The 40,397-nt window shown below is 66.1% G+C and carries 41 protein-coding genes and 2 tRNA genes (1 of these 43 cut by a window edge); 14 read left to right on the forward strand and 29 right to left on the reverse strand.

Annotated features, from left to right (window positions below; translation table 11 throughout):
* From ettA to msrA, 4 genes are all read right to left on the reverse strand, one after another.
* Positions 1-1,325, reverse strand: partial view of an energy-dependent translational throttle protein EttA gene (gene ettA, locus AB0O89_RS06365; protein ID WP_363495242.1) — the 5' portion only. Its footprint begins 355 nt before the window's first position; the window shows 1,325 of its 1,680 coding nt (coding positions 1-1,325); its start codon is at positions 1,323-1,325; the stop codon falls past the left edge of the window.
* Positions 1,326-1,366: 41 nt separating this feature from the next.
* The gene (locus tag AB0O89_RS06370; RefSeq protein ID WP_363495245.1) at positions 1,367-1,888 is read right to left on the reverse strand and encodes a hypothetical protein; all 522 of its coding nucleotides are present in this window, start codon (positions 1,886-1,888) and stop codon (positions 1,367-1,369) included.
* A gap of 43 nt (positions 1,889-1,931) precedes the next feature.
* Positions 1,932-2,405, reverse strand: coding sequence for a single-stranded DNA-binding protein (gene ssb / locus AB0O89_RS06375; protein ID WP_363495248.1), 474 nt, complete (start codon positions 2,403-2,405; stop codon positions 1,932-1,934).
* A 160-nt stretch (positions 2,406-2,565) separates the two neighbouring features.
* A complete protein-coding gene (gene msrA / locus AB0O89_RS06380; protein ID WP_363495251.1) occupies positions 2,566-3,090 on the reverse strand; it encodes a peptide-methionine (S)-S-oxide reductase MsrA in 525 nt (174 codons plus the stop codon).
* A gap of 122 nt (positions 3,091-3,212) precedes the next feature.
* Between msrA and AB0O89_RS06385 the strand changes: the two genes are divergently transcribed.
* On the forward strand, positions 3,213-3,431 hold the full coding sequence (locus tag AB0O89_RS06385) for a hypothetical protein (RefSeq protein ID WP_363495254.1): 219 nt from the start codon (positions 3,213-3,215) through the stop codon (positions 3,429-3,431).
* Between the two features lie 22 nt (positions 3,432-3,453).
* Here the strand turns inward: AB0O89_RS06385 and AB0O89_RS06390 are convergent, their stop codons facing one another.
* Positions 3,454-4,878, reverse strand: a complete 1,425-nt coding sequence (locus tag AB0O89_RS06390) for a PLP-dependent aminotransferase family protein (RefSeq protein WP_363495257.1) — start codon at positions 4,876-4,878, stop codon at positions 3,454-3,456.
* Between the two features lie 59 nt (positions 4,879-4,937).
* On the opposite strand from AB0O89_RS06390, the gene AB0O89_RS06395 reads away from it, so the two are divergent.
* Positions 4,938-5,570 carry a hypothetical protein gene (locus AB0O89_RS06395; RefSeq protein ID WP_363495260.1) on the forward strand — a complete coding sequence of 211 codons (633 nt, stop codon included), beginning with the start codon at positions 4,938-4,940 and terminating at the stop codon, positions 5,568-5,570.
* A 7-nt stretch (positions 5,571-5,577) separates the two neighbouring features.
* On the opposite strand, the gene AB0O89_RS06400 is transcribed toward AB0O89_RS06395, so the two are convergent.
* Both AB0O89_RS06400 and orn read right to left on the reverse strand, forming a co-directional pair.
* A tRNA-His gene (locus AB0O89_RS06400) sits at positions 5,578-5,653 on the reverse strand.
* Positions 5,654-5,689: 36 nt separating this feature from the next.
* Positions 5,690-6,313: an oligoribonuclease gene (gene orn, locus AB0O89_RS06405; RefSeq protein WP_363495263.1), complete on the reverse strand. Its 624-nt coding sequence runs from the start codon at positions 6,311-6,313 to the stop codon at positions 5,690-5,692.
* Positions 6,314-6,376: 63 nt separating this feature from the next.
* Here orn and AB0O89_RS06410 point away from each other — a divergent pair.
* From AB0O89_RS06410 to AB0O89_RS06425, 4 genes are all read left to right on the forward strand, one after another.
* Positions 6,377-6,452, forward strand: a tRNA-Arg gene (locus AB0O89_RS06410).
* Between the two features lie 29 nt (positions 6,453-6,481).
* A complete protein-coding gene (locus tag AB0O89_RS06415) occupies positions 6,482-6,832 on the forward strand; it encodes a metallopeptidase family protein (RefSeq protein ID WP_300593556.1) in 351 nt (116 codons plus the stop codon).
* On the forward strand, positions 6,823-7,125 hold the full coding sequence (gene clpS, locus AB0O89_RS06420; RefSeq protein WP_363495266.1) for an ATP-dependent Clp protease adapter ClpS: 303 nt from the start codon (positions 6,823-6,825) through the stop codon (positions 7,123-7,125). The genes AB0O89_RS06415 and clpS overlap by 10 nt, the downstream gene beginning before the upstream one ends.
* Complete coding sequence (locus tag AB0O89_RS06425) at positions 7,122-7,625, forward strand: DUF2017 family protein (protein WP_363495269.1); 504 nt, start codon at positions 7,122-7,124, stop codon at positions 7,623-7,625. Before clpS ends, AB0O89_RS06425 begins: the two co-directional genes overlap by 4 nt.
* Positions 7,626-7,646: 21 nt before the next feature.
* On the opposite strand, the gene AB0O89_RS06430 is transcribed toward AB0O89_RS06425, so the two are convergent.
* Genes AB0O89_RS06430 through AB0O89_RS06440 form a run of 3 tightly spaced genes read right to left on the reverse strand, consistent with a single transcriptional unit; the run spans position 7,647 to position 9,853 of the window.
* Positions 7,647-8,237 (reverse strand): hypothetical protein, encoded by a 591-nt coding sequence (locus tag AB0O89_RS06430; protein ID WP_363495272.1) that lies wholly within the window; start codon positions 8,235-8,237, stop codon positions 7,647-7,649.
* Complete coding sequence (locus AB0O89_RS06435; RefSeq protein ID WP_195691589.1) at positions 8,212-8,532, reverse strand: hypothetical protein; 321 nt, start codon at positions 8,530-8,532, stop codon at positions 8,212-8,214. Before AB0O89_RS06435 ends, AB0O89_RS06430 begins: the two co-directional genes overlap by 26 nt.
* 58 nt (positions 8,533-8,590) lie before the next feature.
* Positions 8,591-9,853, reverse strand: coding sequence for a DNA polymerase IV (locus tag AB0O89_RS06440; protein WP_363495275.1), 1,263 nt, complete (start codon positions 9,851-9,853; stop codon positions 8,591-8,593).
* 125 nt (positions 9,854-9,978) lie between these two features.
* Here AB0O89_RS06440 and AB0O89_RS06445 point away from each other — a divergent pair, with 125 nt between their 5' ends.
* A complete protein-coding gene (locus AB0O89_RS06445) occupies positions 9,979-10,563 on the forward strand; it encodes a DUF2202 domain-containing protein (protein WP_363495278.1) in 585 nt (194 codons plus the stop codon).
* A gap of 19 nt (positions 10,564-10,582) precedes the next feature.
* Here AB0O89_RS06445 and gatB read toward each other — a convergent pair whose 3' ends face one another.
* From gatB to AB0O89_RS06465, 4 genes are read right to left on the reverse strand one after another with little or no spacing between them, the layout of a single operon-like run.
* A complete protein-coding gene (gatB, locus tag AB0O89_RS06450; RefSeq protein ID WP_363495281.1) occupies positions 10,583-12,115 on the reverse strand; it encodes an Asp-tRNA(Asn)/Glu-tRNA(Gln) amidotransferase subunit GatB in 1,533 nt (510 codons plus the stop codon).
* Positions 12,115-13,638 carry an Asp-tRNA(Asn)/Glu-tRNA(Gln) amidotransferase subunit GatA gene (gene gatA, locus AB0O89_RS06455; RefSeq protein ID WP_300592614.1) on the reverse strand — a complete coding sequence of 508 codons (1,524 nt, stop codon included), beginning with the start codon at positions 13,636-13,638 and terminating at the stop codon, positions 12,115-12,117. The genes gatB and gatA overlap by 1 nt, the downstream gene beginning before the upstream one ends.
* Positions 13,635-13,934: an Asp-tRNA(Asn)/Glu-tRNA(Gln) amidotransferase subunit GatC gene (gatC, locus tag AB0O89_RS06460; RefSeq protein WP_363495285.1), complete on the reverse strand. Its 300-nt coding sequence runs from the start codon at positions 13,932-13,934 to the stop codon at positions 13,635-13,637. Before gatC ends, gatA begins: the two co-directional genes overlap by 4 nt.
* Positions 13,935-13,987: 53 nt before the next feature.
* Positions 13,988-14,491 carry a DoxX family protein gene (locus tag AB0O89_RS06465; RefSeq protein ID WP_363495288.1) on the reverse strand — a complete coding sequence of 168 codons (504 nt, stop codon included), beginning with the start codon at positions 14,489-14,491 and terminating at the stop codon, positions 13,988-13,990.
* Positions 14,492-14,578: 87 nt separating this feature from the next.
* Between AB0O89_RS06465 and AB0O89_RS06470 the strand changes: the two genes are divergently transcribed.
* Positions 14,579-15,136, forward strand: a complete 558-nt coding sequence (locus AB0O89_RS06470) for a TetR/AcrR family transcriptional regulator (protein WP_363495291.1) — start codon at positions 14,579-14,581, stop codon at positions 15,134-15,136.
* Between the two features lie 53 nt (positions 15,137-15,189).
* Complete coding sequence (locus AB0O89_RS06475; protein WP_363495350.1) at positions 15,190-16,890, forward strand: long-chain-fatty-acid--CoA ligase; 1,701 nt, start codon at positions 15,190-15,192, stop codon at positions 16,888-16,890.
* An 11-nt stretch (positions 16,891-16,901) separates the two neighbouring features.
* On the opposite strand, the gene AB0O89_RS06480 is transcribed toward AB0O89_RS06475, so the two are convergent.
* From AB0O89_RS06480 to AB0O89_RS06495, 4 genes are read right to left on the reverse strand one after another with little or no spacing between them, the layout of a single operon-like run.
* On the reverse strand, positions 16,902-17,390 hold the full coding sequence (locus AB0O89_RS06480; protein WP_363495294.1) for a DUF4262 domain-containing protein: 489 nt from the start codon (positions 17,388-17,390) through the stop codon (positions 16,902-16,904).
* 58 nt (positions 17,391-17,448) lie between these two features.
* Complete coding sequence (gene ligA / locus AB0O89_RS06485; RefSeq protein WP_363495297.1) at positions 17,449-19,782, reverse strand: NAD-dependent DNA ligase LigA; 2,334 nt, start codon at positions 19,780-19,782, stop codon at positions 17,449-17,451.
* Between the two features lie 40 nt (positions 19,783-19,822).
* Positions 19,823-20,920 (reverse strand): tRNA 2-thiouridine(34) synthase MnmA, encoded by a 1,098-nt coding sequence (mnmA, locus tag AB0O89_RS06490; RefSeq protein WP_363495300.1) that lies wholly within the window; start codon positions 20,918-20,920, stop codon positions 19,823-19,825.
* 9 nt (positions 20,921-20,929) lie between these two features.
* Positions 20,930-22,117, reverse strand: coding sequence for a cysteine desulfurase family protein (locus tag AB0O89_RS06495; protein ID WP_300594039.1), 1,188 nt, complete (start codon positions 22,115-22,117; stop codon positions 20,930-20,932).
* A 107-nt stretch (positions 22,118-22,224) separates the two neighbouring features.
* On the opposite strand from AB0O89_RS06495, the gene glgX reads away from it, so the two are divergent.
* The 3 genes from glgX (at position 22,225) to glgB (ending at position 28,656) form a co-directional block, all read left to right on the forward strand.
* Entirely contained in the window at positions 22,225-24,327 is a 2,103-nt protein-coding gene (gene glgX / locus AB0O89_RS06500; protein ID WP_363495303.1) for a glycogen debranching protein GlgX, read from the forward strand.
* A 202-nt stretch (positions 24,328-24,529) separates the two neighbouring features.
* Positions 24,530-26,491, forward strand: a complete 1,962-nt coding sequence (locus AB0O89_RS06505) for a maltotransferase domain-containing protein (protein WP_363495353.1) — start codon at positions 24,530-24,532, stop codon at positions 26,489-26,491.
* Positions 26,488-28,656, forward strand: coding sequence for a 1,4-alpha-glucan branching protein GlgB (glgB, locus tag AB0O89_RS06510; protein ID WP_363495306.1), 2,169 nt, complete (start codon positions 26,488-26,490; stop codon positions 28,654-28,656). The genes AB0O89_RS06505 and glgB overlap by 4 nt, the downstream gene beginning before the upstream one ends.
* A 23-nt stretch (positions 28,657-28,679) precedes the next feature.
* Here the strand turns inward: glgB and AB0O89_RS06515 are convergent, their stop codons facing one another.
* Together AB0O89_RS06515 and AB0O89_RS06520 are read right to left on the reverse strand one after the other, a co-directional pair.
* Positions 28,680-29,630: a tetratricopeptide repeat protein gene (locus tag AB0O89_RS06515; RefSeq protein ID WP_363495309.1), complete on the reverse strand. Its 951-nt coding sequence runs from the start codon at positions 29,628-29,630 to the stop codon at positions 28,680-28,682.
* Positions 29,627-31,498: a glycosyl transferase gene (locus AB0O89_RS06520; RefSeq protein ID WP_363495312.1), complete on the reverse strand. Its 1,872-nt coding sequence runs from the start codon at positions 31,496-31,498 to the stop codon at positions 29,627-29,629. The genes AB0O89_RS06515 and AB0O89_RS06520 overlap by 4 nt, the downstream gene beginning before the upstream one ends.
* A 166-nt stretch (positions 31,499-31,664) precedes the next feature.
* Here AB0O89_RS06520 and AB0O89_RS06525 point away from each other — a divergent pair, with 166 nt between their 5' ends.
* Entirely contained in the window at positions 31,665-32,729 is a 1,065-nt protein-coding gene (locus AB0O89_RS06525) for an AI-2E family transporter (RefSeq protein WP_363495315.1), read from the forward strand.
* 3 nt (positions 32,730-32,732) lie between these two features.
* Here the strand turns inward: AB0O89_RS06525 and AB0O89_RS06530 are convergent, their stop codons facing one another.
* The 9 genes from AB0O89_RS06530 to rpsB form a co-directional block, all read right to left on the reverse strand.
* Positions 32,733-33,461 carry an alpha/beta fold hydrolase gene (locus tag AB0O89_RS06530; RefSeq protein ID WP_363495318.1) on the reverse strand — a complete coding sequence of 243 codons (729 nt, stop codon included), beginning with the start codon at positions 33,459-33,461 and terminating at the stop codon, positions 32,733-32,735.
* Between the two features lies 1 nt (position 33,462).
* Positions 33,463-33,747, reverse strand: coding sequence for a hypothetical protein (locus AB0O89_RS06535; RefSeq protein WP_228178168.1), 285 nt, complete (start codon positions 33,745-33,747; stop codon positions 33,463-33,465).
* 9 nt (positions 33,748-33,756) lie between these two features.
* Positions 33,757-34,446, reverse strand: coding sequence for a transglycosylase SLT domain-containing protein (locus AB0O89_RS06540; RefSeq protein ID WP_363495321.1), 690 nt, complete (start codon positions 34,444-34,446; stop codon positions 33,757-33,759).
* A gap of 56 nt (positions 34,447-34,502) precedes the next feature.
* Positions 34,503-35,093: a DivIVA domain-containing protein gene (locus AB0O89_RS06545; RefSeq protein WP_363495356.1), complete on the reverse strand. Its 591-nt coding sequence runs from the start codon at positions 35,091-35,093 to the stop codon at positions 34,503-34,505.
* A gap of 37 nt (positions 35,094-35,130) precedes the next feature.
* Positions 35,131-36,138, reverse strand: coding sequence for a phosphatidate cytidylyltransferase (locus AB0O89_RS06550; RefSeq protein WP_363495324.1), 1,008 nt, complete (start codon positions 36,136-36,138; stop codon positions 35,131-35,133).
* Between the two features lie 8 nt (positions 36,139-36,146).
* Positions 36,147-36,701 (reverse strand): ribosome recycling factor, encoded by a 555-nt coding sequence (gene frr, locus AB0O89_RS06555; protein WP_292712557.1) that lies wholly within the window; start codon positions 36,699-36,701, stop codon positions 36,147-36,149.
* A gap of 47 nt (positions 36,702-36,748) precedes the next feature.
* The gene (gene pyrH, locus AB0O89_RS06560) at positions 36,749-37,471 is read right to left on the reverse strand and encodes a UMP kinase (RefSeq protein WP_292712555.1); all 723 of its coding nucleotides are present in this window, start codon (positions 37,469-37,471) and stop codon (positions 36,749-36,751) included.
* Positions 37,472-37,557: 86 nt separating this feature from the next.
* Positions 37,558-38,385, reverse strand: a complete 828-nt coding sequence (gene tsf / locus AB0O89_RS06565) for a translation elongation factor Ts (RefSeq protein ID WP_363495329.1) — start codon at positions 38,383-38,385, stop codon at positions 37,558-37,560.
* A gap of 81 nt (positions 38,386-38,466) precedes the next feature.
* Positions 38,467-39,357: a 30S ribosomal protein S2 gene (rpsB, locus tag AB0O89_RS06570; RefSeq protein ID WP_363495333.1), complete on the reverse strand. Its 891-nt coding sequence runs from the start codon at positions 39,355-39,357 to the stop codon at positions 38,467-38,469.
* 351 nt (positions 39,358-39,708) lie between these two features.
* On the opposite strand from rpsB, the gene AB0O89_RS06575 reads away from it, so the two are divergent.
* Complete coding sequence (locus AB0O89_RS06575; protein WP_363495336.1) at positions 39,709-40,260, forward strand: M23 family metallopeptidase; 552 nt, start codon at positions 39,709-39,711, stop codon at positions 40,258-40,260.
* Positions 40,261-40,397 lie beyond the last annotated feature (137 nt).

Raw genomic sequence — 40,397 nt, forward strand, 5'->3', positions numbered from 1 at the left:
CCGGCCTTCTTCTGCTGGTCAGGCCCCTTGAAGCCGAACTTCGACACGTAAGCGCGCGAGGGGATCTCCGTCTTGCCCACCGTGATGATGTCGAGCCCGTCGGACACGACCTCCCAGAGCGTCTTGGTGGGGTCGATGTTCGAGCGCGACTGGTCGACATAGCTGATCTTGACGGTCTCGCCGATCTTCAAGTCGCCGCCGTCGAGAGGCTCGAGGCCGACGATGGTCTTGAACAGCGTCGTCTTACCCACACCGTTGGGCCCGATGACACCGACGATTCCGTTCGGGGGAAGGCTGAAGCTCAGTCCGTCGATGAGCGAGCGACCGTCGAAACCCTTCTTGAGCTTCTTGGCCTCGATGACAACGCTTCCGAGGCGCGGCCCCGCCGGAATCTGAATCTCTTCGAAGTCGAGCTTGCGGGTGCGCTCGGCCTCGGCAGCCATCTCTTCGTAGCGAGCCAGACGCGCCTTCGACTTGGCCTGACGCCCCTTCGCGTTCGAGCGGACCCAGTCGAGCTCTTCCTTCAGGCGCTTGGCGAGCTTGGCGTCCTTCTTGCCCTGGACATCCAGTCGCTCGGCCTTCTTCTCGAGGTACGTCGAGTAATTGCCCTCGTAGCCGATGAGACGGCCGCGGTCGACCTCGGCGATCCACTCGGCAACGTTGTCGAGGAAGTACCGGTCGTGGGTGATGGCGATCACAGCGCCCGAGTACTTCTGCAGGTGCTGTTCGAGCCAGAGCACGCTCTCGGCGTCGAGGTGGTTCGTCGGCTCGTCCAGCAGCAGAAGATCGGGCTTCTGCAGCAGGAGCTTCGTGAGTGCGACACGGCGCTTCTCACCACCCGAGAGCTGCGCGATCTGAGCATCTGCGGGGGGCGTGCGCAGCGCGTTCATGGCCTGGTCCAGCTGCGAGTCGAGGTCCCACGCGTCTGCCGCGTCGATCTCTTCCTGCAGGGCGCCCATCTCTGCCAGCAGGCTGTCGAAGTCGGCATCAGGGTCGCTCATGAGACCCGAAATCTCGTTGAAGCGATCCAGCTTGGCCTTGACGGCGATGCCGTCCTGGATGTTCTCGAGGACCGTCTTGGACTCATCGAGCTCGGGCTCCTGCATGAGGATGCCGACGCTGAACCCCGGAGTGAGCGTCGCCTCTCCGTTGGACGGGGTGTCAAGGCCCGCCATGATCTTCAGGATCGTCGACTTTCCGGCACCGTTGGGGCCGACCATTCCGATCTTCGCTCCCGGAAGGAACGCCATCGTCACGTCGTCGAGGATCAGCTTCTCGCCCACAGATTTACGGGCGCGGACCATCTGATAGATGTACTCAGCCATAGCTGGACCAGTCTACGGGCCGCCTGCCCGTAGCCCGCGCCTCACCAATCGATGGGTCGGGTGTCTCCGACGAGACAGCGACCAGTCTGCAAGCCGGGCATGACAGCCGTCACCGGGTCTCCTGTCGAGGGGCCGACTTGTCCGACAAGGCACTCCTCGCCCCACCGAACCGAGAACTGGATACTCTCCGCAGGGTTACCGACGGTCGATTCGTCGTAGGTGACCTCCATCGCCGACTTGTCGAACCCCGCCTGAGTGAGGCCGTCGATGTAGGCGCGTCCCTGGAAGCGCTGATCGGTTGCCCACACGGCGGCGACGACGTCGGCGAAGAATGGCAGCGCCTCATCCGCGGTCGTCGCCTCGCTCAGCTGTTGCGGTGCAGCAGAGCTCGTCTCGGTTGGTGTCGGGGTGATGCTCACCGTGGGGGTCGGCGACGGGGTGAGAACCGGTGTGCATCCCGTGAGTGCTCCGGCCACGATGGCTGCTCCGAGCAGCCCGACGATGCCGCCGGCTCGGCGAGATCTTGCCGGCACGAGCCGCGGTGTCAGTCGATCGGCGCACACGCAGAGGAGTCTAGAGCCCCTCCGCCGACTGCACGCTGGGAGGCTAGAACGGTGTCTCGCCACCGACCGGGACAGCCGGGGCGGCACTGTCGAGGCCCGGTGCCGCCCAGGCATCCTCAGCTTCGCCCGGGCTCGACGGCGAAGCAGACGCGTTAGCCCCCGTGGCCTGCTTCGTGTAGGACGTGGTTCCCCACCGCAGGTCGTGGCCGACCGCTTCGGCATCGATGTCGATGCTGACTCCCTTCTTGCCTCCGGATTCCCAGGGGCGAAGACGTAGCCGGCCCGTAACCACCAGCGGCTCGCCCTTCGTGACCGAAGCCGCGATGTGTTCGGCAAGTCCCCGGAAAGCGGAGACGTTGTACCAGTTCGTGCCGTCGTCGACCCAGGTGCCCGTCGAGCGGTCGAGGCGCCGCTGCGCGCTCCCGAGCCGAAAGTTCACGACGGCGAGCCCTCCTGCCGTGACCTTGAACTCCGGGTTTCCCGCGACGTTTCCCGTAACGGTGATGGTGTCCTGCATTTCTCCCTTTCCCGCCCAGACCCGTTCCGGGCTGCGCTGGTACCCGAGTGCCCGTCGGGTACCAGCGCTGAGATCAGGCTCGCCGACCAGCGCGCCCGGTGGAGCACGACCCTGCTCAGGAGTGGACAGGTGCCGCGCGAGGACGGCTGGGGAGGATGCCTCAGGCCGTGACGTACTCCGAGAAGCGCGCCCGCACCTTGTTCACCTTGGGAACCGCGACAGCCAGGCAGTACCCCTGCGTGGGGTTCTTCGCGAAGAAGTCCTGGTGATACTCCTCCGCGGCGTAGAACTCACCGAGGGGCTCGATCGTGGTGACGATGCCGCCATCCCACCACTCGGCCGCGCGATCGCGCGCAGCCGCGAAGAGCTCCCGCTGGTGGTCGTCGGCGGGAAACATCGCGCTGCGGTACTGGGTGCCGACGTCATTACCCTGTCGGTTCAGCTGCCGCGGGTCGTGCATCGTGAAAAAGGCATCCAGGATCACGTCGTCCGAGATGACGTCGGGATCGAAGGTGACCGCGACGGCCTCGGCGTGCCCCGTGCGGCCCGTGCAGACAAGCTCATAAGAGGGGTTCTCGACGGTGCCGCCGACATAGCCCGAAACGACCGACGACACTCCGCGAAGAGCACGGTAAGCCGCGTCGAGACACCAGAAGCAGCCGCCTGCGAGAACGAACGTGTGCATGATTTCTCCTTGTTGTGGCGCCGGGTTCTCGGCGCCACTGAACACAACAGTCTCCCGCGAACTGCTGTTCCCCGCGACGTGTCGGTGGTCGGATCTATGTTCGATCGCGGAGGGAGACACAGATGCAGGCATCACGCATACAGCTCATACCGATCGGAATCGATGCTTGGCGCGTTGTCGATCCCGGCCGCGGCCCCATCGGTCACGTGCGCGTCGGTCGAGACGCCCAGGGCGAGCATTTCTCCGTCAAGCGCTTCCATCCGAGCGACCGGCGATTCCATGCGCTCGGACAGTTCGGGAACCGGGATGACGCCATCGACGCGCTCCTGTTGTCGACCTGACATCTGACCCGAGGCCGGCGGCTCAGACCGGTGAGCTCCAGAGATCCCGAACACCGTGCGGAGCATCTCGAAGCACCCCCGGCCAGACGTCCGCGAGAATCTCGACAGCTCGGCGCAGGTCGCTGGGCGGCGCGGTGAACGGGATGCGGAGGTGCCGTTCATTTCCGCCATCTGGCGCGAACCTCGGACCGGCCGACAGGAGCAGTCCGGCCGCTCGAGCCTGGAGTACCAGCGCAGAACTCAACGGCGCGTTCAGTTCGACCCAGAGGGCGACTCCCCCATCAACCGAGGGCACGCGCCACTCCGGCAGCAGCTCCGAGAGCGCTGACACGAGGGCATCCCGTCCCTCGCGCAGGAACTCACCGCGATGGCGCGCGATCTCGGGCAGCCGGGGGATCAGCCCCGTTGCCACTGCCTGCTCGAACTCGGGAGTACCGAGGTCGTACGCCGGGCGTTCCTGCACAAGCCGGTCGATGAGGTCATGATCGGTCCGGATCCATCCGACCCGCAAGCCGCCCCATACGGTCTTGCCGAGTGACCCGACGCGCACGACCAGGGACTCGCCGGTCCCACGGAAGCCGCGGTCATGAACCCCACGATCGATGTCGAGGTCGGCTGTGGTCTCATCGATCACGAGCCGGGTTCCCGAGCGACTCGCCGCGACCATGATGGTCTCGCGCTCGTGCGCCGACATGCTGCGACCCGTCGGGTTCTGAAAGTCGGGCATGAGGTAAGCGAGGGAGGGCCGGGTACGAGCGAAGGACTCTTCGACGCGCTCGAGATCCCATCCACTTTCAGCCGTCACCGGGATGCCGACGAGCCGCCCGCCCGCACGCCGCAACGCGTCTGCCGCATGCGGATACGTGGGAGTCTCGATCGCTACGCGATCGCCGCGGCCGATGAGCACGCTCGCCAGCAGATGGATTGCGCTTTGGGCGCCGGGGGTGATCATGACCTGGCGCGCCTCGGTCGGCAGGCCACGAGCGCGGAACTGCTCAGCGATGGCTTCCCGCAGCTCAGCGCGTCCGAGAACGTCGTACCCTGACCGCGAGGCGAGCGTCGCCGCATCGGCGGCAACTTCCGCCATGTGCCCGGCAAGGCCAGGCCACGCTGGTGGGCTCGCCTGCTGCAAGTCGATGGTGCCCGCCGTTCCGAGCACGCGCCCGACCTCCCGGCGGCCGAGCGGGAGAGTAACGCTTCCCGAACCGCGCAGGCTGCTGATGTGACCGGAGTCACGAAGGCTCTGATAAGCCATCGACACGGTGCTGCGGCTGACCCGAAGAGCGGATGCCAGTTCGCGCTCCGCCGGAAGCGCAGTCCGCGGCGCGATGCGGTTGTCCAAGCACAGCAGACGGATGCCGTCAGCGAGGGCCTCATACGCCGGTTCACGGGTGCGCCATCCGCCCAGAGCAAGCGTCAGCGAACGCGCAGACATTCGCGACTCCATGGCCACTCCTTCCTAATTGGACTGGTCACATCAGTCCACTTCTGGTCTTGGATGGTGCCATGCCTCGCCGCATCCTGCAACTTCTCATCGGGCTCCCCCTCTACGGTGTCGGAGCTGCGCTGACCGTGGATGCTGGTCTGGGCGTCGACCCCTGGACCGTGCTGGCCGAGGGCCTGTCGATCAGGACGGGCATCGGCGTCGGATGGATGACGAACATCCTCGGCCTCGCGATTCTGCTGGTGTGGATTCCGCTTCGCCAGCGCCCCGGAATCGGCACCCTCGCCAATATCCTGACCGTTGGCACCGCGATGCAGGTCACCCTTTGGGTGCTGCCTCCGATCAGTGGATTCCTCGCTCAGCTTGCCGTGCTCGTGGGAGGCATCCTGCTGGTTGCCATCGCCTCCGGGCTTTACATCGGAGCCCGCTTCGGGCCGGGACCTCGCGACGGACTCATGACGGGGCTGCGCAGCCGGTTCGGGATGCCGATCTGGGCGGCTCGCGCCAGCGTCGAGCTGACGGTGCTCGTCATCGGATGGACTCTGGGCGGCACCGTCGGTCTTGGCACCGTGCTGTTCGCGGCGACCATCGGTCCGCTGGTCCACATCACGCTGCCGCTGTTCGACACCGCTCGCACTCGGGCGACGTCACCGCGCATCGCAGTGCCAGCCGCTCCCGTTGCCTCACCGAGGTAGGACTACTTGGGGTGAGTAACGGGACTTGAACCCGCGACCCCCTGGACCACAACCAGGTGCTCTACCAACTGAGCTATACCCACCATGTGCGCACCGGAGTGCGCAACCAAAAGATTCTCTCACACGCCGGGGGCGAACGCCGACACGGCGGCAGCCGCGGCCTGCTTGGCCTCATCGCTGGTCGGACCCGGCTCCGGAACGAACACGACGCTGCGGTAGTAGGCAAGCTCGCGCAGCGACTCGCTGATGTCGGCGAGGGCGCGGTGACCGCCATCCTTCGCCGGCGCGTGGATGTAGGCACGCGGGTACCAGCGTCTGGCGAGCTCCTTGACACTCGAGACGTCGACGTTGCGGTAGTGAAGCCACCGATCGACGCGAGGCATGTACTTGGCAAGGAACATCCGGTCGGTGCCGATCGTGTTGCCCGCCAGCGGCGCCTTGCCTTCGAGCGGCACAAAGCGCTGGATGTACTCAAGAACCTCGAACTCGGCCTCGGCGACACTGACGCCGTTCGGAATCTCCTCGAGCAGGCCAGACTTCTCGTGCATAGCGGTGACGAAATCGTTCATGTTCGCCAGTGCGGAGGCGTCGGGTTTGATCACGATCTGGAAGCCGGGATCCAGCGGACGCAGCTCGAAGTCGGTGACGATGACAGCGATCTCGACGAGTTCATCGACGGCGAGATCCAGTCCGGTCATCTCACAGTCGATCCATACCAGCCGGTCGTTCTCGCTCGAAGCCATGCCGCCCATCCTAGAGCTGGCACTCACGGCACCCGCGGCGGCTCCCGGTAATCTGGTGGATGCGCCTCCGTAGCTCAATGGATAGAGCATCGGCCTTCTAATCCGACGGTTACTGGTTCGAGTCCAGTCGGGGGCACCAGATGAGTGGCGGGAAGGCGCGGGGGCACGATGATCGAGATGGATGCCGACGCGTTCGAGCACCTGGTCGTCGAGGAACTGGACCGGCTGCCCGATGACATGGTCGACGGACTCGACAACGTCATCTTCGTGGTCGAAGACCGCGGCGAGGATGGTTCTCTCGACCTCCTGGGCCTCTACGACGGGTGGGCGCTGACCGAACGCGACCGATATGGCGTGGGTGAGCTCCCCGATCGGATCATCGTCTATCGTGAAGCCCACCTGGCGGCGTGCGATGATCTGGACGAACTTCGCGCTGAGGTCCACACGACTCTCGTGCACGAGATCGCGCACTTCTACGGGATTGACGATGACCGACTCCACGAGTTGGGATGGGCTTGATGAACAGCGCGACACTGCCTCGAGCTGATGAGGATGTCGACACACGCCACGCCGCTGACACGCCGTGGCAAACGGTCGTGTGGAACGACCCCGTCAACCTCATGAGCTACGTCACCCACGTCTTTCGAAGCTACTTCGGTTTCAGCGCGCAGCGGGCCGAGGCTCTGATGCTCGCCGTGCATCATGAGGGTCACGCCGTGGTCGCTGAAGGCGCGCGCGAGCAGATGGAGCTTCACGTTCATGCCATGCATGACTACGGGCTTTCGGCGACCGTGCGGAGGGCTCCGGCATGACTCGCGAACTCGTGATGGCGATCACGCGCATCGAGGCTCTGCACCTCTCGCAGATGACGGAGCAGTTCCGGGACCTCCTCGATGCCACGACCGATGCGGCAAGCGATGATGCCGTGGCACGCCTCGTCCCCGAGGGGTACCTCGACGATGACGCTGCGGCTCGCGAGTTCCGTCGCTTGACCGAGCGCGAGCTCCTCGACCGCCGCCATGCGGATGCGGAGACCGTCCTCGGCATCCTGCGCCCGACGCTCCCGACCTTGCCGGTCGCATCCGATGACCCGGAACTCACGGAAGAGGTTGTCGTGCACGCGAGCGCCGATGACGTGAGCGCGTTGCTGCGCACGCTGTCGGCGATTCGGCTCGTGCTGGCGACGCGGCTCGGGATTCAGACCGACGACGACCACGACGCCGCTGATCCGCGTTTCGGGATCTACGACTGGCTCGGCTACCGCCTCGACAGCCTCATCACCGCGATCGACGCGGACTCCGGCGAATTCTGACCGGGCGCGACGCGGGTCGACTCAGGGAACGACGAAGACTCGCGTAGCGTGCGCCGCGGGCTCATCACGAGTGATGTGATCGTCTTCCTGCCGCGCCCAACGCTCCCAGTGCGGTCGGTAGGTGTCCCCATCGCGCTCCAAGGCCCGCTCTCGCCGCGAATCCGCCGGCGATTCGACCCACACCCGCACACCGGCGAGCACCGCGCTCGCCGGGGTGAGGATGCCGGATCCTTCGACCACGAGCGGCAGACCGGGGTCAACACCATGGGACTCCGCGTACTCACCCGCACCCCAGTCCCACCGTCGCCAACGCCCCTGCTGCCCGGCAGCGTGCGGGATGAGGACGTTGTGCGTGACATCCTCGACGGCGGCATCCAGGCCATCCCAGCCCGGGTAGGTCGAATCCAGAGCAAGCAGCTGAGGCGCGGCATCCAACGGCCAGCGCTCGAGAAGGAGGCGGGTCAGACTCGTCTTGCCGGCCCCGCTGCGCCCATCGATCAGGATGACGGGCGACGGCGCGGCACGTGCCAGGATGTCGTCGCGCAGGACGTCGGTGGCATCGGTCAGAACCTGACCGACCGGGTCGTCACTTCTTGAGCGCGCGAATGACACGAATGAGAACGTGGCCGGCGACCCACACGAATGGGATTCCGACGGCGAGCAGAGAGATCAGGTTGGGCTCGAAGCGCAGGTCATCGCCGCGGCGAATGTATGCGCCGATCGGGATCGCCGTGCCGCCGGCGCCGCCGCCGCCGTTGCCGCCCTCATCCGAGCCTCCGCCGAACCCCGAGGATGCGAGGGCGACCGGGATGATCTTGATGCCGTCGACGTCCTGCTGTTCTCCGTAGATCCCGGAGACGCCGAAGGATGCTGCCTGTTTGCCAAGTTCGAGCGCGATGTTGGGCATAGCCCCACGCTACCGGCCCGAGACCCTCGAAGACAGGGCGACCTCGATCCGATCCTGGTCAGCGCGGATCATCGCGAGGTAGGCGGGGGTTGGAGGGAAGCGTGCCGCCGCCGCGCTCGCTGATCAGCGTTGCGCGGGTGATGGCCCCTCGACCGAACCGCGCCGCGGCAGTGTCGAGCGCGGACTCGACGCGCCGCCACTCTCCGTCATCGTCCCAGAGGGTGGGCGCTGACTCGCTGAGGGTACGTAGCTTCTCGGCGCGGACGCCCACGAGTCGGATGGGGAGGCGCCTGTCGATCGCGTCGAACAGTTCCAGAGCGACCTCCCCGATACGTTGCCCGACCGAGCTCGGCTCAGGGAGGCTGCGCGAGCGGGAAACGGTGCTGAAGTCAGCGAATCGCACCTTGATCGCCACGGCGCCGGCCTCCCAGGATGCCGCACGAAGTCGCGCCGCCACCCGGTCTGCCAGGCGACGCAGTTCCGATCGCAGGACTGCAGCGTCGCTGATATCGGTGTGGAAGGTTTCCTCGTGCCCCACGCTCTTCTCAACACGGGTCGCCGTGACCTCCCGCGCGTCGCGTCCACGCGCGAGGTTCCACACGCGCTCCCCCATCGCTGCACCCAGGGCGCGCTCGAGAACGGCCTGCGGTGTGTCCAACACGTCGGACACCGTACGGATGCCTCGCGATTCGAGTGCCTCGGCAGCCTTCGGTCCCACTCCCCATAGCGCGCGCACCGAACGTGGCGCGAGGAACGCTGCGGTGTCGGCTTCGGCAACGATCAGAAGGCCATCCGGTTTACTCAGCGTCGAAGCCATCTTCGCGACGTGCTTGGTGGCTGCGGCGCCGACGCTACAGGTCAGGCCAGTCTCGTCACGCACGCGGGCGCGAAGCATCCGCGCGATCGTTCCGGGAGAACCCCACAGGCGCCGCACTCCTCGCACGTCCAGGAAGGCCTCATCGATCGAGAGCGGCTCGACCATCGGCGTGATGTCGTGGAAGACGCGCATGACCTCGCGTGACAGCGTCACGTAACGGTCGAAGTGGGGCGGCACGACGATCGCCTGGGGGCACAGACGCAGCGCCTGGCCGACCGGCATCGCGGCGCGGACGCCGAACGCACGAGCCTCGTACGAAGCACTGGACACCACCGACCGACTCTCGGGCGCACCGATGATGATGGGCTTTCCCGCGAGGGTCGGGTCATCGAGCACCTCGACCGCAGCGTAGAACGCATCCATGTCGACGTGAAGGATGTCGGCGCCGGTGTCATCCGCGTCATCGCGCGACACGAGGCGATTCCTGCCGTCCCCTCGTCCCATGACTCCATTCTCGCCCGCACCTCCGACAGTGCTCTCTCGGCGTTCGCATCATGACCAGACAGCCGGCATCAAGCGAGAGCTAATACCCTAGGGGGTATCCAGCACGCAATCCGAAGGAGCACACCGTGATTACTTCTCTCCGTTCGCTCACCGTCGCGACGGCCGCGCTCACGATGGTGGGGCTGACGGCATGCACGGCGACGCCGCGCAGCGCCCCTGTTGACGCTTCCGCGGCGCCGACGACCGAGAACCTACCGACGTCGACCGAGCCCCCGCTCGCCGACGCCTCCTCAGGTGACGTCGACGCCCAGCTGCTCTATCTCATCGAAGAGGAGAAGCTCGCGCACGACGTCTACACCGTTCTCGGCGACCTCTGGGGCGGCAACGTCTTCACGAACATCGCAGCGTCCGAGATCTCGCATCAGGATGCCGTAGCAACACTCCTCGTGGAGTACGACATTGCCGATCCGCGCTCGGACGAGATCGGCGTGTTCACCGACCCCGACCTCCAGGCGCTCTACGACCAGCTCGTGGCCGAAGGCAGCCAGTCCCGCGCGGCTGCGATCGACGTCGGCATACTCATCGAGCAGACCGATATCGCCGACCTGCAGAGCACTCTCGATGGCGCTCCCGATGATGTTGCGGTCGTCGTCGAGCGCCTGCTGAGGGGCTCGGAGAACCACCTGGCTGCGTTCGAGCGGCAAGCCTGATCGAGCAGATCTTCGCCGGTCAGGACTGCGAAGCGCGCTCCAGGATCAGCTCCCGCACGCGCGCAGCGTCGGCCTGGCCCTTCATCGCCTTCATCACCGCGCCGATGATGGCGCCGGCAGCCTGGACCTTGCCGTCGCGGATCTTCTCGAGCACGTCAGGCTGCGACGCGAGCGCCTCGTCGATCGCCGCGATGAGCGCGCCGTCATCCGACACGACCGCGAGCCCGCGCGCGTTAACGACCTCCTGCGGCGTGCCCTCGCCGGCGATGACACCCTCCAGCACCTGCCGGGCGAGCTTGTCGGTGAGTGTTCCCGCATCGACGAGCCCCTGCAGGGCCGCGACGTCCGCAGGCGAGACGAGGTCGCTCGCTTCGCGGTCCTGAGCGTTGGCGATCCGGGCGATCTCGCCGGTCCACCACTTGCGCGCTGACGCCGGCGACGCACCCGCGGCGATCGTGGCCTCGACCTCGGCGAGGATGCCGCCATTGGCGACATCCTGGAACTCGAGGTCCGTGAAGCCCCACTCGGCCTTCAGTCGCCGGCGACGCGCGGCGGGCGCCTCGGGGAGCGCGGCACGAAGCTCCTCGATCAGCTCAGCTGACGGCTCGACGGGGAGCAGGTCGGGCTCGGGGAAGTAGCGGTAGTCATCGGCATCCGACTTCGGGCGACCGGGCGACGTCGTGCCGGTGTCTTCGTGCCAGTGCCGGGTCTCTTGCGTGATCGTGCCTCCGGCAGCCAAGATCGCGGCCTGCCGCTGAATCTCGTGGCGCACTGCCCGTTCGACCGAGCGCATCGAGTTGACGTTCTTGGTCTCGGTGCGCGTGCCGAGCGGCGCCGGCGGCTCACCGGCCGCAACACGCGGCCGAAGCGAAACGTTGGCATCGCAACGCAGGTTCCCGCGCTCGAGTCGCGCCTCGGAGATGCCGAGCGAGAGCACGATGTCACGGATGGTCCGGACATACGCCTTGGCGATTTCGGGCGCGCGGTGCTCAGCGCCATAGATGGGCTTGGTCACGATCTCAACCAGCGGAACGCCCGCACGGTTGTAGTCGACAAGCGAGTACTCGGCGCCCTGGATGCGACCGGTGGAGCCTCCCATGTGGGTGAGCTTTCCGGCATCCTCCTCCATGTGCGCGCGCTCGATGGGAACTTCTACGATCGTGCCGTCTTCGAGCTCGACCTCAACCTTCCCCTCGAAAGCGATCGGCTCGTCGTACTGCGAGATCTGATAGTTCTTGCCGAGATCGGGATAGAAGTAGTTCTTGCGCGCGAACCGGCTCGATGGCGCGATCGAGCAGCCGAGGGCAAGGCCCAGGCTGATTGAGGAGCGCACGGCTGTCTCGTTCACGACCGGCAATGCGCCAGGCAGGCCCATGTCGACCGGCGCGACGAGCGTGTTCGGCTCAGCGCTGTGGTTGGACGCGTGAGCAGGGTTGCCGGCCGCCGAGAACATCTTGGTCTCAGTGTTCAGCTCGACGTGCACCTCGAACCCGAGCACCGGCTCGAACATCTCGAGAGCCTTGTCGAAGTCCATGAGCTTTGCGGTAGCCATCAGGCACGACCTCCCGTCGCAGCGCCCAGCACCGGGGCACGATCAAGCAGCGGACCGCCCCACTCGTCGACAAGCAGCGCTTCGAGCGCCGCACCGACACGGTAGAGCCGGGCATCCTGCCTCGCCGGGGCGAGGAACTGGATGCCGACCGGCAGTCCATCGTCGGCCGACAGGCCCGAGGGAAGCGAGATCCCGGGCACGCCGGCCAGGTTCGCAGGGATCGTCGCGACGTCGTTGAGATACATCTGCAACGGGTCGTCGATCTTCTCCCCCAAACGGAAGGCTGTGGTCGGGGCGGTGGGAGTGGCAATCACGTCGACCTGCGCGAATGCCTGGTCGAAGTCCTGCTGGATGAGCGTGCGAACCTTCTGCGCGGACCCGTAGTACGCGTCGTAGTACCCAGCGCTCAGCGCGTAGGTGCCCAGGATGATGCGGCGCTTGACCTCGTCTCCGAAACCGGCATCTCGGGTCGCCGCCATCACATCTTCGACCGTTCCCCCCGGAACGTCGACGCGAAGTCCGAAACGAACAGAGTCGAACTTCGCGAGGTTGCTGGATGCCTCGGCCGGCAGGATCAGGTAGTAGGCCGCGACGCCGTACTCAAAGTGGGGCGCGCTGATCTCGACGATCTCGGCGCCGTGCGCCTCCATGCGCGCCAGAGCAGCGCGGAACGACGCAGACACGCCGCTCTGGAAACCGCTGTCGGGCAGCTCCCGGATGACGCCGACGCGCAGACCATTCAGCACGTCGCCGCGGGCTCCTTCGCGTGCGGCATCCGCAAACGACGGCCAGTCCTCGGCGAGCGAGGTCGAATCGTGAGGGTCGTGTCCACCGATGACGTCGTGCAGCAGGCCCGCGTCGAGCACCGTACGCGTGACCGGTCCGACCTGATCGAGACTGGAAGCCAGAGCGATCGCCCCGTACCGACTCACGGCGCCATACGTGGGCTTAAGGCCCACCGTGCCGGTGACGTGAGCGGGCTGACGGATCGAGCCGCCCGTGTCAGAGCCGAGAGCCAGCGGCGCCTCGAACGCTGCCACCGCCGCCGCAGAACCGCCGCCAGACCCACCCGGGATCCGCTCAAGATCCCAGGGGTTATGCGTCGGACCGTATGCCGAGTGCTCGGTCGATGAACCCATCGCGAACTCGTCCATGTTGGTCTTGCCCAGTGGCACGAGACCGGCAGCACGTGAGCGAGCAACGACTGTCGCATCGTAGGGCGACATGAATCCTTCGAGGATGCGAGAGCCGCTCGTCGAGGGCATATCGGTCGTAACCAGCACGTCCTTGATGGCGAGGGGGACGCCGGCGAGTTCGGGAAGCTCCTCGCCTGCCGCGCGCCGGGCGTCGATGCCGGCAGCGACCTCGAGCGCCTGGTCGCTGACGTGGAGGAAGGCGTGGATGTCGGCATCCACCGCTGCGATCCGATCGAGGTGGGCGCGCGTGGCCTCGACACTCGAGATCTCGCCAGAAGCGAGCGAGGATGCCAGTTCGGCTGCGGTCAGTCGGGTGAGGTCTGTCACTGCTCTTCTCCCAGGATCGCGGTCACACGGAAGCGGCCGTCTGCGGCATCCGGGGCGTTCTGCAGCACCTGCTCGGGGGTGAGCATGTCGCCGGGAACATCAGCGCGGAACACGTTGCGCAGGGCGATCGGATGACTCGTCGCGGGCACCTCGGGAGTGGCGACCTGAGACACCTTGGCGATGTTGTCGACGATCGCGTCGAGCTGACCGGTGAGGCGCTGAACCTCGTCGTCGCTCAGGCGGATCCGGGCGAGCACACCGAGATGGCGCACGAGATCGGGGGTGATTTCAGACACCGGACCATTCTAGGCGGGGCGATGGCGCGCCCCCGCCGAGCCCTCTCCCGGCATCACGCCGCAGAGCGCTCAGCCCGGTGCACGGTGAGTCGATGAGCCGGGAGCGCCGCCACGATCCCGCTCGCGATGAAGACGATCTGCATCATCGCTCGTGGAAGGAGTGGCGTCGACGGCGCGGCAGGGTTGTCTACTCCGGCGGCCGCGACGATGTTGGCTGGGAACATTGCCACCAGAAGCAGCACAGCACCCCACGCGGCCCATCGCCGGGTTCGCGGCACGACGAGCCCGACGGCGAGCGCAATCTCCGCTATGCCCGTGGCTGTGACGACGAGGTCGGGGAATGGGACGAACTCCGGCACGATGGCGACCAGTCCCGAGCGCTGCGGTTCGACGAACTGCGTCACGCTCGCGAACAAGAGCACCGCCGCAAGTCCTGCGCCTGCCGCCGCAGGCCACGAGGCCCACGGGTGAACTCGAGTCACGCCGCGCGAGATGAGCACCCACGTGGCCAGTCGCACCAGTCCGGTCACGAGGACAAGCGGGATGAGAAGTGCCATGGTCATGTCCTTTCGGAAAGTAAACTTGTTGCTGACAAGATTGCCCGACGCTCGCTTATCTTGTCAATGACAAGTTAAGGTCTGTTTATGGCGAACTATCACCACGGCGACCTTCGGCGGCAGCTTCTGGCGGAGGCCGCTCGAGTCGCCGCAGGGTCCGGCCCCGATGCTCTGACGCTGCGTGAACTCGCGCGCCGCGCCGGCGTGAGCCACGCCGCGCCCGTCCACCACTTCCCCACCAGGCGCGATCTCATGACGGCGCTGGCTACCGAAGGATTCACCCTGCTCAGTGCGGCGTTGACAGAGGTGGGCGGCGACATCTACGACCACGGCGTGACCTACGTGACCTGGGCCCTGGCCCACCCCGGACACTACGCCGTGATGTGGACACCGCGACTAACCGATGAACAGGACGCCTCGCTCACTACCGCGCGAATGGCGACATGGAGCATCCTCGAGCGGGCCGTTGCTGATGCCCGCGCCGACGGGTCGGAGAGCGAGGGAGCGCGCGACGCAGCGTACGCTGCGTTCGCTGTCGTGCACGGTCTCGCCGGAATCTGGCTGAGTGGCGCAACGCCGCTTCCTCCCGATCCCGACTCACGCGCTCGCGCGATCGTGCGGCATCTCACCTTCGACACGAACTGACCGCGGGCCGGACCTTCAGAGGCGGCGCCCTCCCCCCTAGGCTGAATGCCGTGATGCCGTACGACCCGCCCCGCCCTTGGATCGCCAGCTACGCGGAGGGGGTCCCCGAGGACCTCGAGCCGGTCAGCGGGTCACTGATCGACATCGTCGCAGCATCCGTCCGGGACTATCCCGACGCACCGGCGCTGCAGTTCTTCGGACGCACGACGAGCTACCGGTCGCTCGACGAGCAGATTCAGCGCGCCGCTGCCGCCTTGCACGCACACGGCGTTCGAGCAGGCGACCCGGTCGCGATCGTGCTGCCCAACTGCCCGCAGCACATCGTCGCGTTCTACGCCATCTTGCGGTTGGGCGCCGTTGTCGTCGAGCACAACCCGCTCTATACGCCGAGGGAGCTGCGCAAGCAGTTCGAAGACCACGGCGCCAAGCACGCGATTGTCTGGAGCAAGGTCGTGCGCACGGTCCAGGAGTTCCCGCGCGACCTGCGGGTGAAGACGCTGATCTCTGTAGACATCACCAAGGCCATGCCCCGGACGATGCAGCTGGCACTCAAGCTCCCGATCGCCAAGGCACGCGAGGCGCGCACTGCGCTGACCGAGCGAGTCAGCGGCGCGGTCAGCTGGGATGACGTCGTCGGTCACGAGCCACTTCCCGCCACGCATCCGTCACCCTCGACCGACGATCTCGCCCTCATCCAGTACACGAGCGGCACCACGGGCAGCCCCAAGGGCGCGTCGCTGACACACCGCAATCTGCTGTCGAACGCGGCACAGGCGCGAGCGTGGGTCCCCACGATCCATCGCGGTGAAGGATGCGTGGTCTACGCGGTCCTGCCGATGTTCCACGCCTACGGGCTGACCCTGTGCCTCACATTCGCGATGTCGATGGGTGCACGCCTGGTGCTGTTCCCCCGATTCGATCCCGACATGGTGCTCGAGGTCACGAAGAAGCATCCTGCGACTTTCTTGCCGCTCGTTCCCCCGATCGCGGATCGGCTCTTGAAGGAGTCCCAGCGCACGGGGATCTCGCTTGCAGGCACCGGCGTCGCGATCTCGGGAGCGATGGCACTCCCCCACGAGCTCGTCGTGCCGTTCGAGGCCGAAACCGGCGGATACCTCGTCGAGGGGTACGGACTGAGCGAATGCTCCCCCGTACTGATGGCCAATCCGGTTGCCGACAATCGCGTCCCCGGAACCGTGGGGCTGCCCCTCCCGGGCACCGAGTGCCGGGTCGTCGACCCCGACAATCCGACCGTGGATGTCGCGCCCGGGGAGCGCGGCGAGCTCATCGTGCGCGGTCCCCAGGTGTTCTCGGGCTACTACGGCCGACCCGAAGAGACCGAAGAAGTTTTCGTGGACGGCTGGTTCCGCACCGGCGACATCGTCACGATCGACGAAGCGGGATTTGTGCGGATCGTCGATCGCATCAAGGAACTCATCATCACCGGGGGCTTCAACGTCGCCCCGACCGAAGTCGAGGCAGTGCTACGACAGCATCCGGCGGTCGCCGATGTCGCTGTCGTCGGGCTGCCCTCGGATCGCTCCGGCGAGGAGGTCGTCGCAGCGATCGTGCTCGATCCGGGCGTCGACGAGATCGACGAGACGGCGATCCGCGACTTCGCGCGCAGCATCCTCACCCCCTACAAAGTCCCGCGGCGAATCTTCGTCGTCGACGAGCTGCCGAAGTCGTTGATCGGCAAGGTGCTGCGCCGACAGGTCCGCACCAAGCTCCTGGAGCTCTCGGGCGAGGAGTAAGCCCTGCGGTATCAGGCTCGCCACTGCCCAGGCCGCGGTTGAATCCAGACGGGAATCGAGTAGCCCGCCTCGTCCGGAAAGTGGCCGTTGACATCGTCATAGGTGAGTTGGAGAAGCGGAACCGAGAACGCGTCCGGTCGCTCGTAGAACCGATTGGCGGCGAAGGCGATCTCGCCCGGGTTGGGAACCACCTCAACGCGGACCCGATGCTGCCATGCCTCGAAACTCAGAATCTCGCCCGGAACGAGATCGGATCCCTCTCGGATACGCCCGGACAGATCGTTGAGAACCGCTGCCGCAGTCTCGGCCCGCACACCAAGAATCACGAGCTCAGGATGACCGATCCCATACAGGCCAACCGTGTAGGCGAACGGCGCGCACTCAAGGTCCCCATCCCCGCCGACGTATTGGATGTACGTACCGTGCTTGCGAATGGTCTCGACGGTGTAGCGATCTTCTTGGTCGAGCCATGCCTGCGTCGCGGCGTCCATTGCGCTCATATCTTGTCCTCCCTCAGTGACCTTGATACCGAGACTAGAACAAAGGTACGACACTGACTTATGCGCCCGACCACTCCCCCAGCGCCGCAGGACCCTGCTCGACAAGGATGCGAAATTGCGCTGCATCGATGATGCGGATGCCGAGCTCCTCGGCTTTCGCGAGCTTCGAACCCGCGCCTGGTCCCGCCGCGACGAAATCCGTCTTCTTCGACACGCTCGAGGCAGCCTTCCCACCGGCAGCCATGATCGCCTCCTGTGCACCCTCGCGGGTGTATCCCTCAAGAGTTCCGGTAGCCACAACCGTGACGCCCTCGAGCACGCCGCCCGAGGCGACAGCAGCACCCGGACCCGGATGCCCGGGAGTGGCAAGCTGCGCTCCGGCAGCCGCCCACCGCTCAACGATCTCCACGTGCCAGTCGACCTCGAACCAGTCGATGATCGCGTCGGCGATGATCGGGCCGACGCCCTCGACTGCGGCGAGTTCTTCACGGGACGCTGCACGAATCGCATCGATTGACCCGAACCACTGCGCCAGCGCGCGGGCGGCGACCGGGCCGACGTGACGAATGCTCAACGCGACGAGGAAGCGCCACAGCTCCTTCGTCTTGGCGCGTCCGAGATTCTCGAGCAGCTCATGCGCCGCCGCGGACAGGATGAAGTCGGCATCGCCATCGAACGGCCCGTCGGGATCGAAAACAGGATCGGGGCGCGACGGGGTCGGCGCACGGCCTTCCAGGGGAGCCTTACGCTGACGACGGAACGGGCTGCGCGCATCCGGCTCGCCGTCAGCATCGAGACGAACGAGTCCCGTCTCAGCATCCCGGACCTCGACGTCGATCGGAAACAGGTCCTCGGCACGCAGATCGAAGAGGCCGGCTTCGGTGACCAGCGGCGGCACCTCGGGCCGCAACGGATGCGTCAGCGCCGCGGCTGACACCTCGCCGAGACCCTCGATATCGAGAGCGCCCCGCGACCCGATGTGCTCCACACGCCCCCGCACCTGAGCGGGACACGATCTCGTGTTCGGGCACCGCAGGTCGATGTCGCCGTCCTTCGCTGGGGCGAGCGGAGAGCCGCATTCGGGGCAGTGCGTCGGCATGACGAATGCGCGTTCGCTGCCGTCACGCAGCTCCACGACCGGGCCCAGAACTTCTGGGATGACGTCGCCGGCCTTGCGGATGACGATCGTGTCGCCGATCAACACGCCCTTGGCCTTCACGACATCCTGATTGTGCAGCGTCGCCTGGCGCACGACGCTGCCGGCGACCCGCGCGGGTTCCATGACCGCGAAGGGCGTTGCTCGACCGGTGCGACCGACCGACACCACGATGTCGAGCAGTTTCGTGTTCACCTGCTCGGGCGGGTATTTGTACGCGATCGCCCACCGCGGGGCGCGGCTGGTCGCGCCCAGCTCGTCGTGCAGAGCCAGCTCATCGACCTTGACGACGACACCGTCGATCTCATGCTCGACATCGTGCCGGTGCTCGCCGTAGTGACGGATGTAGTCGGCAGCGGCATCGACGGATTCAGCGACCGTGAAGTAACGACTCACGGGTAGCCCCCACGACTCCAGCAGGCCATAGACCTCGCTCTGGGTCGCCACGGGAGGATTCGGCCACGCACCGATGCCGTGGACGGTCAGGCGCAGTCGCGAGAGCCGCTCGTGCATCGCCTCGAGTTGGCGCTCGTTCTTACCGTCGCGCTTCTGGCGCAGAGACCCGGACGCGGCGTTCCGCGGATTCGCGAACAGCCGGTCGCCCACCGACTCCTGATAGGCGTTGAGCGACGCGAAGTCCGCGACCGTGAAGAACACTTCTCCTCGCACCTCGACGAGCTCCGGATGCCCTGAGCCGGCAAGCGCGGTCGGGATCCCCGCAACGTCCCGAACGTTCTCGGTGACGTCCTCCCCCACGCGACCGTCACCCCGCGTGGCAGCCGACACGAGTCGTCCGCGCTCGTAGCGCAGTGACAGGGCGAGACCGTCGATCTTGAGTTCACACAGATAGTGAACCGAACCACCGACGTCGCGCTGCACACGAGCTGCCCACGCACGGAACTCCTCTTCGCTGAAGACGTTGTCAAGGCTCAGCATCCGTTCGGCGTGCTCGACGGGCGCGAAGAGCGTGCCGGATGCCGCGCCCACCGACAGCGTCGGAGAGTCCTGCCCCTGAACCTCCGGGTGCAGACGCTCCACCGCCTCGAGACGCTGCATCCACCCGTCGTAGGTGGCGTCGTCGACGAGAACCTCGTCCCGGCCGTAATACGCGTCGCGCGCGTCGACGATCAGATCGCTTAGACGCGCAGCCTCGGCACGAGCATCATCGAGACTGAGCCGCGCGAGCTCCGCGTCGGTGCTCGTCGCAGATGCAGAGGAAGCGTCGTTCGTGGCCACGAGTGAAGTCTAGGCAGGGCCCACGACACCGCGCGGAGGCTCAGACCTCGACGGGGACGGCCGAGCGGGTGCGATCGATCGTGAACTGGCCGATCACCCGGGTGCCGTCGTAGAGCACCGCCGTCTGCCCGGTGGCGACACCGTCCAAGGGCTCATCCGGGGTCACAACGACCTCGCCGTCAACGAGCTCCGCGCGCGCCGGCACGGGATCGGCGTGAGCCCGGATCTGCACGTCGCACGGGAAGGATGCCGCACCCGGCGCACGTCCTGCCCAACTCACCCTCGATCCCGCGATCTCGGCGGTTGCGAGAGCCTCCTTGGGTCCCACGACCACCGTGTTCGTCACCGGCCGGATCTCGAGAACGAACCGCGGCTTGCCATCCGGAGCAGGAGTTCCGAGCGCGAGTCCGCGCCGCTGCCCGACCGTATAGGCGTGGGCACCGTCGTGGGTTCCCACCTGCGCACCGGAGCGATCGACGATGGGCCCCTCCGCGACACCGACGCGCTCGGCGAGCCACCCCTTCGTGTCGCCATCCGGGATGAAGCAGATGTCGTGACTATCGGGCTTGTGCGCGACCGTCAGGCCTCGCTCCTCGGCCTCGGCGCGAACGACCGCCTTCGAGGGCGTCGAGCCGAGCGGGAAGAGGCAGTGCGCGAGCTGATCGGCGTCGAGAACACCGAGAACGTACGACTGGTCCTTGGCGGCATCGGAGGCGCGGTGCAACTCGCGGCCTTCCGGCGTCTCGACGAGCGTCGCATAGTGGCCGGTGCAGACGGCGTCAAAGCCGAGCTCGATCGCCCGTTCCAGGAGGGCTGCGAACTTGATCTTCTCGTTGCAGCGCATGCAGGGATTGGGCGTGCGCCCCGCGCGGTACTCGGCGATGAAATCGTCGATCACCTCGTCGCGGAACCGCTCCGAGAAGTCCCACACGTAGAACGGGATGCCGAGGCGATCAGCCGCGCGGCGGGCATCCATCGCGTCCTCGATCGTGCAACATCCTCGGCTTCCCGTGCGCAGCGTCCCGCCCGCACGTGAAAGCGCGAGATGCACCCCGACGACCTCGTGTCCGGCATCCACGGCGCGCGCAGCAGCCACCGCGGAGTCCACTCCGCCACTCATCGCCGCCAGAACACGCATGGTCCCAGTCTACGAGCGGCCGTCTGGACGGGGACCGGATGCCGCCCGCGCGCGCTCGACCGCGTCGGGGAGCACGCGAAGGACTGCATCGATGTCGGCATCCGTTGTGGAGCGCCCCAGCGTGAACCGCAGAACCTCACGCGCTTCGCGCTCGCTTCTGCCCATCGCCGTCACGACGTGGGACGGCTCGGGAACACCCGCCTGACACGCCGACCCCGTCGATACCGAGACACCCGCCATGTCGAGGAGGAAAAGAAGCGACTCCCCCGATGCGCCGGGAAAGAGAATGTGCGCGTTTCCCGGGAGGCGATCGACCGAATCGCCGAGCAGCTCGGCACCGGGCACCGTTGTGAGAACTCCCGCGATCAGCCTGTCGCGCATCACCGACAAGCGCTCTGACTCCTCGGCAAGTTCCGCGACTGCGAGCTCAGCAGCCACCGCGAATGCCGCAGCTCCAGCGACATCCTGCGTCCCCGAGCGCAACCCTCGCTGCTGGCCCCCGCCGTGCAGCAGCGGATCCAATCGGGCAGAACGCGCGACCACGAGTGCGCCGACTCCGATGGGGCCACCGACCTTGTGCGCCGACACGCTCATGGCGAGCAGTCCGGCGCCAGGGCGAGCATCGCCCCGCAGCTGCGCGAAAGACACCGGCACATGCCCGAACGCCGCAATGGCGTCCAGATGCAACGGCACACGCTCTGAGGCGGCGGCCTCGGCGAGGCCGGCAGCCGGGTTGACCGTACCCACCTCGTTGTTGGCGACAAGAGCCGTTGCCAACGCAGCGCCCGGGAGAGCCGCCGCGAACTCGGAAGTGTCGATGCGTCCAGCGAGTGTCAGCGACACGCTCCGGATGCCTGCACCATCGCGCCGAGCGATCCATTCCACCGGGTCGATCGATGCATGGTGCTCACCGTCAGGAAGCACGATGTCAGATGTTCCCGAGCGGCGCGTCTGCCAGAGCCCCTTCAGGGCGAGGTTCACGGCTTCGGTTCCGCCGGAGGTGATCACGATCTCGATCGGATCGCACCCCACCGCGGCAGCGAGCCGCTCACGCGCATCCTCCAGGACTCGCCGAGCGCTCTGGCCATTCGCGTGGATCGACGACGCATTGCCGACGACCGCACTCGCCTCCAGCCAGGCCTCGCGCGCCTCAGGGCGCAGCGGAGTCGACGCGGCGTGATCCAAATAGATGCTCACGACTCCACTGTGCCACTGACCCCGGTACCGGGGCGCGACAGCCGCCGAGGGAGCGACAGCCCCCGAGGGTGGGCCGGTGGTCCCCGCTCCGTCGTTATGCTCTACGCATGCCGATCCCCGAGTCAGCTGTACTTTCGCGCGCCGACACCACCGACGCCGGTCTGTTGTCGTCGCGGTTCGATGACCTCGGCGTCCGGCTGCATGACGGGGGCGGCACGGTTCGGATCTGGTCGGCGCACGCATCCTCGATCGACCTGCTGATCTTCGACGGCGACGACCTGGACTGGGTCGTAGAAACCGTTGCGCTCTCGCGGACCGAGGGGGATATCTGGTCGGGGTTCTCACGCGGTCTTCGGCAGGGAACGCACTATGCGATCCAGGTCGACGGACCCGCCGGCCCCGGCAACACCTTCAATCGGTCATCGCTGTTGATCGATCCCTACGCGCGCGGTCTCGTGCACAGCGGCTCAAGCGGTTGGCGGTCCGTCGTCGTCGCTGGCGACTTCGACTGGTGCGGCGCGCGCAAACCCCTTATCCCTCTGGACCGCACGGTCATCTACGAGGGTCACGTCAAGGGGATGACCAAGCGTCATCCCGAGGTGCCCCCCGCCCTGCACGGCACTTACGCGGGACTCGCACACCCAGCGATGATCGAGCATTTCACGACACTCGGTGTCACCAGCATTGAGCTGCTCCCGGTCCATCAGTTCGCGACCGAGCCTCGCCTGCTCGAGCTGGGACTCACGAACTACTGGGGATACAACACTGTGGGCTTCTTCGCCCCGCACGCCGCGTACGCAACAGAAGAGAACCGGCGCCGGGGTCCTGAGGCGGTGCTGCGGGAGTTCAAGGGGATGGTGAAGCTCCTGCACGAAGCAGGCCTCGAGGTGATCCTCGACGTCGTCTACAACCACACCTCCGAAGCCGAAATCGGCGGACCGCGGTCGAGCTTCCGCGGTATCGACAACCGCGGGTACTACCGCCAGCACGCCGACGGCTCGTACATCGACGTCACCGGCTGCGGGAACAGCGTGGATACTGCCACGGATGCCGCTTCCCGCCTCGTCCTCGACTCTCTGCGGTATTGGGCGAACGACGTGCAGGTCGACGGGTTCCGCTTCGACCTCGCCACGACCCTCGGGCGTGACAGCCAACACGCGTTCACGCCCGAGCATCCGTTGCTGCGCGCGATCGTCGACGACCCCGCGCTTGCCGACGTCAAGAAGATCGCCGAACCGTGGGACGTCGGGATGGGCGGATGGCAGACGGGCAGCTTCGGTCCGGGCTGGTTGGAGTGGAACGACCGCTATCGCGATCGCGTGCGCAATTTCTGGCTCAGCGATGTCGATTATGGCCGTCGCGCCACGACTGCACCCGTGGGGGTCGGCGGGTTCGCGACGCGCCTCGCAGGCTCATCGAATACGTTCAGCGCCGAGCGTGGCCCACTTGCCAGTGTGAACTTCGTCACGGCGCACGACGGTTTCACCCTCCACGATCTGGTTTCCTACGACGTCAAGCACAACGCTGCGAACGGCGAGCACAATCGCGATGGCGCGGACACGAACCGGTCGTTCAACCACGGCGCCGAAGGGGAGACGGACGATCCATTCATCCTCGCCACACGCCGCCGGGCGATGCGCAATCTGATGGGCACCCTACTGCTCTCTGCGGGAGTCCCGATGATCACCGCGGGTGACGAGTTCGGACGAACGCAGCACGGCAACAACAACGCCTACTGTCACGACGGCCCGCTGACCTGGTTGCCGTGGGAGCACGCGCCGTGGCAGGCAGACCTTTTCGCCCACGTCCAGCGACTCCTGGCCCTGCGCGCACAGAACCCCGCGCTGCGTCCGAGTCGGTTCGCGCGCGACGACCAGGAGACGCCGTCGGCATCCGTCATGGACTGGTATGACGAGCACGGCGAGATGATGTCGGGCGCGCGGTGGGCTGATCCGACGCATCGCACGTTGCAGTACCTGGCTACCTCCACTCCCGAGGTGGAGGAACCCAACCGAACTCTCTTGGTGGTGCACGGCACCGAACGTTCGGCGACTGTGCTGCTGCCGCGCGTCGACGGCGTCGCTCGCTACCGCACAGTCTGGTCGAGCGAAGACGAACATCCGTCGACCGAGATCAGCTCGCACGAGCCCGGGTCATCCGTCGAACTCGGCCCGACCTCGATGCGCCTGTTCGTCGCCGACCCGGCCTGAGCCTTGTCGGGCGCGCATTGTTGCCGACGGCGCGGCGCCTGTCCACACCTGTTCCCGCCGGTGGTGCGCGGGGTAGGTTCGAAACGTGGCAACCAGCAGACGCTCCCCCGTTTCTCGACCGTGGCGAAGCGCCACCGCAATCCCGGTGCGCCCCGCCTCACCGCTCGCACCGCCAGCTGACGCCGCGATGGGACGCATCCCGATGGTGCGACCCCGCCCCGACACCCCTGACGAACGCTATAACCCCAGCGCCTTTCACGGGGAAGCCGTCGCCTTCGGCGTCACGGCATTCCGCGAGGGTCATGATCGCATCGGTGTTCACCTACGCCTGACCTCACCGTCGGGCGACGAGTCCCTTCACCGTCTGGAGCCCGCAGGTGACGGTTTCGACCGCTGGTGGACCGATGTCGTGCTCCTCGAGGAAGGGATCTGGAGGTTCCACTTCGAGGCCTTCGCCGACGACTTCGCCACCTGGCACCACGCGGCCCACGTCAAGGTGCTCGCCGGCGTCGATGTCCCCCTCATGCTGGAGATGGGTGCTCTGCTGTGCGAGCGGGGTGCCGACGAACGCGGCCGACCGGCAGCCGAGCGCCGCTTGCTCACTGAGATGGCAGACCAGTTCCGTTCGGATGCCGTGAGCGACCCGCTCAGCCTCATCGACGATCCGCGTCTGGAGGCGGCGTTCACGGCTCGCCCGCTGCAGTCCCTCGTAACCATCGGCCGCGACCATGAGCTGCTCGTCGAGCGCGAGCGCGCCGGAGTCGGGGCGTGGTACGAGTTCTTCCCCCGCTCCGAGGGCGCGAAGCTCCGCAAGGACGGCACCGTCAAGAGCGGCACCTTTCGCACCGCAAGCAAGCGCCTTCCTGCGGTCGCGCGCATGGGTTTCGACGTTGTGTACCTGCCCCCGATCCATCCCATCGGACAACAGAACCGCAAGGGCCCGAACAACACGTTGACCCCGGGGCCAGGCGATCCCGGCTCACCGTGGGCGATCGGCGCAGCAGAGGGCGGGCATGACGCGGTGCACCCCGACCTCGGCACTCTCGCCGACTTCCGCGCGTTCGTCCGAGCGGCTGCCGCCGAGGGACTCGAGGTCGCCCTCGACCTCGCGCTGCAGGCATCCCCCGATCACCCGTGGGTGACAAGCCACCCGGAGTGGTTCACGACCCTTCCCGACGGGTCGATCGCGTACGCCGAGAACCCCCCGAAGAAATACCAGGACATCTACCCGATCAACTTCGACAACGATCCCGAGGGGATTCGCGCAGAGGTGCTGCGCATCGTTCGCCACTGGATCGCGCAGGGCGTCCGCATCTTCCGCGTCGACAACCCCCACACCAAGCCCCTCCAGTTCTGGGAATGGCTGATCCACGAGGTGAACGCCGAGCACCCGGAGGTCGTCTTCCTCGCCGAGGCCTTCACACGCCCGGCTCCTCTCCAGGGGCTCGCGATGGCGGGCTTCCAGCAGAGCTACACCTATTTCACCTGGCGCAACACGAAGGAGGAGCTCGAGGAGTTCCTCTCCTCTCTCGCCCACGAGACCGCCGACTTCTTGCGGCCGAACCTGTTCGTGAACACCCCCGACATCCTCACCGAGTACCTGCAGTATGGCGGGCACGCAGCGTACGTCATCCGCGCCGCTATCGCCGCGACCGCGGCGCCCGTCTACGGGGTGTATGCCGGCTACGAACTCTTCGAGAACGTCGCCCGACCCGGGTCCGAAGAGAACATCGACAACGAGAAGTACGAGTACAAGTTCCGAGACTGGGACGCGATCGATGCGTCGGGCTCGTCCCTCGCCCCGTTCCTCACGCGGCTCAACGAGATCCGCCGCGAACACCCGGCGCTGCGTCAGCTGCGCAATCTCACCGTCCACTGGAGCGATGACGACGCGATACTCGTCTATTCGAAGCACCTGGACGCTGCGCTCTCCCCATCCGGCGAACCCGACACGATCCTGGTGGTTGTGAACGTCGACCCCCACTCTGTGCGCGAGACCACGGTCCACTTGGACACTCGCGTGTGGGGCGTCGAGCCGGGCGAGCAGTTCGGTGTCACCGACCTGATCACGGGGGCGCAGTGGACCTGGGCAGACCACAACTACGTGCGGCTCGACGCCTTCCGCGAGCCCGTGCACATCCTTCGGATTGAGGCACAGCGATGACCACGATCGACCCCGCCACGCTCGACGCCGTCGCGCACGGCAGCTATCACGACCCGCACAGCGTTCTCGGCATCCATCCCGCGGGCAAGAACACCTGGGTGATTCGGACCCGCCGGCCCCTCGCGGCGACCGTCACTGCCGTGTTCGATGGGGGCAAACGCGCCAGGCTCGAACACGTCGCTGCGGGCATCTGGGAGGGCACGGTCACCGGACCGCTCGGTTCGTACCGAATCGACGCGTCCTACGACGACGGGCCCGACTACCGGGCTGACGACCCCTACCGCCACTCCCCGACGATCGGTGAACTCGATCTGCACCTGATTCGCGAGGGACGTCACGAACGGCTCTGGGATGTCCTGGGTTCTCACGTGCGCACCCACGAAGACAGCCACGGCACGTCGTTCGCCGTCTGGGCGCCGAACGCCCGCGCTGTGCGCGTCGTCGGTGATTTCAACGGCTGGGATGGTGCAGCCCACGCGATGCGCTCGATGGGCGACTCGGGGGTCTGGGAGCTGTTCATCCCGGCTGTGGGCGAGGGAACCGTCTACAAGTACGAGATCCAAGGGCCGGACGGGCAGTGGCGACTGAAGGCGGATCCGCTGGCGCGGCGAGCCGAGGTTCCGCCGGCCACCGGATCGGTGGTCACGGCATCCTCGTACCGCTGGGATGATTCGGGCTGGATCGCGCGGCGCTCCAAGAGCCGCCCCGTGACCGAGCCCATGTCGATCTACGAGGTGCACCTCGGTTCGTGGCGTCCCGGCCTGTCGTATCGCGATGCAGCGGACCCGCTCATCGAGCACGTCAACGCACTCGGTTTCACCCACGTGGAGTTCCTTCCCCTCGCCGAGCACCCGTTCGGCGGGTCGTGGGGGTATCAGGTCACCGGCTATTTCGCGCCCACGAGCAGGTTCGGCAGCCCCGACGACCTCAAGTACCTCATCGACCGCCTGCACCAGGCGGGCATCGGCGTCATTATGGACTGGGTCCCCGGGCACTTCCCGAAGGACGAGTTCGCACTCGCGAAGTTCGACGGCCGGGCGCTGTACGAGCACCCCGACCCGCGTCGCGGTGAACACAAGGACTGGGGAACGCTCATCTTCGATTACGGACGCAACGAGGTCCGTAACTTTCTGGTCGCCAACGCGCTCTACTGGTACGACGAGTTCCACGTCGATGGGCTTCGCGTGGATGCCGTCGCCTCGATGCTCTACCTCGACTACTCTCGCAACGCCGGCGAGTGGGAGCCGAACATCCACGGCGGGCGAGAGAACCTCGAGGCCATCCGGTTCCTGCAAGAGGTCAATGCCACGTGCTACAAGACCTTCCCCGGCATCAGCATGATGGCAGAGGAGTCGACGAGCTTCCCGGGCGTCACCGCCCCTACCGACCACGCCGGACTCGGATTCGGGTTCAAGTGGAACATGGGGTGGATGAACGACAGCCTCAAATACATCAAGCGGGACCCGCTGTACCGCTCGTACCACCAGGGTGAGCTGAGTTTCTCGTTCGTCTACGCGTTCAGCGAGAACTACGTGCTTCCCATCAGCCACGACGAGGTCGTGCACGGCAAGGGAAGCCTGTTCTCTCGGATGCCGGGTGATCATGCCGCCAAACTGGCGAATCTGCGTGCGTTTCTTGCCTATATGTGGGCGCACCCCGGCAAGCAGCTGCTGTTCATGGGGCAGGAGTTCGGGCAGATGGCGGAGTGGTCCGAATCGCGCGGGCTCGACTGGTGGACCCTCGACCAGCCGAGCCACCGCCAGCTCCAGGACTTCGTCGGTGCCGTGAACGGCACTTACCGCGCGAACCCGCCCCTGTGGAGTCGCGACAACGACGGGTCTGCGTTCTCGCGCATCGGCGCTCCGACGTGGAACCCGAACGTACTGGCCTTCACCCGACGGGACTGGGACGGCAACATCGTCGCCGCAGTGTGCAACTTCTCGGGGTCGACGCTCTCGAACTACGCGCTCGATCTGCCCCACGGTGGAGTCTGGCGCGAGATCCTCAACACCGATGCCCACGAATACGGGGGTGCTGGCGTTGGCAATCTCGGGATGGTTGTTGCCACGGAGGACGGTAGAGCGTCAATGGTGCTGCCGGCCACGAGCGTCATCTGGCTGCGCTATGACCCCCAGGCGCGGGTTCCCTCAACGATCCGCGACTGACACAGCGCGGACCTGTAGCCGGGTCAGAACAGGAGTGACGCGAGGCGACTGCGCGCCCGGATGACGCGCGGGTCGTCGTCACCCACGATGCCGAACAACTCGAGCAGACGCTCTCGAACGGGGACACGCTCATCGTCTGGCAGCGCCGCGAACACATCGAGCAACCTGTCGAAGGCATCCTCAACGTGGCCACCTGCTAGATCGAGGTCGGCGACCAGCAGCTGAGCGTCGACATCGGTCGGTGCAGAGGCTGCGGCCGTACGCGCAGCCTGGAGGTCGGCATCCTGGACCCGCGAGAGCAGCTGCACCTGAGCAAGTCCCGCTCGCGCATCCGTGTCGCGTGGATTCTCGGCGAGAGCACGCTCGTACGCAGAGATTGCCGCCGCATAGTCGCCAGACTCGATCGCGGCGAACGCCTCGGCGTGCAGCGGCGGCAGCGCCGGTTCGACAGCAGCACCATCCTCGTCGGCAGCATCTTGCTCGCCTGCCCCGACGGATCCGGTGACGCCGTTCTGCGCGGCCAGTTGCAAGAGCTGGGCGAACACGTCGCGCACCTGCTGTTCGGGAACGGCGCCCGTGAACAGGGGAACTGCCTGACCGCCGACCAGGGCGACGACCATCGGAATCGACTGCGCACGGAATGCCTGAGCCAGCTGCGGGTTGGCGTCGACGTCGACCTTCGCCAGCACCAAGCGACCCGCGTACTCGGTGACAACGCGCTCGAGCACCGGGCTGAGCTGTTTACAGGGCCCGCACCACTCAGCCCAGAGGTCAACGACCACGGGCACCGTCTTGGACAGCTCGAGAACCTCGGGGAACATGGCGTCGGTGACGTTGATCACCAGGCGTGTGGCGTTTCCGCCTGCAGGAGCGTCAGCGGCAGGATCGCTCGGGGACGGAGCTGCCGGACGGTTGCGCAGGGCTGAGAGGTCGACGGCGCCCCGGAGAGGAACGTTGGAGCCGGGAAGTGTCACAGCACAGAGCCTTTCAGAATCGAACTCGAGTAGCCCAGAAGACGGATCGGTTCGCTCGACCCTTTCTCCGGCACGTAGAAGAAGAGCTGATCGCTGAAGGTCGTCGAGAACCCGGATGCCGACTGGTCAGCGCCAGCGAGGGTCTTCACCGTCGCGTTGTTGTTCAACTTGATGACCGCGTCTGGGTTGGTCGGCTTGACGGTGTCGGTCTCGGCGATGCTGACCGCGACGATCGCTCCACTTTCCAGCGTGGCGATCGCAAACGGAGCGAACTCACCGGCGGCAGCGCTGAAAGTCAGGCTGCCCGTGTCCTTCGCCGTCTCGTTGAACTCGTTGAGCCGGTCTTGCCGGTCGGCGATGACTCCAGTACGGAACAGGTCGCTCTGCTCGTCGAACATGCCGGCGAACTCCGACTCGTCGCCCTTATCGAGCACGTCAGCATAGGCGGAGGCAAGTTCGTCGGGAGGCAGCAGCAGGAACGGCGAGTCGGGAGCGAGCTGACTGGCGCCAATGTACGACGGCGCAAGTTCGGGCATCAGCGTGTTGCCACCGAGGTTGCCAAGATAGCTCACCTTGTAGGGAGTCCACGGATCGGCCTGTGTGAGCACCATGATGCTCGAGGTGTTGGCTTCGTCATCCGTGACGACAGCGAGGAACGAGCGCGGCCAGCCGTTGAAGGCCTGCGGCAAGACGACCTCGACGGGCTTGCCGGGAACGGCGGTCGGCATCCCATAGTCGGCGATCGCCGCCCGCAGGGTGTAGTTCGTCTTGCGCTCAGCCAAGAGCGCTCCGTCGAGCCGGGTCGCGGCGAGGTCGGCATCCTTCGCCTCATCAGCCTGAGCGATAGTCTGAGCCGCCTGCTCGACGATCCGCTCTGCCTGCTGCTTGGTAACCGCTGGGGCCTGCTGACCCTCCGGCACGATGACCGACGCGGTCGGACTCGGTGTCTCAGACGGCACTAGCTGCGGCCACGCATCCGACGTGCAGCCAGAGAGCAGACCAACGGTTACCGCGACAACGGGGATCGCCAGGAAGGAGGTGCGTCCGCGCCCCAGCGCGCGCCGCGGCTTACCGGCACTGATCACGCCCTTGTCAGCCTCAGCGACAGACAGATCGATCGGCTCGGTGACCGGAAGCGGCAGACCTTTGCGGCGCGGGCCACGTGAACGGCGCACATGACGGATGCCGAGCACGTACAGCACAACACCGACGGCCATTAGGATGCCGCCACCGACGATAAGGGGACCGGCCCACGGCGTGGAGTTCTCGATCGGCCAGGTGACGCTCACTGTCGTCGGGGCAGGTTCCGTTCCGTCCGAGGCAATGATGACGCTCATGTCGGAGGGAAGCTGCAGGGGCGCGATGACAAGGTCGTCTTGCTGGTACTCATCCAGCCAGAGGTCAGAGCCCGCTGGGTTCCGCCCGGGAATCGCTTCCTCGGCTGTTCCCTGCTCGGCCGCGGCATCCCCCGTCGCAGCCCCATCGCCGGCCGGCGCGTCGGTTGCCGGCGTGGCGGTGGGGGCGACAGTCGGCTCGGGCTCAGGCGTCGGCTCGACCTCCTCGGTGACGAGCGCCCCATCCTCGGTCTGCACGACCTGGTTGTAGGTGGCGTCTGCAAGCCACGCCTGCACGTCAGCCGTTCGACCGTAGGCGGCGAACACCGAACCATCGCCGAGCACGCGTAGCGTCTGGGAACCGGGATTCGCGGTCAACACCGCACCATCAATGACCAGATACGGCTCATCTTGAGTGATCGAAATATCGGCTGTCGTGGAGCGTGGGCCCTGGAAGATCGTCCGCTGGGCGATCCCCGCCCCGATCATCACGGTCGCCAGAACCAGCGCGACCACAGCCCATACGAAACGCACGAAAAACCTTCCTCGGCGCGCGGACGTCGTCGCACACCGGAAACTCGACATTTCAGACTAGCGAACATGTCCTGAAAGTCCCCAGGGAGGCGGTGCATCACCGTCTTGTGCGCAGCTATGCGTATTCTGATCGCCAGGCGGGTCGCGCCAGAGAGAACGAGGTGCCGTGAAGCTGCAGAACCCCTTCCGCGTCGCATTCGTCGCGACCCTCGGCGTGGGCCTCGGACTCCTGCTCATCGCCAGTGTGCAGACGCTGTCGACGATCCTGCTCTACGTCGGCACCGCGCTGTTTCTCGCGCTCGGCCTCGAACCGATGGTCTCGTGGCTGATTCGCCGCCGCGTGCCCCGGTGGGCTGCAGTTCTCATCACCATCGTCGTGGTGCTCGGCATCTTCGCCGGCGTCATCCTGATGGTGCTCCCGATCATCGTGGAACAGATCACGCAGCTCGTCATCGAGGTCACCCGTATTCTGCAGAACCCGTCGTGGCCGGATGAGCTGCAAACCTGGCTTAAGTCCGTGTTCCCGATGCTCGACTGGGACATCGTGTTCGCCTACATTCTGCAGTGGCTCGAGGGACTGGACTTCGCGTCCATCGGTGGATCGATCGGCGGCAACATCCTCGCGATAGGCGCGACGATCGCGAGCGGACTGTTCGGCGCGTTCATCGTGCTGATCCTGACGATTTACTTCACCGCCTCGATCCCCTCGCTCAAGAAGGCGGTGTACCAGCTCGTCGCAGCATCCAAGCGGCAGCGGTTCGTCGATCTCGCAGAGCAGATCACCGATTCGGTCGGCTACTACGTGATCGGACAGGTCAGCCTTGGTGTCATCAACGGCATCTTGAGCTGGATCTTCCTCAGCATCATCGAGGCACCTTTCCCGGCAGTGCTCGCCGTTGTGGCCCTGCTGTTCTCGCTCATCCCGCTCGTTGGCACGCTCACCGGTTCGACGATCATCGTGCTGACCTGTCTGATCCCGGGCCTTGGATCGCCCACGATCGCGCTCATCGCCGCGATCTACTACCTCATCTACATGCAGCTCGAGGCCTACGTCATCTCGCCTCGCATCATGAGTCGCGCCGTCGCGATCCCCGGCGCGGTCGTGGTGGTCGCGGCCCTCGCCGGCGGATCGCTTCTCGGGCTCCTCGGCGCCCTGATCGCCATCCCGGCGGCGGCAAGCGTCTTGATCATCTACCGCCAGGTCGTGATCCCGCGGCAGAACGAACGCTGAGCCTCAGGCAGGGTCGCCGAGCTCTCCATCCCACTCCGTCGGCAGCGGGAGGGCATCCGGGTTGATCGCGGCGACGATCTCGGTCAGAACCGTCCTCGTCTGGTTCTCGCCCACCCAGAGATGACGACCTCCCTCGACCGGAATGAGCGTGGCGTGCGGGATGACCGAAAAGCGTTGCGCCGCCTCCTCTGGCTGGAGGAAGTCATCGAATTCCGGAACGAGCACGATGATCGGCCGGGGGTCTTCGGCCCACCCCGCGAGTTCGTCGTCGGTGGTTCGATGCAGCGGCGGCGACAGCAGCACGATTCCTTCGACGTCATGATCGGCGGCATATTTCAGCGCGAGCTCCGTCCCGAAAGACCAGCCCACAATCCACGGACGGGGCAACCCTCGCTCCGCGACAAACGACATCGCCGCCGCGACATCCCACCGCTCCGAGTCACCACCGTCGAAGGAGCCATCGCTGGTTCCGCGCGGCGAGGTCGTCCCCCGGGTGTTGAACCGGAGCACGGCAAGATCGGCGAGGGCGGGCAGTCGTGCCGCAGCCTTGCGGAAGATGTGCGAGTCCATGAACCCGCCCGCCGTCGGCAGCGGATGCAGGGTAACGAGCGTTGCGTGTGGTGCGCGCTCTGCGGGCAGGGCGAGTTCACCGACCAGCCGCAAGCCGTCCTGCGTGTGAAGCTCAATCTCCTCCCGGCGAGCGGGAAGCAGCATCGGTCCGCGAATCTCCATGTCAGCTGATCCTCCAGCAATGTGAGTGCCAATGGCGCCGCGCCGCGAGGTCCGCAGCGTCACCGAGTACGCCGTCTGCGCGCCACGCGACGATGTGGGCGGTCCCCGGCTCGATAGGGCGGACGCACCCGGGGCACGCATACGACTTCGTGGCTTGGGCCGCCGAGACCGGCTGCACCGTCCATTCCACGCCGCGGCGTACTTCCGTTCGCTTCCAGCCCGCGATCAGGCGTTCGAGCCCGTCATCGCCGGCAGGCTCGGGTCGGCGACGATGAGATCGTGGCATCTTCGCCGGTCACCACCAGTGGTTATTGACCCAGAAGTTGTAAGCGCCGGCCCAGCTGCCGTAGCGCCCGACGGCGTAGCCATTAGCCCACCGCAAGTTGTCGACCGGGTCGTAGCCACTGCCGGGGACCTTGCTGCACGGCAACGCCTGGACGAGACCACAGGCCCCCGAGCGACGGTTCGTAGCGTTCGGATTCCAACCGCTCTCTCGGGAGACGACATAGTCGACGTAGCCCCAGTCGCTCTCGGCGATCCCGGCCGCCGACATCCACTCCGCGGGTGAGCCACCACCCGAGTAGAACAACGGCGCCGCTGCTCCGCCGCTGGATGCGGCGACCGGAGTCGGACTGGGCTTGGGCTTGACGTACACCTCATAGCTGCCGCGATCCGGATCGAAAGCGACCGGCTCGGCGTCCGTATCCACGACGATCGACTGCGCGTCGACGATCGAACTCGCATACAGCGAGACCGCCTCCGGCGCTTCATCCTCGCCGGTCGCGAAAGCCATGCCGCTGGGGCCGGCGTTCGCCGCAACGAAGCCCAGTGCCGCGAAAGCAGCGAACACGGCGAGCACGCCGCGCCGCTTCGACCAATGTCCGACCGGGGCTGCCGCAGCCCGGGGCGGCACGCTGAAACGCCGCTGGGCAAGTTCAGCGCTCGCGCGTGCGGTTACCTCGTCGCCACGGTTCTCATCGGTCACAATGACCCGATTCTATCGAGGCCCAGCGGCGCATGCTCCCGGAGCCACGCGCGGGTTCACTCGACTGCGAGCATGATCTCGACGACAGCATCCAAGACGGCGTCGACCTGGACCTCGCGGTATCCACCGCGCTGCATACGAAACGCGACCCCACGGACCTGGTCGATCGTCGCGCCGCTCCCGGTCTCGAGATACCGCGCAAGCTTGTTCATGACGAAGTCGACCTCGTCGATCCGATACCCATAGCGCAGCGCCCCAGTTCGCTGGAAGCGACGACGAGACGGCCGTTGGAGCCGGTCGAGAACGGTCTGCGCGTCCCGCCGCGTCCGCGCGATCCAGACATCAGTCCCGACTCGGGCGATGGCAGCATCGCGTTCCCGGCGGGCGAAGGCATCCTCGATTCGCGTGAGCGCCGCATCGACACTCGTGATCTCGTAACCGCGACGTGCGAGTGGGAAAGCAGCAGCGCGGATCTGGCTCGAGGTCATCGACGGGTGGCCCGGAGCCTCGAAGGCATCCCGCGCATGGGAGAGGAAGCTGTCGACCGCGGCGCGCTCGTAGCCCTTCACCCGTCCGCGTGTGACGGGGAACAGCGCGCGGGCCGGTTCGGGAACGGCGGGCGTTGCCGATTCGGGAGAAGAAGTCATCGTCATTCGGATACCAGCCTCACGCCGTAACACCACATCATGCTGCCACCAACGGCGCGAACAGGTAGTACAGCGCCAGCGCCGCTGTTGCCGACGGGAGAATCGAATCGAGCCTGTCGAGGACTCCCCCGTGTCCAGGCAGCCACGAACTCATGTCTTTGATGCCGAGATCCCGCTTGACCATCGACTCGCCAAGGTCGCCGGTCGTGGCGGTGCCGAGAATCACCGCGCCCAAGATAGCGCCGGCCCACCACGGCACACCCAGCAAGAAGACCCCGAGCAGGATGCCGGCGACGACGGCGCCGACGACAGCTCCCGCGAAGCCCTCCCAGGTCTTGTTCGGGCTGATACGGGGTGCCATCGGATGCTTGCCGAAGCTGAGTCCGGCAGCGTAAGCCGCGGTGTCAGCGACGACGGCGACGGCGATGAATGCGATGATCCACCACTCGCCGCCATCCTGCCGCAGCAGTACCATCGCCATGCTTGCGAGGAACGGGACGTAGAAGACCACGAACGTGCTCGCGAGCACATCACTGGTGACCGCCGTGTAGGGACGGCCGTCCGCAGCTGCCATCTGAGCGATCAGCCGCCAGACGACGACGAACGCCAGGGCAGCGAACAGCGCTACCCAATGCAGCCACAGCTCGAGGAACGCGCCAGAGACGAGCACGACGACTGCTGCCGCGATCTGGGGAGCCAGATCGATGCGACGGTCAGAACTTGCCAGCGCACGCGAGAACTCGACAACGCCGAGAACGACGACTCCCAGAGCCAAAAAGACGAAGGCCCACTTGATGAAGATCAGCGACAGAAGCGCGACGGCCCCGATCCCCACACCGATGAGGATCGCAAGAATCAGGTCCCTGCCGGTGCGCTTCTTGATGCGCTCGTTGGCCTCTTCGAACTCTGCACGTGCGTGTGCCACATGCTGCTCGAACTCAGTTCGCGCGGTGCGCATCGGCGTCTGGAAGCCAGGGCCGGCATCATCGGCCGCATCTCCGGCAGAATCGCCAGGGACGCGCGCATCGGAACGGTCATCGGTCATGTCGACCGTTACACCTCGAGAAGCTCAGCTTCTTTGCGCTTGAGCGCCTCGTCGATCTGGTCGACGTGGGCGCGCGTGAGCGCATCGAGCTCTTTCTCGGCGCGACCAAGCTCGTCTTCCCCGATGTCGCTCTTGAGCGCGTCGAGGTCGTCCTTGGCCTTACGACGGATGCCGCGCACGTGCACCTTGGCGTCCTCAGCCTTCGCGCGCACGAGCTTCACGAACTCCTTGCGCCGCTCTTCGGTCAGCTCCGGCATCGTGACGCGCACGATCGTGCCATCGTTCGTGGGGTTCGCGCCGAGGTTGGGGGCATCCCGAATCGCCTGCTCGATCGCCTTGAGCGCCGACTTGTCGTAGGGATTGATGACCAGCGTGCGCGCCTCCGGATTGTTCAGCGATGCAAGCTGGGCGAGGGGGGTCGGCGAACCGTAGTAGTCGACCATGATCCGCTGGAACAGCTGCGGGTTGGCGCGTCCCGTGCGAACGGTCGCGAAGTCATCCTTCGCGGCCTCCACTGCACGATCCATCCGGGTTCCGGCATCGGTCAAGACATCCGCGATCACGGCGACTCCTTACTGCGTGTGACCTGCACAGTCTAGTCGGCAGGCTTTCAGCCGACCGTGACGACCGTGCCGATGGATTCGCCGAGAAGAGCACGTGTGACGTTCCCCTCGGGCTCCATGCCGAAAACGCGCATGTCCATGCCGTTGTCCATGCACAGGCTGAAGGCTGTCGAGTCCACAACCTTCAAACCGCGCTGCAGCGCGTCCAGGTACGTGATCCGATCGATGCGGGTCGCGGTCGGATCCTTCCGCGGATCTGCGGTGTAGACGCCGTCCACGCCGTTCTTTGCGACGAGAACCTCGCTCGCACCGATCTCGAGCGCACGCTGGGCCGCAACGGTGTCGGTCGAGAAGTAGGGAAGGCCTGCACCTGCCCCGAAGATCACAACGCGCCCCTTCTCCATGTGGCGTTCAGCACGGCGCGGAATGTATGGCTCCGCGACCTGGGTCATCGAGATCGCTGACTGAACGCGGGTTGCCGCGCCCGCCTGCTCGAGGAAGTCCTGCAGCGCCAGCGCGTTCATGACGGTGCCGAGCATCCCCATGTAGTCCGCCCGACCACGGTCCATTCCCCGCTGGCTGAGCTCGGCGCCGCGGAAGAAGTTACCGCCACCGACGACGACGGCAATCTCCACCTCATCGACCGCCGCAGCGATCTCGCGTGCGATCTGGCTGACGACATCGGGATTGACCCCGAGCTGCCCTCCCCCGAATGCTTCCCCGGAAAGCTTGAGCAGGACGCGCCGGCGCCCCGTCGATTCATCCGCCACGTGCATCTCCTCTTGTCGACTACAACCTACCGAAGCACATCAGAAAGGGCCCGCACTGGATGGTGCGGACCCTTTCGACATGATGCTTACGCGCCGACCTTGAACCGGGCGAAGTCTGTGAGCGTAAGGCCCGCGTCCTTCGCCACCTGGGCGACCGAGAGCTTGTTGTCTCGGGCGTAGTCCTGGTCGAGCAGAGCGACCTGCTTGAAGTAGGCGTTCACACGGCCCTCGACGATCTTCGGGAGTGCAGCCTCGGGCTTGCCCTCGTTGCGCGAGATCTCGGTGACGATCTCGCGCTCCTTCTCGACGTCGGCTTCCGGAACGTCATCGCGCGAGAGGTACGACGGGTTGGCGAAGGAGATGTGCTGCGCCAGCGCGCGAGCGGTCTCTGCGTCGTCACCCGTGTAGGCCAGCACGACGCCCACCTGCGGCGGGAGGTCCTTGTTGGTCTTGTGCAGGTAGATCTCGAACTTCTCGCCCTCGATCGTCCGCACCTGGCGAAGTTCGACCTTCTCGCCGATGATCGCTGCCTCGTCCGAGATCAGCTGCTCGACGGTTCCCGCGCCCGCGGAAGCAGCCAGGGCAGCCTCGACAGAGTTCGCACCGGCCGCGGCGGCAGCATCGACGACCTTGTCTGCCAGAGCGACGAAGCGGTCGTTCTTCGCAACGAAGTCAGTCTCGCACGCGAGCTCGATCAGCGTGACCTTACCGCCCAGCTCGCGGGCCGCGATCAGGCCCTCGCTCGTGGAGCGGTCGGCACGCTTCGCGTTGCCCTTCGCGCCCTTCAGGCGCAGGATCTCGACAGCCTTTTCGACGTCGCCGTCAGCCTCTTCGAGTGCCTTCTTGGTGTCGACCATTCCCGTGCCCAGCTGCTCGCGCAGCGCCTTGATGTCGGCGATCGTGAAGTTTGCCATGGGTGGTGGCTCCTTGTTCGTGGTGAGTTCTCGTGGATGCTCCGGTGGCGCAGTGGCGCCACCGGAGCGATGTCGATCGGCTTACTTGGCCTCGGCGTCAGCGGCGGCGTCCGCGTCACCGGCAACGGTCTCGTGCGCGGCCGCGCCAGCCGCGTCGGCCTCGGATTCGGTCGCGATGGTCTCGACCTCGGCGACGTCGGTCACGACCGGTGCGCCCTGCTCGAGAAGCTCGCGCTCCCACTCGGCGAGCGGCTCAGCAGCCTCAGCCTCGCCTGCCGGCTGGTGGCGCTGGATGAGACCGTCAGCGGCGGCGTCCGCGATGATGCGGGTGAGCAGGCCAACAGAGCGGATCGCGTCGTCGTTGCCAGGAATCGGGTACTGGAACTCGTCGGGATCGGCGTTGGTGTCGAGGATGCCGATCACGGGGATGCCGAGCTTCTTGGCCTCGTCGATCGCGAGGTGCTCACGCTTGGCGTCGACGACCCAGATCGCCGAGGGAGTCTTCTGCAGGTTACGAATACCGCCGAGCGACTTGTGAAGCTTGTCGAGCTCGCGCTTCTTGATGAGCAGTTCCTTCTTGGTGAATCCGCTCGCCGCCGGGTCGTCGTAGTTGAGCTCCTCGAGCTCCTTCATGCGCTGAAGCCGCTTGGAGACGGTGACGAAGTTGGTGAGGAGGCCACCGAGCCACCGCTGGTTCACGTAGGGCTGACCCACGCGGGTCGCCTGCTCGGCGATGACCTCTTGCGCCTGCTTCTTGGTGCCGACGAAGAGGATCGTGCCACCGTGGGCGACGGTCTCCTTCACGAACTCGTACGCCTTGTCGATGTAGGTCAGCGACTGCTGCAGGTCGATGATGTGGATGCCGCTGCGCTCGGTGAGGATGAAGCGCTTGACTTTCGGGTTCCACCGGCGGGTCTGGTGTCCGAAGTGCACGCCGCTGTCGAGCAGCTGGCGAATCGTAACGACGGCCATGGCCGTACTCCTTTGCTGACGCGGATCCGCGTCTCTTACGGTTGATCTCGTCGGTCGGCGACCGACGATCCTGGTGCCCGACACGCTTCCGCTGTGCTCTGGTGAGCTCAGACCGATGGAAGTCGTGCCACCTGACAGATAGCCAGGCTGTAGGCACGCGAAGTCACCCCGAGATCGGGATGCCCTCCCAGTGTACCAGCGAGAGCATCCGCGAGATACGCGATGCGTTGACGCGAGAAGTGCACTACCTCGACTCGCGGTCTCCTCCCCAGCCCTACTCCCGCCGGTGCCTGTCCCCCGGCGCGGCACCGGCAGCCCGAGGCCATCAGCGCAGCGTGAATGCTGACTGACATGTCCCCCTCTCGACTCGTTCTGCCCACCGTCCTCGCGCTTACTCTTACGGTCGCACTGGGAGCATCCGTCCCTGCGTCGGCTGCGCCAGCGATCGCAGCGGACACACACACGATGCGATCGCCGGACCCAGCGCTGGTGGCGGATGACTGGGTTTGGCCGGTGTCGGGGTTTCGCATCCTCACCGCATACGTCGCACCGGCGCATCGCTACGGGCCAGGTCACCGTGGTGTCGATCTGGCGCTGTTCGGCGTCCGAACCGTCCGTTCGCCGGCGCCAGGCGTCGTGCAGTTCTCCGGTCGCGTGGTCGATCGGGATGTGATCACGATCGACCACGGAAACGGGCTCGTGACGACGCTGGAGCCCGTGACCTCATCCCTGTCGACAGGTGACCGCGTCGCGCGAGGCGAAGATGTCGGTGTCGTGAGCGAGGGCGGCCACACCCCCGTCGGAGCAGTGCACTTCGGCGTGCGCTGGAATGGCGAGTACATCAACCCAATCGTGCTGTTGGGCGGCGTGCCCCGCGCTGTACTGCTCCCGTGCTGTGGCTAGCCAAAAGAAACCAGATCAGCCGTGGGCGACGGGATCAACCAAGGCGCTTGACCCCTGATCTTGGACACGCTGATTCCAGCACGATGCTGGGGAAGCGAGAATCCAAGGGATGGCTAGGAAGAACTACACGGACGAGT

It is taken from the genome of Microbacterium sp. NPDC076895 (assembly GCF_040687115.1).
Taxonomy (GTDB): domain Bacteria; phylum Actinomycetota; class Actinomycetes; order Actinomycetales; family Microbacteriaceae; genus Microbacterium.

Coding starts and splice junctions, on each gene's coding strand:
- AB0O89_RS06395 (WP_363495260.1), top strand. CDS start 4,938: ATGCCTCGCCGCATCCTGCAACTTCTCATCGGGCTCCCCCTCTACGGT.
- AB0O89_RS06415 (WP_300593556.1), top strand. CDS start 6,482: ATGATCGAGATGGATGCCGACGCGTTCGAGCACCTGGTCGTCGAGGAA.
- AB0O89_RS06385 (WP_363495254.1), top strand. CDS start 3,213: ATGCAGGCATCACGCATACAGCTCATACCGATCGGAATCGATGCTTGG.
- AB0O89_RS06480 (WP_363495294.1), bottom strand. CDS start 17,390: ATGAGCGCAATGGACGCCGCGACGCAGGCATGGCTCGACCAAGAAGAT.
- AB0O89_RS06575 (WP_363495336.1), top strand. CDS start 39,709: ATGTCCCCCTCTCGACTCGTTCTGCCCACCGTCCTCGCGCTTACTCTT.
- AB0O89_RS06530 (WP_363495318.1), bottom strand. CDS start 33,461: ATGGAGATTCGCGGACCGATGCTGCTTCCCGCTCGCCGGGAGGAGATT.
- clpS (WP_363495266.1), top strand. CDS start 6,823: ATGGGCTTGATGAACAGCGCGACACTGCCTCGAGCTGATGAGGATGTC.
- msrA (WP_363495251.1), bottom strand. CDS start 3,090: ATGCACACGTTCGTTCTCGCAGGCGGCTGCTTCTGGTGTCTCGACGCG.
- AB0O89_RS06545 (WP_363495356.1), bottom strand. CDS start 35,093: ATGACTTCTTCTCCCGAATCGGCAACGCCCGCCGTTCCCGAACCGGCC.
- tsf (WP_363495329.1), bottom strand. CDS start 38,385: ATGGCAAACTTCACGATCGCCGACATCAAGGCGCTGCGCGAGCAGCTG.
- rpsB (WP_363495333.1), bottom strand. CDS start 39,357: ATGGCCGTCGTTACGATTCGCCAGCTGCTCGACAGCGGCGTGCACTTC.
- AB0O89_RS06475 (WP_363495350.1), top strand. CDS start 15,190: ATGCCGTACGACCCGCCCCGCCCTTGGATCGCCAGCTACGCGGAGGGG.
- AB0O89_RS06465 (WP_363495288.1), bottom strand. CDS start 14,491: ATGGCACTTCTCATCCCGCTTGTCCTCGTGACCGGACTGGTGCGACTG.
- mnmA (WP_363495300.1), bottom strand. CDS start 20,920: ATGCGTGTTCTGGCGGCGATGAGTGGCGGAGTGGACTCCGCGGTGGCT.
- AB0O89_RS06390 (WP_363495257.1), bottom strand. CDS start 4,878: ATGGAGTCGCGAATGTCTGCGCGTTCGCTGACGCTTGCTCTGGGCGGA.
- orn (WP_363495263.1), bottom strand. CDS start 6,313: ATGGCTTCGAGCGAGAACGACCGGCTGGTATGGATCGACTGTGAGATG.
- AB0O89_RS06470 (WP_363495291.1), top strand. CDS start 14,579: ATGGCGAACTATCACCACGGCGACCTTCGGCGGCAGCTTCTGGCGGAG.
- AB0O89_RS06425 (WP_363495269.1), top strand. CDS start 7,122: ATGACTCGCGAACTCGTGATGGCGATCACGCGCATCGAGGCTCTGCAC.
- glgX (WP_363495303.1), top strand. CDS start 22,225: ATGCCGATCCCCGAGTCAGCTGTACTTTCGCGCGCCGACACCACCGAC.
- AB0O89_RS06435 (WP_195691589.1), bottom strand. CDS start 8,532: ATGCCCAACATCGCGCTCGAACTTGGCAAACAGGCAGCATCCTTCGGC.
- gatB (WP_363495281.1), bottom strand. CDS start 12,115: ATGGCTACCGCAAAGCTCATGGACTTCGACAAGGCTCTCGAGATGTTC.
- ssb (WP_363495248.1), bottom strand. CDS start 2,405: ATGCAGGACACCATCACCGTTACGGGAAACGTCGCGGGAAACCCGGAG.
- AB0O89_RS06550 (WP_363495324.1), bottom strand. CDS start 36,138: ATGACCGATGACCGTTCCGATGCGCGCGTCCCTGGCGATTCTGCCGGA.
- glgB (WP_363495306.1), top strand. CDS start 26,488: ATGACCACGATCGACCCCGCCACGCTCGACGCCGTCGCGCACGGCAGC.
- AB0O89_RS06535 (WP_228178168.1), bottom strand. CDS start 33,747: ATGCCACGATCTCATCGTCGCCGACCCGAGCCTGCCGGCGATGACGGG.
- AB0O89_RS06440 (WP_363495275.1), bottom strand. CDS start 9,853: ATGGGACGAGGGGACGGCAGGAATCGCCTCGTGTCGCGCGATGACGCG.
- AB0O89_RS06505 (WP_363495353.1), top strand. CDS start 24,530: ATGGTGCGACCCCGCCCCGACACCCCTGACGAACGCTATAACCCCAGC.